The following is a 56231-nucleotide window of genomic DNA, read 5'->3' as shown; positions in this document are numbered from 1 at the left end:
GGTTGCGCGGGAAGCCCAGGTCCACGCCCGCCGGGGCGTCGGCCGGGTCGGGCCAGCGCGTGGTGACGACCTTGCCGCGGGTGTAGAAGTGCGTGCCGTCGTTGCCGTAGATGTGGTGGTCGCCGAAGAGCGAGTCCTTCCAGCCGCCGAAGGAGTGGTAGCCCACCGGGACCGGGATCGGCACGTTCACGCCGACCATGCCCGCCTCGACCTCCAGCTGGAAGCGCCGGGCCGCGCCGCCGTCCCGGGTGAAGATCGCGGTGCCGTTGCCGAACGGCGAGGCGTTGATGAGCGCCACGCCCTCCTCGTAGGTCTCGGCGCGCAGCACGCACAGCACCGGGCCGAAGATCTCGTCCTGGTACGCCTTGGCGGTGGTCGGCACCCGGTCCAGCAGCGAGATGCCGATCCAGTGGCCGTCCTCGAAGCCGTCCACCGTGTGCCCGGTGCCGTCGAGCACGACCTCGCAGCCCTCGGCGGCGGCGCCCTCGACGTAGGAGGCCACCTTGTCCCGGTGCGCCCTGGTGATCAGCGGGCCCATCTCGGACGCCGGGTCGTTGCCGGGGCCGATCTTGATCTTCTCGGCGCGCTCGCGGATCTTCTCCACCAGCGTGTCGCCGATGGCGCCGACCGCCACGACCGCCGAGATGGCCATGCAGCGCTCGCCGGCCGAGCCGTAGGCCGCGCTCACCGCCGCGTCGGCCGCCGCGTCCAGGTCGGCGTCCGGCAGCACCAGCATGTGGTTCTTGGCGCCGCCGAGGGCCTGCACCCGCTTGCCGTTCGCGGAGGCGGTGGCGTGGATGTGCCGGGCGATCGGGGTGGAGCCGACGAAGGAGACGGCCTTGACGTCCGGGTGCTCCAGGAGGCGGTCGACGGCCACCTTGTCGCCGTGGACGACGTTGAAGACACCGTCGGGCAGACCGGCCTCGGACAGCAGCTCGGCGATCCGCACGGCCGCGGACGGGTCCTTCTCGCTGGGCTTGAGCACGAAGGTGTTGCCGCAGGCGATGGCGATCGGGAACATCCACATCGGGACCATCGCCGGGAAGTTGAACGGCGTGATGCCCGCGACGACGCCGAGCGGCTGGCGGATCGCGGCCACGTCGACCCGGCTGGCGACCTGCGTGGACAGCTCGCCCTTGAGCTGGACGTTGATCCCGCAGGCCAGGTCCACGATCTCCAGGCCGCGCGCGACCTCGCCGAGCGCGTCGGAGTGCACCTTGCCGTGCTCGGCGGTGATCAGGTCGGCGATCTCGTCGCGGTGGGCGTCCAGCAGCGCCCGGAACCGGAACAGGATGGAGGTGCGCTGGGCCAGCGAGGACTGGCCCCAGGAGGCGAAGGCGTCCTTGGCCGACGCGACCGCCGCGTCCACCTCCTCGGCCGACGCGAACGCGACCTTCGTCGTCACCGCGCCGGTCGCCGGGTCGGTGACCGGCCCGTAGGCACCCGACGCGCCTTCGACGGTCTTGCCGCCGATCCAGTGGTTGACGATCTTCGTCATGTCCGGGGACTCCTTCTCACAGATGGCGGCGTCGGGTGGAGACGTGCCGTTCGTACAGCTCGCGGGCCTTGACCGCGGACGGGCGGGTCGCGGTCGCGGCCACGGGAACATCCCACCAGGCCTGGGCGGGCGGCGCGCCCGACACAGTGTCGGACGTTTCGGTCTCCACGTAGACACATGTGGGGACGTCGGCGGCGCGTGCCTCGCCGAGCGCCGCCCGCAGCTCCCCCACGGTCCCCGCGCGCAGCACCCGCATGCCCAGGCTGGCCGCGTTGGCCGCGAGGTCCACGGGCAGCGGGGCGCCGGTGTGGGTGCCGTCCCCGGCCGGGTAGCGGTAGGCGGTGCCGAACCGCTCGGCGCCCACCGCCTCGGACAGCCCGCCGATGGAGGCGTAGCCGTGGTTCTGCAGCAGGACGAGCTTGATCGCCACGCCTTCCTGCACGGCCGTCACGATCTCCGTCGGCAGCATCAGGTACGTGCCGTCGCCGACCAGCGCCCACACGTTCCGCTCCGGCGCGGCGAGCTTCACCCCGAGCGCGGCCGGGATCTCGTAGCCCATGCAGGAGTAGCCGTACTCCAGGTGGTACTGGTCCGCCGACCGTGCCCGCCACAGTTTGTGCAGGTCGCCGGGGAGCGAGCCGGCCGCGTTGACGAGGATGTCCGACTCGTCCACCAGCGCGTCCAGCGCCCCGAGGACCTGCGGCTGGGTCGGGCGGGCGGCGGGGTCGGGAGCGGCGAAGCAGGCGTCTACGGTCCGCTCCCAGCGCTCCTTGGCCGCGGTGTACTCGGCGACGTACTCCCCGGGCACCCGGTGGCCGTGCATCCCGAGCGCCTCGGTCAGTTCGCCCAGGGCGCTGCGGGCGTCCGCGACCAGCGGGAGCCCGGCGAGCTTGTGGCCGTCGAAGGGGGCGATGTTGAGGTTGAGGAAGCGGACGGCGGGGTTCTCGAAGAGGGTGCCGGAGGCGGTGGTGAAGTCGGTGTAACGGGTGCCGACGCCGATCACCAGGTCCGCGGCGCGGGCCAGGTCGTCGGCGGTCGCGGTACCGGTGTGCCCGATCCCGCCGACGTCCTGCGGGTGGTCGTACCGCAGCGATCCCTTGCCGGCCTGGGTGGAGGCGACCGGGATGCCGGTGGCCCCGGCGAACTCGGCGAGGGCGGTCTCGGCGCGGCTGTGGTGGACCCCGCCGCCGGCGATGACCAGCGGCCGGCGTGCCGCGCGGACCGCCCGGACCGCCTCGGTCAGCTCGGCCGCGTCCGCGCCGGGCCGCCGTACGGTCCACACCCGCTCGGCGAAGAACCGCTCCGGCCAGTCGTAGCCCTCCGCCTGCACGTCCTGGGGCAGGGCGAGGGTGACCGCGCCGGTGTCCACCGGGTCGGTGAGCACCCGCATGGCCTGGAGGGCGGCCGGGATCAGGGCCTCCGGGCGGGTGATCCGGTCGAAGTACCTCGACACCGGGCGCAGGGTGTCGTTGACGGACACATCGCCCGCGTAGGGCACCTCCAGCTGTTGCAGGACCGGGTCGGCGGGGCGGGCGGCGAAGACGTCGCCGGGCAGCAGCAGCACCGGCAGGTGGTTGACGGTGGCGAGGGCGGCGCCGGTGACGAGGTTGGTCGCGCCGGGGCCGATGGAGGTGGTCACCGCGTGGGCGGACAGCCGGCCCGACTGGCGGGCGTAGCCGACGGCCGCGTGCACCACCGCCTGCTCGTTACGGCCCTGGTGGTACGGCATGAGGTCCGCGTACTCGACCAGCGCCTGGCCGATCCCGGCGACGTTGCCGTGCCCGAAGATGCCCCACATGGCGCCGATCAGCCGCCGCCGGGTCCCGTCCCGTTCGGTGTACTGGGCGGCCAGGAAGCGGACCAGTGCCTGGGCGACGGTGAGCCGGATCGTCGTCATCGGTACCCCCCGGTGGTGTGGTCGGGATGGAAGCGGATGAGCCACTCCCGGCTGTCCCCTGGGCCCGCCATGACGTTCAGGTAGTACATGTCGTGCCCGGGCTGGGCGATGGACGGGCCGTGCCAGCCGTCGGGGACCAGGACGGCGTCGCCGGAGCGGACCTCGGCCAGCACGTCCGCACCGCCCTCGCGGGAGGGGGACACCCGCTGGTAACCGAGCCCGTTCGGGCCGTCGATCTCGAAGTAGTAGATCTCCTCCAGCTCCGACTCCTCGCCCGGCCGGTGCTCGTCGTGCTTGTGCGGCGGGTACGAGGACCAGTTGCCGCCGGGGGTGACCACCTCCACGGCGATCAGCCGGTCGCACGCGAAGGCGTCGGCGGCGGCGAAGTTGCGCACCCGGCGGGCGCAGGAGCCGCTGCCGCGCTCCTCGACGGGGACCTCCGGCGCGGGGCCGTAGCGGGCGGGGAGTCGTCGCTCGCACTTCGCTCCTGCCAGGGCGAAGCGGCCTCCCGCGCCGGAGGCGATCTGGACCCGGGCGTCCCGGGGGGCGTACGCGAAGTCGGTGACGTCCGCGAACACGCTGTCCCGGCCCAGGAGTTGGTACTCGTCCTGCTCCGTTTGTACGGTACATCCGCCTTCCAGCGGAAGCACGATCCATTCGCTGTCGCCGGTGTGAAGGCATGGCTGCCGCCGGGCGCCAGCTCCAGGACCCGCAGGCTGCTGTGCGTCCAGCCGGCCGTCGCGGGGCCGATGTCGACGGCGTACCGGGCGTTCGCGGTCGCGCCCCTGGGCAGATGCAACTCGGTGCCTCTCATGCGCCCCTCACAGCAGTCCTACGGCGGTGTCCACGGCGGCGGCCACGTCGCCGTCCGCCGGGTACAGCAGCGAGCGGCCCGCCACCAGGCCGCGCACGGTGGGCAGGCGCAGGGCGGCACGCCACTTGCCGTAGGCGGCGGCCCGGTCCGCCGGGGAGTCGCCGATGTCGCCGCCGAGCAGGACGGCGGGCAGCGTGGAGGTCCGCATCACCCGGGCCATGTCGTCGGGGTCCTCGGTGACAGGCACCTTCAGCCAGGTGTAGGCGGAGGAGCCGCCGAGGCCGGAGGCGATGGCGATGGCCCGGGTGACCGCTTCGGCGGAGAGGTCGTTCAGCAGCTCGCCGCCGGGGCCGCGGCGGCTGATGAACGGCTCCACGAACACCGGCAGCCGGCGGGCCGCCATGGCGTCGATGACGCGGGCGGCGGACTCCAGGGTGGCCAGGGAGCCCGGGTCGGCGTAGTCGACGCGCAGCAGCAGCTTGCCCGCGTCGAAGCCGAGCCGCTCGATGTCCTCGGGGCGGTAACCGGTGAACCGGTCGTCCAGCTCGAAGCTGGACCCGTGCAGCCCGCCGCGGTTCATGGAGCCCAGGACGACCTTGTGCTCCAGGGCGCCGAGCAGCAGCAGGTCGTCCAGGATGTCGGCGGTGGCCAGCACCCCGTCGACACCGGGCCGGGACAGCGCGAGGCACAGGCGGCTCAGCAGGTCGGCCCGGTCGGCCATGGCGAGCCGCCGGTCACCGACGTCGAGGGAACCGCGGGCCGGGTGGTCGGCGGCGACGATCACCAGCCGCCCGCCGTCGTCCAGCAGGGGGCGGCGGGCCCGGCGCGCGGCGGCCTCGGCGATGGCCTCGGGGCGCCGGGTGCGCACGCGGACCAGCTCGGCGACGTCGACCTGCGGGCGCGGGGGGCCCGCGGCGCCTTCCGGGGGCGCGGTCGAGCCGGGGACGGCCTCACCGGGGGCGGCTTCGGGGCGGGCGGCCGGACCCGGAGCGGTCCCGCCGGGCGTCGTGGCCGGTGGCCCCGCACCGGCGCCGCCCCCGGTGTGGGTGCCGGTGACCCGGCCGGCCCTCACCGCACCGCTCCGGCGTCGAGCGCGGCGGCCACCTCGGCCGGGGTCGGCATCGCGGAGGAGCACTCCAGGCGGGAGGCGACGATGGCACCGGCCGCGTTGGCGTGCCGCATCACTGTCTCCAGGTCGTGCCCGGCCAGCAGGCCGTGGCAGAGCGAGCCGCCGAAGGCGTCGCCGGCGCCGAGCCCGTTCAGGACGGTGACGGGCAGCGGCGGGACCTCGGCACTCTCGCCCGCGCGGCTGACGGCGAGGACGCCCTTGGGCCCCTGTTTGACGACGGCCAGTTCGGCCCCGGCGTCCAGCAGGGCGCGGGCGGCGGCGTACGGCTCGCGCGTCCCGGTGGCGATCTCCACCTCGTCCAGGTTGCCGACGGCGACGGTGGCGTGGCGCAGGGCCTCGGCGTAGAAGGGGCGGGCGGTGCCCGGGTCCGCCCAGAACATGGGGCGCCAGTCCAGGTCGAAGACGGTGATGCCGGCCCTGGCCCGGTGGGCGAGCGCCCCGAGGGTCGCGGTACGGCTCGGCTCCTCGCTCAGTCCGGTGCCGGTGACCCAGAAGATCCGGGCCGCCACGATGGCGTCCAGGTCCAGTTCGCGGGGGTGGATCTCCAGGTCGGGGGCCTTGGGCCGGCGGTAGAAGTACAGCGGGAAGTCGTCCGGCGGGAAGATCTCGCAGAAGGTGACGGGGGTGGGCAGGCCGGGGACGGGGGTGACCCAGCGGTCGTCTACGCCGAAGCCGCGCAGGGCCTCGTGCAGGTAGGTGCCGAACGGGTCGTCGCCGGTGCGGGTGATGACGGCGGTGCGGCGGCCGAGCCGGGCCGCGGCGACCGCGACGTTGGCCGCGGAGCCGCCGAGGAACTTGCCGAAGGACGTGACCTGGGCGAGCGGGACACCGGTCTGGAGCGGGTAGAGGTCCACCCCGATCCGCCCCATGGTGATCAGGTCGTAGGCCATCGGTTTCCCTTCGTCAGGGCTCTCCCGGCTTTCTAACCCGCGCACGGAACCGTGTCAACGTTTTGTCCGGACATACGGACCTCACCGCTCCGGTACGCGGAGTCGCACGCCTTCCCGTGGATGCCCTTTGTGGCGGGTTCGTCACAAACACCTCTCTCCTGTCACAGATGTCACGCCTGTATGGGTTGTCGGTCACAACCCGTCGACAGCCGCTCCCGGTCGTCACTCACCGTCGCCGTCATGCCCAGGCTGGGTGACCGACTCAGCGCCCGGTCCCCCGGGCGGCCGTACCGGTCGCCGCCGTGGCGCGCACAGGGAGGTGCGGCTCATGACCGACCGGAGACTCTGGTCGTACAAGGAGATCGCGGCGCACATCCGGGTGCGGCCGGACACCGTGCGGTCCTACCGCAAGCACGGACACCTGCCCCCGCCCGACCACGTCGAGGGCGGCAGGCCGTACTGGTACGCCGACACCGTGCGCGCCTGGGTCGCCGCGCGTCCCGGCAACCGCCGGCGCGGAGCGGGCTGACCGCCCGGACGCGACGCGTCAGCTCCAGGGCTCGATGACCGTGACGCCCGCCTCCGTCGCCGTACCCATCGCCGCGAGGGCCGCCGGGGCCGCGTCGAGCGGGATGACGCGGGTCACCAGGAGGTCGGGGCGCAGCACTCCGGAGCGGACCAGGCGGAGCATGCCGGGGTAGGCGTGGGCGGCCATGCCGTGGCTGCCGAGCAGCTCGAGCTCCAGGGCGATCGCGCGGGCCAGCGGGACCGGGGTGGTGCCGTCGGCCGAGGGCAGCAGGCCGACCTGGACGTGCCGGCCGCGAGGGCGCAGCCCGTTCACGGAGGCCGCGCAGGTGGCGGGCGACCCGAGGGCGTCGAGCGAGAGGTGGGCGCCGCCGCCGGTCAGCTCCCGGACGGCGGCGGCCGGGTCGGGCACGCCGGTCGCGTCCAGACACTCGGCGGCGCCGAAGCGGCGGGCCAGTTCCAGGGCCCGGGGCGAGATGTCGACCGCCACCACCCGGGCGCCCGAGGCCGCCGCGATCATCACCGCCGACAGGCCGACCCCGCCGCAGCCGTGCACCGCGACCCACTCCCCGGCCGCCACCCGGCCCTGCTGGACCACGGCCCGGAAGGCGGTGGCGAAGCGGCAGCCGAGGGCGGCGGCGGTGGTGTACGCCAGGTCGTCCGGGAGGGCGACGAGGTTGACGTCGGCGTGGTCGAGGGCGACGTACTCGGCGTAGGAGCCCCAGTGGCTGAAGCCGGGCTGGGTCTGCCGTTCGCACACCTGCTGGTCGCCCGCCGCGCACGGCTCGCAGGTGCCGCAGGCGCAGACGAACGGCACAGTGACCCGGTCGCCGGGCCGCCACCGGGTCACCCGGGCGCCCACCGCCTCGACCACTCCGGCGAGTTCGTGCCCCGGCACGTGCGGCAGCGTGATGTCCGGGTCGTGCCCCGCCCAGCCGTGCCAGTCGCTGCGGCACAGGCCGGTCGCCGCCACCCGGACGACCACGCCGTGTGCCGCCGGCTCCGGGTCGGGCACCTCCCGGATCCCGGCCGGCTTTCCGTACTCCTCGAAGACGACGGCTCGCACATCCGCTCCTTTCGGGAACCCGAAGGAAGGCTAGACGCTCCGGGGAGTCGCTTGGCTTCATACCCCCTAGGGGTATACAGTACGGATATCGGGGTTCCTCCGGGGACCCCATGGCCCACACGCGCCTCGACGAGGAGTAACGACATGACCACCGTCACCACCGTCTACAAGGTCACCGGCATGAGCTGTGGCCACTGCGAGGGCTCCGTCTCCGAGGAGATCTCCCGCATCCCGGGCGTCAGCTCGGTGAAGGCCGTCGCGTCGAGCGGCGAGGTGACCGTCGTGTCCGCGGCCCCGCTCGACGAGGAGGCCGTGCGCGCCGCCGTCGACGAGGCCGGCTACGAGCTGGCCGGCCAGGCCTGAGCACCACCCCCCGATCCCCGACCGGGCCGTGCCGACCAGCTGATACTGGATCCGTACGGCCCGGTCCGATGTCTGGAGTCCGGACATGACCAGCACCACCGCCAAGCCGCCGGCCGCGGCGCCCGGCACCGAACAGGTCGAGCTGCTCATCGGCGGCATGACCTGCGCCTCCTGCGCCGCCCGGGTGGAGAAGAAGCTCAACCGGATGGACGGCGTGAGCGCCACCGTCAACTTCGCCACCGAGAAGGCCAAGGTCACCTTCGCCGACGGCGTCGAGGTCGCCGACCTGATCGCCACCGTCGAGAAGACCGGCTACACCGCCGAGGAGCCCCGGCCGCCGGAGCCCGAGACCGGGAGCGCGCCGGAGGGCGCCGGACGGGACGCCGAACTCGGCGAGCTCGGGCACCGCCTGCTCGTCTCCGCGCTGCTCGCCGCGCCCGTGGTGCTGCTCGCGATGATCCCCGCGCTCCAGTTCGCCAACTGGCAGTGGCTCTCGCTCACCCTGGCCGCGCCGGTCGTCGTGTGGGGCGGCGCGCCCTTCCACCGGGCCGCCTGGACCAACCTCCGGCACGGCGCCGCCACCATGGACACCCTCGTCTCGGTCGGCACGCTGGCCGCGTTCGGCTGGTCGCTGTGGGCGCTGTTCTTCGGTGACGCGGGCACGCACGGCATGCACGACGAGTTCCGGCTCACCGTCTCCCGCATGGACGGCGCCTCCACCATCTATCTGGAGGTCGCCTCCGGGGTCGTCGCGCTGATCCTGCTCGGCCGCTATCTGGAGGCCCGCTCCAAGCGCCGCGCCGGTGCCGCCCTGAAGGCCCTGATGGAGCTGGGCGCCAAGGACGTGGCGGTGCTGCGGGACGGGCGCGAGGTGCGGGTGCCGGTGTCCGCCCTGGCCGTGGGCGACCGGTTCGTCGTACGGCCCGGCGAGAAGATCGCCACCGACGGCACGGTGGTCGAGGGCATCTCCGCGGTGGACGCGTCCATGCTGACCGGCGAGTCGGTGCCGGTGGACGTCGGTCCCGGCGACCGGGTCACCGGCGCCACGGTCAACGCGGGCGGCCGGCTGGTCGTCGAGGCCGCCCGGGTCGGCGCGGACACCCAGCTCGCCCGGATGGCCCGGCTGGTGGAGGACGCGCAGAACGGCAAGGCCGAGGTGCAGCGGCTCGCCGACCGGGTCTCCGCCGTCTTCGTCCCGGTGGTCATCCTGATCGCGCTCGGCACCTTCGGCGTCTGGCTGGGGGTCACCGGGGACACGGTCGCCGCGTTCACGGCCGCCGTCGCCGTCCTGATCATCGCCTGCCCCTGCGCGCTGGGCCTGGCCACGCCGACCGCGCTGATGGTGGGCACCGGGCGCGGCGCCCAGCTGGGCATCCTGATCAAGGGCCCCGAGGTGCTGGAGTCCACGCGCCGGGTGGACACGGTCGTCCTGGACAAGACCGGCACGGTCACCACCGGCCGGATGACCCTCCAGGACGTGTACGTCGCCGAGGGCGAGGACGAGAAGGAGCTGCTGCGCCTCGCGGGCGCCCTGGAGCACGCCTCCGAGCACCCGGTGGCCCGGGCCGTCGCCGCCGGAGCCGAAGAACGCGCCGGGGCCCTTCCGAGGGTCGAGCACTTCGAGAACGTGCCCGGGCGGGGCGTGCGCGGGCGCGTGGACGGCCGCGAGGTGGCCGTGGGGCGGCTCTACGACGAGCTGCCCAAGGAGCTGGCGCGCGCGGCCCGGGAAGCCGAGCGGCAGGGCCGTACGGCCGTCGTGGCCGGCTGGGACGGGCGGGCCCGCGGGGTCCTCGCCGTCGCGGACGCGGTCAAGGAGACCAGCGCCGAGGCCATCCGCGAGCTGCGCGGACTGGGCCTGACGCCGGTGCTGCTCACCGGGGACAACCGCACGGTCGCCGAGGCGGTCGCCAAGACCGTCGGCATCGACCCCGGGCACGTGTACGCCGAGGTGCTGCCCGAGGACAAGGTGGACGTCGTACGGCGGCTCCAGGGCGAGGGCCGGGCCGTGGCCATGGTCGGCGACGGCGTGAACGACGCCGCCGCGCTGGCCACCGCCGACCTGGGCCTGGCCATGGGCACCGGTACGGACGCGGCGATCGAGGCCGGCGATCTGACGCTGGTGCGCGGGGACCTGCGGGTGGCCGCGGACGCGATCCGGCTGTCCCGCCGGACGCTGGCCACCATCAAGGGCAACCTGGTGTGGGCCTTCGGCTACAACGTCGCCGCGCTGCCGCTGGCCGCCGCCGGCCTGCTCAACCCGATGATCGCCGGTGCCGCGATGGCCTTCTCCTCGGTCTTCGTCGTGACCAACAGCCTGCGGCTGCGCGCCTTCCGGTGAACGGAAGCCGAATTTCGGAATCGATCTTCCGTTCCCCCTGGAGTCCTGCGCGAGCCTCACATAAGCTCTTCACAAGCCTCGCGCATCTTCCTTACGCCTGGGCCTCGATTGTCATATCGGGGCTCTTGCGTACGTAAAGGACATATGCACGAGACGCACATCACAGTGATGCGAACGTAACCATCGAAGGGGTTCGAAGGTCTAAGTTGGCGATTGTCAGGCCGACGTCTTGGGGGGCGTCGACTGGCGTCTGGGGATGTCTTGGGGGACTTTCCCAGAAGGGGGTACCTCCCGGCTCGCACGACGTTGAGAGCTTGGGGGAGCGTTGCCGGGGCACGTACACCGGGAAGCTTTGAGCGGCCCTCCCAGCGTGCGCTGTCCCGGCAGACCGCACCGCATCACTGGAGTACGGCGAGTCCGCTCGCGCGTGCTCAGACAGCGATTCAGGCGCTGTCCTCTCCGAGCGCCCGGCCGGATCCCGTGGGGGGAATCCGCACCGGGACATGGGAAGGCGCCCTGGTCGTCGGCCCGTGGGGGGACCGGCGTTCCGGGGCGCCTTCCACCTTTTCCCGGCGCTCGCGCGCCTTCGCGGCGCCCGCGCGCCGCCCGACCGCCCGCGGGCGGTCACTCTCCGTGTGCCGAACCGGGGCCCACCCCTTGGGACGGGCCCCGTACCCGGAACGCTCAGCGCTCCTCGACCGGGACGAAGTCCCGCTCGACCACGCCGGTGTAGATCTGGCGCGGGCGGCCGATGCGGGAGCCCGGCTCCTTGATCATCTCGGTCCACTGGGCGATCCAGCCCGGCAGCCGGCCGAGGGCGAACAGGACCGTGAACATCTCGGTCGGGAAGCCCATGGCCCGGTAGATCAGACCGGTGTAGAAGTCCACGTTCGGGTAGAGCTTGCGCTCGGTGAAGTAGTCGTCGGAGAGCGCGTGCTCCTCCAGCTTCAGGGCGATGTCGAGGAGCTCGTCCTCCTTGCCCAGCGCGGAGAGGACATCGTGCGCGGCGGCCTTGATGATCTTGGCGCGCGGGTCGAAGTTCTTGTAGACCCGGTGGCCGAAGCCCATCAGGCGGACGCCGTCCTCCTTGTTCTTCACCTTGCGGATGAAGGTGTCGACGCCGGAGCCGGAGTCGCGGATGCCCTCCAGCATCTCCAGCACCGACTGGTTGGCGCCGCCGTGCAGCGGGCCCCACAGCGCGTTGATGCCGGCCGAGATCGACGCGAACATGTTGGCCTGCGAGGAGCCGACCAGGCGGACCGTGGAGGTCGAACAGTTCTGCTCGTGGTCGGCGTGCAGGATCAGCAGCTTGTCCAGCGCCGAGACCACGACCGGGTCCAGCTCGTACTCCTGCGCCGGGACCGAGAAGGTCATGCGCAGGAAGTTCTCGACGTAGCCGAGGTCGTTGCGCGGGTAGACGAACGGGTGGCCGATCGACTTCTTGTACGCGTACGCGGCGATGGTCGGGAGCTTGGCGAGCAGCCGGATCGTGGAGAGGTCGCGCTGCTTCTCGTCGAACGGGTTGTGGCTGTCCTGGTAGAAGGTGGACAGCGCCGAGACGACCGAGGAGAGCATCGCCATCGGGTGGGCGTCGCGCGGGAAGCCCTTGTAGAAGTTCTTGACGTCCTCGTGCAGCAGCGTGTGCCGCGTGATGTCGTTCTTGAACGCCGTCAGCTGGTCGACGGTGGGGAGCTCGCCGTTGATGAGCAGGTACGCCACCTCGAGGAAGGTGGAGCGCTCGGCAAGCTGCTCGATGGGGTAGCCGCGGTAGCGGAGGATGCCCGCCTCGCCGTCGAGGTAGGTGATGGCGGATTTATAGGCGGCCGTGTTGCCGTACCCGCTGTCCAGGGTCACCAGACCGGTCTGGGCGCGGAGCTTCCCGATGTCGAAGCCCTTGTCGCCGACGGTGCTGTCGACCACCGGGTAGGTGTACTCGCCGTCGCCGTACCGCAGTACTACAGAGTTGTCGCTCACGTCTTCCCTCACCGACGTAGTGCCTCATCTTCGAGGTGCCCTGACTGTCTCTACCATCCCCCATTTGGCTCAGGAGAGTGCACTCGGGGTCGACCATTGGGCCTATTGACGGCACTCAGTGCCGCCAGCCTGCCCATCCTGCCCCCTTCGCGGGGGTTCCGGAAGTGCTCTGTGACCTTCACGACTCGTTTGATCGATCATTTTGTGCCGAGCCTGAAGTCCAGGGCCGTACAGCGCCGTCCGGCCGACACCGTACGCACCGCCTGACCGATCGCCTTGCGTGATCCGACGAGCACGACGAGCCGACGGGCCCGGGTGACCGCCGTGTACAGCAGGTTGCGCTGAAGCATCATCCATGCCCCCGTCGTGACGGGAATCACCACGGCGGGATACTCGCTGCCCTGCGAACGGTGGATGGTCACCGCGTACGCGTGGGCCAGTTCGTCCAGTTCGTCGAATTCATACGGGACCTCCTCGTCCTCGTCCGTCAGCACCGTCAGGCGCTGTTCGACCGGGTCGAGCGAGGTGACGACGCCCACGGTGCCGTTGAAGACGCCGTTCGCCCCCTTCTCGTAATTGTTGCGAATCTGGGTGACCTTGTCGCCGACGCGGAACACCCGGCCGCCGAACCGCTTCTCCGGCAGATCCGGGCGGCCGGGCGTGATGGCCTGCTGGAGCAGTCCGTTGAGCGCGCCGGCGCCGGCCGGGCCGCGGTGCATCGGTGCGAGCACCTGCACGTCCCGGCGCGGGTCCAGCCCGAATTTGGCGGGAATTCGCCGTGCGGCGACGTCCACGGTGAGCCGGCCGGCGGCCTCGGTGTCGTCCTCCACGAACAGGAAGAAGTCCTTCATCCCGTCGGTGAGCGGGTGCTGCCCGGCGTTGATGCGGTGCGCGTTGGTGACCACCCCGGACTGCTGGGCCTGCCGGAAGACCCGGGTGAGCCGGACCGCGGGGACGGGACCGCCGTCGGCGAGCAGATCCCGCAGCACCTCTCCGGCGCCGACGCTGGGCAACTGGTCCACGTCCCCGACGAACAGCAGGTGGGCGCCCGGGGGCACGGCCTTGACCAGCTTGTTGGCGAGCAGCAGGTCCAGCATGGACGCCTCGTCCACCACCACCAGGTCGGCGTCCAGCGGGCGGTCGCGGTCATAGGCCGCGTCGCCGCCGGGCTTCAGCTCCAGCAGGCGGTGCACGGTGGATGCCTCGGCGCCGGTCAGCTCCGCCAGCCGCTTGGCCGCGCGGCCGGTCGGGGCGGCCAGCAGCACCTTGGCGCGCCGGGCCCGGGCCAGCTCCACGATCGAGCGGACGGTGAACGACTTGCCGCAGCCCGGCCCGCCGGTGAGGACGGCGACCTTCTCCGTCAGCGCCAGCCTGACCGCCGCCTCCTGCTCGGGCGCGAGGTCGGCGCCGGTACGGGACTTCAGCCAGCCGAGCGCCTTCGCCCAGTCGACGTCCCGGAAGCCCGGCATCCGGTCCTCGTCGGTGCGCAGCAGCCGCAGCAGCTGGGCGGACAGGGAGAGTTCGGCGCGGTGGAAGGGCACCAGGTAGACGGCGCTGACCGGCTCGTCGTCGCCGTCGGGACCGGGCACCCGCTCCCGTACGACGCCGGGGTCGGCGCCGTCCTCGGGGGGTTCGGCCAGCTCGGCCAGGCACTCGATGACCAGCCCGGTGTCGACCTGGAGCAGCTTGACGGCGTCGGCGATCAGCCGCTCCTCCGGCAGGAAGCAGTGCCCCTGGTCGGCGGACTGCGACAGCGCGTACTGGAGGCCGGCCTTCACGCGCGCGGGGCTGTCGTGCGGGATGCCGACCGACCGGGCGATCTTGTCGGCGGTGAGGAAACCGATGCCCCAGACGTCGGCGGCGAGCCGGTACGGCTGCTCCTTGACGACGGCGATGGAGTCGTCCCCGTACTTCTTGTAGATCCGCACGGCGATGGAGGTGGACACCTCGACGGTCTGGAGGAAGAGCATGACCTCCTTGATCGCCTTCTGCTCCTCCCAGGCTTCGGCGATCCGCTTGGTGCGCTTCGGGCCGAGGCCGTCCACCTCGATCAGGCGCTTCGGCTCCTCCTCGATGATCCGCAGGGTGTCGAGGCCGAAGTGCCGCGTGATGCGGTCGGCGAAGACCGGGCCGATGCCCTTGACCAGCCCGGAGCCCAGATAGCGGCGGATGCCCTGCACGGTGGCCGGCAGGACGGTCGTGTAGTTCTCGACGTGGAACTGCTTGCCGTACTGGGGGTGCGATCCCCAGCGGCCCTCCATGCGCAGGGACTCCCCCACCTGGGCACCGAGCAGCGCGCCGACCACCGTGAGGAGGTCGCCGGCGCCTCTGCCCGTGTCGACCCGGGCGACGGTGTAGCCGTTCTCCTCATTGGCGTACGTGATGCGCTCCAGCACGCCTTCGAGGACGGCAAGATGCCGTTCACCGCTGGAGTTCCCCGCCTGTCGGTCCATGATCCGACGGTACCGGTGGGGTCTGACAGGCGGTCCGGGCGGCTGGGCCCGTGCTTCAGCCCGCCTTCTTCCCGGCCTTGTCGCCGGGTGACAGGAACGTCTTCAGACGCATGAGGAGCGAGCCGCGTGGCTCACGGGACACGTTGAGGCTCGCTCGTACGCTCTCGAAGTCCATGGAGCGCAGCGCCGTGGCTTTCCGCTTCATGTACTCGGCCGGGTCTCTCTCGAACTCGCGGACCGCCGGGTCGGTGTCTAAGACGACCCCGCTCCACACCTCACTGTGCGCAGTGCTCATGCTCGCGCTCCCCCCCGGGTTCGACTCGGAGGACGAGTGGCTCCCGCCGTTCTGGGTCGGCATGCGCCCTCCAAGCATCGACGGTACAGTCTCGGCTGATGGCTTGTCAGCGTCAATCCGACGGTATGGCTTACGGATTGACAATCGGACCGGTTCAAGAGGCTGACATCGTCCCTGAACGAACCGTCCGCCTCCCGGTCACGGCTCGGACACCTTCCGTCACCGTATTGATACCCAGAGACACACCCATCGAAACGACAGAACCACCCACTTGGCCTAACTCTGCGTGTAGGCTCCGTCGCTATGTCCTTGAGTGGATTACGGGTGGGCTGGGGTACGGCGACGCTGGGGTCGCTGGGCGTCGTCACCTACGTGGCGCCGATCGTCCTCGGTCTCGGCCTGGAACTGCCGATGTGGCTCGCCATGACCATCATGGGTGTCGGCGTCATCGCCACGGTGGCCACGGTCATCGTGTCCCGGCGGGAGGCGGTCGCCGCCCGGCGTGACCTCGTCACCGCCGAACAGGCCGCGAAGGTCGCCGCGGAGAGCGCCCGCGGGGTCATGGAAGACGTGCTCACGGTGTTGGTCCACCTCCTCGGGGAGATCGTCAGCGCGAACAGCAGGAGCACGCGCAGTCAGCTCCAGCAGCAGATGAAGCAGGCGATCGTCTCCCTCACCGCCCAGGTCATCGGACCGGACAACGCGCGCGCGTGCGTCCTGGAGATCGACCCGGCGTCCCAGGGGACCGGCGTCCGGGAGATGAAGTGCCTGAACGGCCTGTGGTCGGGGCGGGCGGAGGCGCCGCGGACGGTGTTCCGCGAGGACCAGGCCCGCGGGGCGTCCCTGCTGAAGCTGATGGACGACCGCAAGAGCACGTTCGTGGAGAACGTCGACGCGCTCGATCCCTCGCTGCGTCCCGAGACGGATTCGTACAAGACCTACATCACCGTCACCATCACGGCCGCCGGCAAGGACGCGTTCGGCGTCCTGTGCGTGGACGCCCCTTGCCCCGGAGACCTCCGCAAGGAGGACATCCGGCTGGTGGAGGTCCTGGCCCGGCTTCTGGGCGCGGCGCTGGCGGTACGCCGCTGAGTCCCTGAACGACTCTCCCCCGGACGCGAGTTCAGCACCTCGTACGGGTGCGCGACTCTCGGCGGCCTGGCTCGTTGAGCAGGTCGTATGAAAGGAGAGCTGATGGTCGGCTCGTCGCATGAGGCGCTGCACCGGATCTTCCAGAAGGACCCGGAGCTGCTGACACGGGCGTTGCAGCGGGTGCTGGGAGTGCCGTTTCCCAGACCCAGGGAGATCGCGGCGCTGAACGTGGATCTCACGGAGATCGAGCCGGTCGAGCGCCGGGTGGACACGTTGCTGCGGGCGGAGACGGACGAGGGCACGTACCTGCTGGTCGTGGAGTCGCAGGGGAAGGCGGACGAGCGGAAGCGGGGGAGCTGGCCGTACTACCTGTCGTACCTGTACGAGAAGTACCGCTGCGAGCCGGTGCTGATCGTGATCACCCAGAGCGGTTCCACGGCGAAGTGGGCCTCGCGTCCGATCCGGCTGGGTTTCCCGGGCTGGCACTCGCTGACGGTGCGGCCGTTGGTACTCGGGCCGGACAACGTTCCGGTGATCGCGGACGAGAAGCAGGCGGAGGCGGATCCCACTCTCGCGGTGCTGTCCGCGATGACACACGGGCGCGGGCCGGGGGCGATGGCCATACTGGAGTCCCTGGCATCCGCCCTGCGGACCATCGACTCCGACAGTGCCGCGGTCTTCGCGCAGTTCGTCGACTCATGCCTGGCCGATCCCCAGGCGAAGCAGATGTGGAGGGACCTGATGACGGCTGTCCAGTACTTCTGGCGACACCCGCTGGCTGAACAGGTGCGTGAGGAAGGGCGTATCCAGAAGCAGCAGGAGATGACCCTCCGTGTCCTGGAGTGGCGCGGCATCCCGGTGCCCGACGCCGTCCGTGAGCGGGTTATGGCCTGCGCGGACGAGGATCAGCTGGACGTCTGGGCCCAGCGAGCCGTTCACGCCACAGATGCCGCGGAGCTGTTCGCCGACGAGTGAACACGCGGCCGTTGGCCACTGCCACTGTCTCGGAGGAGAAGACCTGACGATGGCGATCCAGTACTTCTGGCGACACCCGCTGGCCGAACAGGTGCGTGAGGAAGGGCGAAGGGAAGGTCTGGAACAGAGACTCGTTGAGGGCTGGAAGGAGATGATCCCCCGCATCCTGGAGTGGCGCGGCATCCAGGTGCCCGACGCAGTCCAAGAGCGGGTCGAGGCCTGCACAGATCTCGATGACGTGGAACTCTGGGCCCGGCGTGCCCTGCACGCGAAGGATGCGGACGAGTTGTTGCTGTTCGCCGGCGAGTGAACACGTGGCCGTTGGGCCGCTCGCTTCCCGGGCAGTGTCGGGCTTCCGCGAGGTGAGTCAAGGGCGCTGCGCGTCGCCTTCGGCGATGGCCCTGCGGGCCACCCTTGACACACCTCGCTCCAGCCCGGGGTGGAAGCGAGCGAGCGGCCCGGAGAGACGGTGGGCCGGGCCGGTGCCGGGCCCGTGTGTGGGTTGTGTGGTGCTGTCGGCTGGGGGCGCGGTCGCGGCTCGGCGGGACGCCGGGTGCGTCAAGCGGCTTCCGGGCCGATGGCAGGGGGGCGCGGTCGCGTCACGTGGGATGCCTTGTGTGATGGGCGACTTGCGGTGGGCGGGTCCGTGCCACCCCTACTTTTGGAATGGGCGGTCCAGAAGGTGGGCGAGCGGCGCCTGGCGCAACGGTTCTGCACTACCTGCCGTGGCGGGGTTTCTCCTGGCTCTGGGGCAGCGTCAGGGTGATCTGGCGGATCAGTTGCTGGAAGCAGGCCAGGGACGCGAACGCGGGGAGCGCCGCCCCGGCGACGCCGGTGACCGTTCGGTCGGCCTGGGCCACGCACAGGATCATCGCGACCGAGGAGAACAGCACGACGATGCACCACGAGTGCACGGCCCGGCGCTGATGCAGGGCGTTCCGGAGGATGGAGAGGGAGGCCGCCATCCACGGGCCGTACACGAGGAGGGGCCACCAAGTGATCATTCCGCCGTTCACGCCCGAGGTGGCATTCCGCAGCGGGCCGTAGGCCGCCATTCCGCCGAATACGCTGACCATCGCCACCAGGACGGACACGAATGCGGCGATCATGAAGCTGCCGGCCCGCATCCACTTGATGTGATTTCCCTGGACGCGGCTCTTCCGGTGCGTCGCCCCGGCGGGAGAGTGCCGGCCGGGGAGGAATTGCCCGGTGTTCCGCGCCCGTTTCCGCATCGGGTCGGCGTGGTCGTCGCCGGGTGCGGGCTCGGTGCGAGGGGGCGGGACCGTGGCCGGCTGCCCGGCCCGAGCGGTGCCCTCCAGCAGACTGGCGAGTTCTTCCGCCGGGTCCCAGTAGGCGTCCGGCGGTAGCAGCACATCGGCCGCCGGGTACGTGACCGCGTCCGCGTACCATTCGGGATGCGTAAAAGGTGAGCCGGTATATTTTTGGTTCATAAGGATCCTCCCCCGTCAGAGGCTGTCCAATTGGCAGTCGGTGTCGAGACCTCCGGCTCCGCCAGGCGGGTGCAATGTTGGACTGAATGTCAGCAAACTGCCCGCCGATCGGCTATCCTTCCCGGTGTCCGGGTGAAGCAGGCCGCGGAGCCTCGTCCTCGTCATATTCGGGCTAACGCCACCCCCTCTCCTCCAGATGCGCGGCAAATGAGTGAACGCGACATCTGGAAAACGTTACGGAGAGCGTTTTTTCATTTCTGTCATTCCTTCTGCGTGCGCATCCGCGCCCCGCCCACCCGCACCTCCACTGCGCCTGTGTGCGCTGCGGCGGCCACGGCGGGGCCGGCCTCGCGGTGCCGGTCCGCCGGCAGGCCGCCACGGTCACGATTGGGTTTCGGCCTGGCCTGATCTCTTGCTCCCGCCCCGTGTAATCGTTTCCAATCCTCGTACCGCAGGGATGTAATCGATTCCACGAGGAGGTGGAGCCGACGATGGCGAGCATCAAGGATGTCGCCGCTTCGGCGGGGGTCTCCGTGGCCACCGTGTCACGCGTGCTGAACGGCCATCCGTCCGTCAGCGCCGACGCCCGGGAGCGGGTGCTGGCCGCCGTGGCCGCCCTCGGGTACCGGCCGAACGCCGTCGCCCGGTCCTTGCGGACCGATCAGACCCTCACCCTCGGGCTCGTCATCAGCGACGTGCTCAATCCTACTTCACCGAACTGGCGCGGTCCGTCGAGGAAGAGGCCCGGGCGCTCGGGTACAGCGTCATCATCGGCAACGCCGACGAACGGCCCGAGTTGCAGGACCATCACGTGCGGAATCTGCTGGACCGGCGGATCGACGGATTGCTGGTGTCACCCACGGACGGTGGGTCGCCGCTCATGCTCGACGCCGCCCGGGCCGGGACGCCCATGGTGTTCGTGGACCGCTGGATCCCCGGCGTGGACGTCCCCGTCGTACGGGCCGACGGGCGCGCCGCCGTACGGGACCTCGTGGCCCACCTCTACGGGCTCGGGCACCGGCGGCTCGCCATCATCGCCGGGCCCGCCGCCACCACCACCGGCAGTGAGCGCGTCGAGGCCTTCCGGGCCGCCCTCGCCGAGTACGGGCTGCCGTTGCCCGACGCCCGCATAGGCCAGGGCGACTTCCAGGCCGAGAGCGGGCGGCGGGTCACCGAGGGCTTCCTGGATCTGCCGGAGCCGCCCGACGTCGTCTTCGCCGCCGACAACCTGATGGCGCTCGGCGCGCTGGACGCCGTACGCGCCCGCGGGCTGCGGGTGCCCGACGACATCGCGCTGGCCGCGTTCGACGACATCCCGTGGTTCGTGCACACCGATCCGCCGGTCACCGCCATCGCCCAGCCCACCGGCGAGCTGGGGCGGGCCGCCGTACGCGCGCTGGTCGACCGGATCGAGGGGCGTACCCCGCGCTCCGTGACGCTGCCCGCCCGGCTCGTCGTACGCCGCTCGTGCGGTGAGCCCCCCACCCCCTCCCCAGTGCAAAGGAGCACGACGTGAGCGACCCGGACGAGTTGCTGCGCATCGAGGGCATACGGAAGACCTTCCCCGGCGTGGTCGCGCTCGACGGCGTCGACTTCGATCTGCGCCGGGGCGAGGTCCATGTGCTGCTCGGTGAGAACGGGGCCGGCAAGAGCACGCTGATCAAGATGCTCTCCGGTGCCTACACCCCCGACGCGGGCCGGATTCTGGCGGGCGGTGAGGAGGTGCGCGTCCACGGGGCGCAGGACGCCGAACGGCTCGGGATCGCCACCATCTACCAGGAGTTCAACCTGGTGCCCGATCTGACCGTCGCCGAGAACATCTTCCTGGGGCGGCAGCCGCGCCGCTTCGGGATGATCGACCGGAAGCGGATGGAGGACGACGCCGCGACACTGCTGAAGCGGGTCGGGGTCGACGTCTCGCCCCGGGCGCGGGTGCGGGACCTCGGGATCGCCCGGCTCCAGATGGTCGAGATCGCCAAGGCGCTCAGCCTGAACGCGCGCGTCCTCATCATGGACGAGCCGACCGCCGTGCTCACCTCGGAGGAGGTGGAGAAGCTCTTCGCCATCGTGCGGGGGCTGCGCGCCGACGGCGTGGGCATCGTGTTCATCACCCACCACCTGGAGGAGATCGGCGCCCTGGGGGACCGGGTCACCGTCATCCGGGACGGCAAGAGCGTCGGGCAGGTGCCCGCCTCCACTCCCGAGGACGAGCTCGTCCGGCTGATGGTGGGGCGGTCCATCGAGCAGCAGTATCCGCGGGAGCGCGCCGAGAAGGGCGCACCGCTGCTGTCCGTGGAGGGGCTCGGCCGGGACGGCGTCTTCCACGACGTCAGCTTCGAGGTGCACGCCGGTGAGGTCGTCGGCATCGCGGGGCTGGTGGGCGCCGGGCGGACCGAGGTCGTGCGGGCCGTGTTCGGCGCCGACCCCTACGACCGCGGGGTCGTACGGGTCTCGGGCACCGAGCTGCGGCGGCATGACGTGAACGCCGCCATGGACGCCGGGATCGGGCTCGTGCCGGAGGACCGCAAGGGGCAGGGGCTGGTGCTGGACGCCTCCGTCGAGGAGAACCTGGGGCTGGTGACGCTGCGCGCGGCCACCCGGGCGGGGCTCGTGGACCGCAAGGGCCAGCGGGCCGCGGCCGGGCGGATCGCCGGGCAGCTCGGGGTGCGCATGGCGGGCCTCGGGCAGCCGGTGCGGACGCTGTCCGGCGGCAACCAGCAGAAGGTCGTCATCGGCAAGTGGCTGCTGGCCGACACCAAGGTGCTGATCCTCGACGAGCCGACGCGCGGGATCGACGTCGGCGCCAAGGTCGAGATCTACCAGCTGATCAACGAGCTGACGGCCGCCGGTGCCGCCGTGCTGATGATCTCCAGCGATCTGCCCGAGGTGCTCGGCATGAGCGACCGGGTGCTGGTGATGGCCCAGGGCCGGATCGCCGGCGAACTCTCCGCGGACCAGGCCACGCAGGACGCGGTGATGTCCCTCGCCGTCTCCACCCCCGCCACCGAGAACACCGACACCGAGAACACCGAGAACACCGAGACCGACAAGGAGGCCACCCGTGGCCACTGACACGCTCAAGAGCAGGTCGGGCGCGAGTGGCGCCCCGGGCGGCCTGCGCCGGCTGCTGCTCGACAACGGCGCGCTCACCGCGCTGATCGTCCTCGTCATCGCCCTGTCGGCGCTGTCGGGTGACTTCCTGACCACGGACAACCTGCTGAACATCGGCGTGCAGGCCGCCGTGACGGCCATCCTCGCCTTCGGTGTGACGTTCGTGATCGTCTCCGCGGGCATCGACCTGTCCGTGGGGTCCGTGGCCGCGCTGTCGGCGACCATGCTGGGCTGGAGCGCCACCTCGCACGGGGTGCCGGTCGCGCTCGCGGTGGTCCTGGCGGTCGCCACGGGTGTGGTCGCCGGTCTGGTGAACGGTTTCCTCATCGCCTACGGCAAGCTGCCGCCGTTCATCGCGACGCTGGCCATGCTGTCGGTGGGCCGCGGTCTGGCGCTGGTGATCTCGCAGGGCTCCCCCATCGCGTTCCCCGGCTCGGTCTCCCACCTCGGGGACACCCTCGGCGGCTGGCTGCCGGTGCCGGTGCTGGTCATGGTGGTGATGGGACTCGTCGCCGCCGTCGTGCTCGGGCGGACGTACATCGGCCGGTCCATGTACGCGATCGGCGGCAACGAGGAGGCCGCCCGGCTGTCGGGCCTCAGGGTCAAGCGGCAGAAGCTCGCGATCTACGCCCTGTCCGGGCTGTTCGCCGCCGTCGCGGGCGTGGTGCTGGCCGCCCGGCTGTCCTCGGCGCAGCCGCAGGCCGCCGACGGTTACGAGCTGGACGCCATCGCCGCCGTCGTCATCGGCGGCGCCTCGCTGGCGGGCGGCACCGGCAAGGCGTCCGGCACGCTGATCGGCGCGCTGATCCTGGCGGTGCTACGCAACGGGCTGAACCTGCTGTCCGTCTCCGCGTTCTGGCAGCAGGTCGTCATCGGTGTGGTGATCGCGCTGGCGGTGCTGCTGGACACCGTGCGCCGCAAGGCCGGTGCCGCCCCGGTGGCCGCCGGTGCGGGCGGGCCGAAGGGCAGGCAGGCGGTGACGTACGGGCTGGCGGCCGTGGTGACCGTGGCCGTGGTCGGCGCGACCTCGCTGCTGCACGGCGGTTCGTCGTCGTCGGCGAACCCGCGGCTGGGCCTGTCCCTGTCCACCCTGAACAACCCGTTCTTCGTGCAGATCCGGTCCGGCGCGCAGGCCGAGGCGCGGAAGCTGGGCGTGGACCTGACCGTCACCGACGCCCAGAACGACGCCTCCCAGCAGGCCAACCAGCTCCAGAACTTCACCAGTACGAGCCTGGACGGGATCATCGTCAACCCGGTGGACTCGGACGCGGCGGGCAACTCGGTGAAGGCCGCGGGCAAGGCGGACATCCCCGTCGTCGCCGTGGACCGGGGCGTCAACCACGCCTCGGTGGCCACCCTGGTGGCGTCCGACAACGTGGCCGGCGGTGAGCTGGCCGCGAAGACCGTCGCGGAGAAGCTGGGCGGCAGCGGCAAGATCGTCATCCTCCAGGGGCAGGCGGGCACCTCGGCGGCGCGCGAGCGGGCGGCCGGGTTCGCCAAGGGCCTGAAGGCCTACCCGGGCATCCGGGTGCTGGCCCAGCAGCCCGCCGACTTCGACCGGACCAAGGGGCTGGACGTGATGTCGAACCTGCTCCAGGCCCACCCGGACGTGCAGGGCGTCATCGCCGCCAACGACGAGATGGCCCTCGGCGCGATCAAGGCGCTCGGCTCCAAGGCGGGCAGGTCGGTGCAGGTCGTGGGCTTCGACGGCACCCCGGACGGGCTGGCGGCGGTCAAGGGCGGCACGCTGTACGCGTCGGTCGCCCAGCAGCCCTCGCAGCTGGGCCGGATCGCCGTGGACAACGCCCTGAAGGCGGTCCGGGGCGAGAAGGTGGCGCCGACGGTGAAGGTGCCGGTGAAGGTGGTCACGAAGGACAACGTGGCCGGTTTCACCGGCTGACGGACCACAGCGGGCGGGCGGTTCCGGGAGGTGCTTCCGGGGCCGTCCGCCCGAGGTCATCTCTCAGGGGAGTCAACTCATGTACGACTACGACCTGCTGGTCGTGGGTTCGGCCAACGCGGACCTGGTGATCGGCGTGGAGCGGCGGCCGGCCGCGGGCGAGACGGTGCTCGGCGGTGACCTGGCCGTGCACCCGGGCGGCAAGGGCGCCAACCAGGCCGTCGCGGCGGCCCGCCTCGAGGCGCGTACGGCCCTGCTGGCGCGGGTGGGCGACGACGGCCACGGCCGGCTGCTGCTCGACTCCCTGCGCGCGGCCGGGGTGGACACGGTGGGGGTGCTGGTGGGCGGCGCCCCGACGGGCGTGGCGCTGATCACCGTCGACCCCGACGGGGACAACAGCATCGTGGTGTCGCCGGGTGCCAACGGGCGGCTGCGGCCGGAGGACGTACGGGCGGCGGGCGGCCTGTTCCACGCCTCCCGGGTGGTGTCGGCGCAGTTGGAGATCCCGCTGGAGACGGTCGTGGAGGTGGTGCGGAATCTGGCACCGGGCAGCCGCTTCGTGCTGAACCCGTCCCCGCCGCGCGAACTCCCCGCGGAGGTGCTGGCGGCCTGCGACCCGCTGATCGTGAACGAGCACGAGGCCCGGGTGATCCTCGGGGACACCCGGGTGGGCGACGACCCGGCCGACTGGGCCGGGCTGCTGCTGGCCAAGGGACCGCGCTCGGTGGTGGTCACGCTGGGCGCGCGCGGGGCGCTGGTGTGCGACGGCTCGGGGACGTCCCTGGTGCCGTCGGTGAAGGTGGACGCGGTGGACACGACCGGCGCGGGCGACGCGTTCACCGCCGCGCTGGCCTGGCGGCTGGGCTCGGGCGCGGGCCTGGCGGAGGCGGCGGCGTACGCGGCCCGGGTGGGCGCGGCGGCCGTGACGCGGCGGGGCGCGCAGGAGTCGTACCCGACGGCGGCGGAGGTCGAGGCGCTGTGAAGAAGGCGGGGATCCTGAACCGGAACTTGTCCGGCGCGCTGGCCGAACTCGGGCACGGTCACGGTGTGTTGGTGTGCGACGCGGGGATGCCGATACCCGACGGCCCCAGGGTCGTGGACCTGGCGTTCCGGGCCGGGGTGCCGTCCTTCGCCGAGGTCCTGGACGGCCTGCTGGCGGAGCTGGTGGTGGAGGGCGCGACGGCGGCGGAGGAGGTCCGCACGGCCAACCCGGCGGCGACGGCCCTGCTGGAGAGCCGTTTCCCCGACCTGGCCTACGTGCCGCACGAGCGCCTGAAGGAGTGGTCGGCCGGGGCCCGGCTGATCGTGCGCACGGGCGAGGCACGACCGTACGCGAACGTGCTGCTGCGGTGCGGGGTGTTCTTCTGAGGCGACGGCGCCGGCCGGGCGGTCAGCCGGTGTCGCCCTCCGTCCACGGTCCGTCCAGGCAGCAGCGGACGAAGTCCTGGACGACGGGGTCGTTGTCGTCGGCGGCGGCCCAGGCGACCGCGACCCGGCTGGGGCCGACGCCGGTGACGGGGCGGTAGGTGATGCCGGGGCGGGCGTAGAAGCGGGCGGCGGACGCGGGGGCGAGGGCGATGCCGTAGCCGTTGGCGATGGCGCTGAGCCAGTCGTCGGGCCGGTCGGTGACGGCGCCGATGCGGACCGGGTGGCCTTCGCGTTCGTCGGCGGCCAGCCAGTGGTCCCGCCACCGGCCGGTTTCGGGCGGGGCGGCCACGAACGGCTCGTCCCACAGGTCCCGGAAGGAGATCACGTCACGCTCGGCGAGGGGGTGTCCCTCCGGGAGGGCGACCCAGCGGGGCTCGGTGAACAGGACCGCCGTCCGCAGGGCGTCCTGGCCGGGGAAGGGCAGCCGCAGCAGGGCCACGTCGGCCTCCCCGGCCGCGAGGCCGGCGCTCGGGTCCGACCAGGCGGCCTGCCGCATCTCCACCCGCCAGCCCGGCCGGCGCCGGGTGAACTCCGCGATGATGCGCGGGGTCGCCTCGTTGGCGGCACTGGCCAGGAAGCCGACCCGTAGTGAGCGGGCGGCCCGGCCGGCGGCGCTCCTGGTCTCCCGCAGCGCCTGGTCCCAGCCGGCCAGCAGGGCGGGCACCCGCCCGGCCAGGGCCCGGCCCGCCTCTGTGAGGGTCATACCGGTACGGGAGCGCGTGAACAGCCGTACGCCGAGCTGGGTCTCCAGTTGCCTGATCTGCTTGGTGAGCGCCGGCTGGGCCACGAACAGTCGTTCCGCGGCGCGGGTGAGGGTCCCCTCCTCCGCCACGGCGACGAAGGAGCGCAGCAGCCGCATGTCCACATCCATGCCGACAGGTTATGGAGGCGGGTATTGGACGCCGTTCAAGGGCGCGGAGAGGCTTGTCGTGGGAGCCGGGGGCGCACCAGGCTCGCCGGACTCACGACGCGCTCCACTGGAGACGGGGCACATGTACACCGCCTACGCGATCACCACCGCCGTCACCATCCTGGCCAACGCCGGGATCGCGGTCGCGGACTTCCTGCGGGCCGGGTTCGTCCTCGCCAACTCGGCCGAGGTCGGCGTTCCGCGGTCCTGGCTCCCATGGCTCGGCGCGCTCAAGGCCGCCGGAGCCGCCGGGCTCCTCCTCGGGCTCGTGGGCGTCCCGGTCATCGGCGTCGCCGCGGCGACAGGGCTCGTCCTCTTCTTCGTCGGCGCCGTCGCCGCGCACATCCGTGCCCGGGTGTACTACGACATCGCCTTCCCCGGCACCTACCTGGCCCTGGCCGCCGCCTCGCTCGTCCTCGCCGTCGTGCGGTAGGCGTACCGCTCCGCCGACAACTCGAAGACCCGGACCCGCCGGTCACTGACGGGGGTCACGGTCTCACGTTCCAGGCGCATGCCCAGCTTGGCCGTGATCCGTTCGGAGGCGTCATTGCCCACTTGGACGATGCTGAGGATCCGCTCAAGGCCCAGTTCCTCGAAGCCGAACCGCACGGCGGCCGCCCCGGCCTCGGTGGCCAGGCCCTGCCCCCAGTGGGAACGCCCCAGCCGCCAGCCGGCCTCGACCGCGGGCAGTACCTCCGGCAGGAAGTCGGGCACCGAGAGGCCGGCGAACCCGGCCAGCTCGCCGGTGGCCCGGATCTCCACGGCGAACAGACCGAAGCCGTGTGTCTCCCACCCGGCCTCCCAGGCCCGCACCTTGTCGCGCGTCTGCTGTTCATCGAGGACGCTGCCGTCCCGGATCCACCGCATGACCTCGGGGTCGGCGTTGACGGCGGCCATCGGCCCTATGTCCTCCTCGCGCCAACGACGCAGGACCAAACGGGGAGTCTCCAGCGTGACCATCCCGTCATTCTGGATCAAGGACAGGCCCCCCGCCATCCTCAGCCGCCGCTCGACAGCCGCGCTCCCCTGCTCTCCGCGACACGCTTCACCTCCCGCAGGGACTCTGTGAGTTGCCGGGCGAGGTAGTGCAGCTCCAGGTCCGTCAGCCGGTGCCCGGTGAGGAGTTCGCCCGCGTGCTCGATCAACTCGCCCGCCATCCCGAGCTGCACGCGCTCGATCTGGTCCGCGAGCCGGGACACGTAACCCGTGCCGTCGCCCAGCACATAGCAGGGCTTGCCCCCGTCGCCGGTCCAGGGCAGCAGGCGCCCGTCCGCCGACGGGTCGTCGTACGTCCGGTCGTTCATGCGTAGGTCTCCACCAGGTCCAGATACGGCCGGACGAGCGGGCTGTCCTCACCGCGCAGGGGAGCCTCGCCCCTGCGGTACGCCGTGGGGGCGCCGACGTACGGGCACGAGTACGGGGACACGTCCGTGTAGGGCGGGGCTGTGACCGGCCTACGGCGCCGACGCGACGGCCTGACCAGCCGGGCCAGGAGACGAACCATGCCGACCTGCTTTCTCACCTGCGGTGACTGCGTTGTGTGCTGATTTCCTCACAGAGTGGGGTCGGTTGTGGCTACGCTGCCAGGGGCGGGGGGTTGACATTGCGCCTGTCACCAAGGGAGTTGGCCGGATGAGTACCGTCCGCAGGCCGAAGACGCCGCGCGAGAAGTACGGGGAGGAGCTGAAGCTGCGCCGCATCGCGGCCGGGCTCACCCAGGAGCAACTGAGCGAGATCGTGGTCTGCTCACCGACGCTGATCAGTCACTGGGAGGCGGGGAGACGGCTCCCGAAGCCGGATGACGCCCGTCGGATCGACCAGGCGTTGGGGACGGATGGGTTCTTCGAGAGGTGGCTGGAGGATTTGGAGGGCAAGTACGCCCCTCAGTTCGCCGTTGCTCGCGAACTGGAGCAACAAGCAACGCGGATTCAGCTGTTCGCGCTCACACTTGTCCCCGGTCTGCTGCAGACACCGGCATACGCGCGGGCAGTGTTCACGGCCTACCACCCCAACTACACAGACGGGGAGCTTGACAAGGAAGTTGTCACTCGAACAGACCGAGCCAAGATCCTGGAGGGGCCGTCAGCTCCCGTCATCTGGGCACTGCTCGACGAGGCCGTGCTGCGCCGGGCGGTAGGTGGCCGTCGCGTCATGGCGGAACAGCTCCACAAGATTGCCGACATGGCCGAGGCGCGGCGAATCCGGCTGCATGTCCTCCCGTACGGGATCGGTGCGCACCCGCTTATGACGAGTCTGCTCACTCTGATGAGTTTCGAAGACTCGGCCCCGGTGGCCTACGTCGATGCGTTCGAAACCGGGCGACTGATGGATGATCCGTCGGTGGTGAACCACTGTCAGACGTCCTACGCTCTGACGCTGGGCGACGCCTTGTCGCAGCAGGAGTCACTGGCCCTCGTCAGAACCGCAGCGAAGGAACACCTACATGATCAGCAGTGAGCGCACCGTCTCCGACTCGTCCAGCCTCACCGGTTGGTACAAGTCCAGCTACAGCGACGGCAACCAAGCGGAGTGCCTTGAAGTCGCCCGTGGCCACGCTCATGTACCCGTCCGCGACAGCAAGACCGTCCCCGGCCCCGCCCTGCTCTTCTCGACCAACGGCTGGGCCGCGTTCGTAACCGCCGTCAAGGAGGACCGGCTCGCACATGGTCAGCAGTGAGCACACCGTCCCGAACTCCTCCAGCATCAACGGCTGGTACAAGTCCAGCTACAGCGGCGGCGATCAGGGTGAGTGCCTCGAAGTCGCCCGCGGCCACGCTCACGTACCCGTCCGCGACAGCAAAGCCGTCACCGGTCCCGCCGTACTCTTCTCTCCGGACGGCTGGACCGCGTTCGTAACCGCCGTCAAGAACAGTCAGCTCTCGCCCACCCAGTAATGAGGACACCGGCCGGCGTACTAGCGAGGTGACGCGAGTACGTCCCGGAGTACGTCCGCGAGGGTGACTCGGGCCAGTTCCTGTCTCAGGGTCTGCTCGATGCCCTCGTAGATGCCCTGCATCGCCGGCTGGATGCCTCGGCCCACCACGCACTCCTGGTCCGGGGTGGTGCGGTGCATCGCGAAGAGCGGGCCGGGTTCCACCGCCTCGTACACGTCGAGCAGGGTCATCGACTCCAGCCCCCGCGCCAGTGACCACCCCGCGCCCACGCCCCGCCGGGACTCCACGAGCCCGGCCCTGCGCAGCTCGCCGAGCAGTCGCCTGATCACCACCGGGTTGGTGTTCGCGCTGGTCGCGATCTGCTCGGAGGTGGCGACCTCGTGGCCCTGGCGCTGATACAGGCCGATCCAGGCCAGCGCGTGGGCCGCGATGGTCAGCCTGCTGTTGGCGCTCATGGATCCCTCTCTCGGCCGTGACGCTTCATGCTACGACCGCCAGTTGTAACAGTTATGGTTGCGACAGCTAGTCGTAACCATTAGCGTTGCGACTGCGGGAGTAGTCGATCAACGAGGTGAGAAGAATGAGCAAGCCACTCACGGGCAAGGTCGCCCTGGTCACCGGCGGGTCGCGCGGACTGGGCGCCGCGACCGTACGGCTGCTGGCCGAGCAGGGCGCCGACGTCGCCTTCACCTACGTCAGCTCCGAGGAGCGGGCGCGGGCCGTCGTGGACGAGGTGCTCGGCAAGGGAGCCAAGGCCGTCGCCTTCCAGGCCGACCAGGCGGACACGAGCCGGGCGCCGGCACTCATCGATGACGTGGTCGCGCACTTCGGCGGGCTGGACATCCTCGTCAACAACGCGGCGATCTCCGTGGAGCAGGGTCGCACGGTGGACGACCCGGACGCCGACACCGCCGCACTGGACCGGATGCACGCCACCAACTACCTCGGCGTGATCGCCGTCATCCGGGCCGCGTCCCGGGTGCTGCGCACGGGCGGCCGCGTCATCACGGTGAGTTCCGGCCTGGGCTCCCGGGTCGGCGCCCCCGGCCTCGCCGACTACGCGGCGACCAAGGCCGGGATCGAGCGGTACACCATGGGCGTCGCCCGCGACCTCGGGCCCCGGAACATCACGGCCAACGTCGTGGAGGCCGGACTGATGGACGGCGGCATGCAGCCGCCGGACCCCGAGACCCTCGACGCCCTGCTGAACTCGCTGGCCCTGCGCCGCATGGGGCACCCCGACGAGATAGCCGCCGCGATCGCCTTCCTGGCGAGCCCCGCCGCGTCGTACGTCACGGGCGCGGTGCTCGACGCCCACGGCGGCTACAACGCCTGAACTTCAGCGGGCCGGGCAGCAGTCGTCGCCGTTCGGCTCGGTCCGGGCGCTCTCGCCGAGGGTGTCGGCGTCGGCCTTGACGACGTAGACCTCCCAGGGCTCCCGGCCGGGGCCGTGCACCCAGACCTTGTCCTGGAGGGCGTAGCAGCAGGAGGTGTCAGGTGATCGACGCCTCCAGGTCGCTGACGCGCAGGGCGAGCTGAGCGCGGGACATGGCGGCCTCCCATCCACTTGGATTGATATCCGTCGATGCAACATTGCGTGCTGGATCGAGGGCTGTCAATATAGACGCATGTCGAAGCAAGAGCTTGTGGTGCTGGAGGGGACCGGCGGAGCCGACGCGTGCCGCCCGGGGCTGCTGACCGCTCCGCTGGAGGAGGAACAGGCCGCCGACCTGGCGAAGGTCTTCAAGGCGCTCGGTGATCCGGTCCGGCTGCGGCTGCTGTCGATGATCGCCTCCAAGGCGGGCGGGGAGGTCTGCGTGTGTGAGCTGACCCCTGCTTTCGACCTGTCGCAGCCGACCATCTCGCACCACCTCAAGCTGTTGCGGCAGGCCGGTCTGATCGACTGCGAGCGGCGGGGGACGTGGGTGTACTACTGGCTGCTGCCGGAGACGACCGATCGCCTCGCGGGCATCCTGTCGCGCCCCGGCGGCACCCCGGCGTCCGACCGTGGCGAGAGGGCGGGTGCCGGATCGTGAGCGCCGCCGCAACCGAACGGGGCGTGGCCGGACGGCTGTCGTTCCTGGACCGCTATCTGGCCGTGTGGATCCTCGCCGCCATGGCCGTGGGCCTCGGCCTCGGCCGTCTGGTCCCGGGGCTCGGCGACGCGCTGGCCACCGTGACGGTGAGCGGGGTGTCCCTGCCGATCGCGCTGGGCCTGCTCGTGATGATGTACCCGGTGCTGGCCAAGGTCCGCTACGACCGGCTCGACACCGTGACGCGGGACCGGCGCCTGCTGCTGCCTTCGCTGCTGCTGAACTGGATCGTCGGCCCGGCCCTCATGTTCGCGCTGGCCTGGCTGTTCCTCGCGGACCTGCCCGAGTACCGCACCGGGCTGATCATCGTCGGTCTCGCCCGCTGCATCGCCATGGTCGTCATCTGGAACGACCTGGCCTGCGGGCACCGGGAAGCGGCGGCCGTCCTGGTGGCGCTCAACTCCGTGTTCCAGGTGATCGCGTTCTCCGCGCTCGGCTGGTTCTACCTCCAGCTCCTGCCCGGCTGGCTCGGCCTGGAACAGACCGGACTCGACGTGTCCGTATGGGAGATCGCCCGCAGCGTGCTGGTCTTCCTCGGCATCCCGCTCGCGGCCGGCTACCTGACCCGCCGCGTCGGCGAGAAGCTCAAGGGCCGTGCCTGGTACGAGGCGGAACTGATCCCGCGCATCGGCCCGTTCGCCCTGTACGGCCTGCTGTTCACGATCGTCGTCCTCTTCGCCCTCCAGGGCGACGCCATCACCGGCCGGCCGCTCGACGTGGCCCGCATCGCGCTGCCGCTGCTGGTCTACTTCGCGCTCATGTGGGCGGGATCCATGCTGCTGGGCAGGGCCGTCGGCCTCGACCACCCGCGGGCCACCACGCTCGCCTTCACCGCCGCGGGCAACAACTTCGAGCTGGCCATCGCCGTGGCCATCGCCACCTTCGGCGCCTCCTCGGGGCAGGCCCTGGCCGGCGTCGTCGGACCGCTCATCGAAGTACCCGTACTGATCGGACTGGTCTACGTCGCCCTGTACGCGCGCCGCTACTTCACCGGCCCGCCCGCCCCCGCACCACAGGAAGAGCCCACCCGTGCCTGACACCCCGCGACAGCCGTCGGTGCTGTTCGTCTGCGTCCACAACGCCGGACGCTCGCAGATGGCCGCCGCCTTCCTCACCCACCTCGCCGGTGACCGCGTCCAGGTGCGCTCCGCCGGTTCCGCCCCCGCCGGCACGGTCAATCCGGCCGTGGTCGAAGCGCTCGCCGAGGTCGGCATCGACATCTCCGCCGAGGTGCCCAAGGTGCTGACCACGGAAGCCGTACAGGCTTCCGACGTCGTCATCACCATGGGCTGCGGCGACACCTGTCCCGTCTTCCCCGGCAAGCGCTACCTCGACTGGCGGCTCCCCGACCCGGCCGGCCAAGGCGTCGACGCTGTCCGCCCCATCCGCGACGAGATCGAAGAACGCGTCCGCGCCCTGATCACCGAGATCGCACCACCGGCCCGCGCGTGACCGGCACTCCGGCCACCACCCCGGTCGGGCTACCGGCCCGGAAGGGCGTTCCGCAGCCGTTCCGGAATCACTGATCGGTCGGGCACTCGTACTGCCGGTCCGGTCCCCAGCGGGTGTGATCATTGCCCGGTGTGAGGTCGAAGGCCCCGCAGACGAGGACGGGTACGGGATTCCCCTTGTCGAAGTGGCGGAGGATGATCATCGGCTTGTTCTGGGGGTCGGCGACACCCTGGACATAGCGGAGGGCTCCGCTCGCTCCTACCCGGTTGACGGCGTCTCCCCCGTTGTAGAGCGTGTTCTGGACGAGTCCACTGGTCACCGTCTGACCGCCGGTGGATACGGTGGAGGCGGCGTCAGCCATGAGGATGATCGCGTCCCGGCCCTGGGCGGCGTGGCCGTCGTTGCGCCACAGATCGTTCTTCCAGGTGTCCGCGTACGCGTTGCTGAAACGGTTGGCAGGCCCGGTACGACGTGCGTCTCCCACGGGCAGGGTGTGCACGGTGTGGTACAGCCGCAGTCGGTCGTCCCCGGGGAATTCACCGGCGAGGGCGGCATTGGTCAGTTCGTTGCCGCCGAGTACGGTCAGGTGGCGGCTGGTGCATGTGGTGCGCTCGCCGAACGCCCGGAGGAACGAGCTGAAGTCCTCGGCTCGTCCCGCCCAGTACAGCAGGGTCCGCTCCTCTTCGCCCAGTCGGCCGCACACGGTTCGGGCGACCCGGGTGATGTCGTCGGTGGTGACGCCCGCGGGCGGCGGCACGGAAGCACCCGCGTTCTGGTCGTAGGCCACGCTGTAGGCACGGGCGCCGGTGAGTCTTTCGAACTTCTCACGGAACTGTTCGCCCAGCTCGTCGCTGTACAGGTCGTTGGAGTCCCGGACCACTACCGCGGCCCGCGCCGTGTGACAGTCGCCGGAGTCGTCCCCGACGATCGCCGCGTGCTGGACGAAGGCGGCCTCCACGTCGGTCTCCCGGCTGTTGACCGGAGAGATGCGATGGACGAACTCGTCGTTGCGGCTGGGAAGCATGGCATTGGCGGTCGAGCTGGTGATGATCACCGGGATCTTCGCGGCCGTCAGCTCGGAGATCGCCTCCCTGCTTTCGCTCCGGCTCTCGGCGAACCCCACCACGCCGATGACGTCCTGGTTCTCGGCGGCTCGGGTGACGATCCGCCGCGCCACATCGGCGGCGTTCTTGAACCGCACGCCCGCGTCCAGCACCTCGACCCTCAGCCAGATCCCGTGGTTCGGATCGCCCTGGGCGCTCCGGTTCGCCTCCCGCTGGCCCATGAAGACACCGCGAAGCTCCGGAAGTCCCGAACCGAACCGCGTGTTGCCACGATTCGCCCCCACGTAGAAGACCGTACGCACGTGCCCGGGGGGCGCCTCCTTGTCAGCCCGGCGGTTCTCCCCGTTGATCAGGTCGCGGGCCTGCGCGTATTCCTCGGGTGAGGCAGGGGACGCGGGGACCTTCGGTGCGGACGCCTCCGGGGGCTCGTCTCCCCCGAGACACGGCGTGGTGCCGTCTCCCCGAGAAGGGGCACCCGTCATCACCAGCCATGCGGTCACAGCCAGCGCGGCGGCCAACGCCGTCAGTTCGACGGCCAGTTCTCCGCCGGGCCGGGCGACCGGCCGGAAGTACGGCACCGGCAAGGGCGGCACCGGCGTCCCGGACGTGGGGAGCGGCTCCGACAGACGCGCCAACTGCCGCTCGGGCGTGCGCTGCGGCCTCCACCGCGCGGCGACATCGGCCAGGCTCTTCGCGCCATCGCCGACGCCCCTCACGCCCGCCACCAGGACGACCGACGCGTAGGGGATCACCCCGCAGGCGTCCTCGTACGCCTTCAGGAAACGGTCGAAGACCTCCCGCTGACCGTTGCCGGCGGGAGGTGACAGCAGCACGACGCACCGGGTCCTCCGCCGCCGGCGGTAGGGCCGCAGCCGCCCGGGACGGTTGGCGTGCCGCAGGTCCGACAGCAGCGCGGCCCACATCGCCCGCTCCATCAGCTCGGCCCTCTCACGGCCCTCGGCGTCGCGCAGGCGACGACGCCAGGCGATGGCCGTGTCGAAGAACCGCCCGGCCTCCGGGTGCGCCTCCCTGCCCCGCGCGAAGGCCCACCAGGGGAACCTCTTCGCCTGGCGCAGCAGCCGCCGGTCGCGGCGGAGCGTCCACAGCCACCGGGGCAGGAAGTAGAACAGCGGTACGGGGAGCAGGATGAAGAGGAAGTCCCGCAGTCCCCGGCCCGCACTGAGGTCCGGCTGCTGTCCTCCGGCCAGCCAGCGCAACGCCATGAGACCTTTGTGACGGTCGCACAGCCTTTCGTACGCGTAGTCGCGGAGCCTGACGGCGGGTTCCCTGGTCCCGTCCTGGCCGGCGTCGGGGTCCCAGTCGAGCAGGCTCTTCAGCAGCGCGACCTCGGGCAGCCGCAGCCGCCCGACGCCGTTCAGCCCGGCTTCTTCCAGCTGGCGGATCACCTCGTCGCACACAGTCCGGTCCGGTCCGGTGACGAGCCGGCCCGGCTCGATCAGCGCGTGCCGGGCCCCTCTGTGCGCGGCATCGGGGCACACGTACCCCGCCAGTTCCCTGATCGCGACGGCAGCGGCATCCGGATCACCTCCCGCGGCACCGTCGTCGCACAGCACCACCGCGGGTAACGCGCCCTGTCGCTCCGTGCGGTGGATCCGCCGGGGCTCGGGCCTCACCGCGGCCTTGAACGCCTCGACGAATCTCGTTCCCTCTTCAGACATGGTCCACCAAGTCCCCCGACATTCAATGGCGTTGGCGGACCATACTCCGTTGTCACCCCGCGCCCAATCCCCCGGAAGGGTCGTACGGGAGTGACCCTTGTCAGATCACATGCGCGAGGAACCGCTCGGCCGTCTCCGCCAGTACCTCGCGGCCGTCCCGTGTCCACAACTCCTCGTTGAACAGCTCCACTTCGATGGGGCCGGTGTAGCCGGCCGACTCGACGTGGCCCTTCCATTCGCGCATGTCGATCGCGCCGTCACCGATCTGCCCGCGGCCGTTGAGGACCCCCTCGGGGAGGGGGGTCGTCCAGTCGGCGAGCTGGAAGGTGTGGATGCGGCCCGCCGCGCCCGCGCGGGCGATCTGGGCGGGGGCCTGGTCGTCCCACCAGACGTGGTACGTGTCCACGGTGACGCCCACCTGGTCCGCCGGGAAGCGTTCGGCCAGGTCCAGGGCCTGGGCGAGCGTGGAGACCACGCAGCGGTCGGCCGCGTACATCGGGTGCAGGGGTTCGATGGCGAGGCGTACGCCGCGTTCGGCCGCGTAGGGGGCCAGGACGGCGAGGGCGTCGGCGATGCGTTCGCGGGCGCCGTGCAGGTCCTTGCTGAACGGCGGCAGGCCGCCGGAGACCAGGACCAGGGTGTCCGTGCCGAGCGCGGCGGCCTCCTCGATGGCCGCGTGGTTGTCGCCCAGCGCCTCCATCCGCTCGACCGGGTCGGTCGCCGTGAGGAAGCCGCCCCGGCACAGGGTCGTCACCGTCAGGCCCGCGTCGCGGACCAGCTTGGCGGTCGCCTCCACGCCGTACGCCTGGACCGGCTCGCGCCACAGGCCCACGTTCGTGATGCCCGACCGGGCGCAGGCGTCGACCAGTTCGGGGAGGGAGAGCTGCTTGACCGTCATCTGGTTGACGGAGAAGCGGGCGAGGTCGGGGTTCATCGGGTCACTCCGTACAGCGACAGCAGGGTCCTCATGCGTTCCTCGGCCAGTTTGGGGTCGGGGAACAGGCCCAGGGTGTCGGCCAGTTCGTAGGCGCGGGCCAGGTGCGGGAGGGAGCGGGCCGACTGGAGGCCGCCGACCATCGCGAAGTGGTCCTGGTGGCCCGCGAGCCAGGCGAGGAGGACCACGCCCGTCTTGTAGAAGCGGGTCGGGGGCTGGAAGAGGTGCCGGGACAGCTCCACCGTGGGGTCCAGCAGGGCCCGGAAGCCCTGGACGTCACCGGTGTCCAGGACCCGTACCGCCTGCGCGGCCAGCGGGCCCAGCGGGTCGAAGATGCCGAGCAGGGCGTGGCTGAAACTTTGGCCGTCGCCCGCGATCAGCTCGGGGTAGTGGAAGTCGTCGCCGGTGTAGCAGCGCACGCCCTGCGGGAGGCGGCGCCTGAGATCGACCTCGCGCCCGGCGTCGAGGAGCGAGATCTTGACGCCGTCGACCTTGTCCGGGTGGGCGGCGATGACCTCCAGGAAGGTGCCGGTGGCCGCGTCCAGGTCGGACGAGCCCCAGTAGCCCTCCAGGGCCGGGTCGAACATCGGGCCCAGCCAGTGCAGGATCACCGGCTCGGCGGCCTGGCGCAGCAGATGGCCGTAGATCTCCAGGTAGTCCTCGGGACCGCGGGCGGTGGCGGCCAGGGCGCGGGAGGCCATGACGATGGCCTGGGCGCCCGTCTCCTCGACCACGGCGAGCTGCTCCTCGTAGGCCGCGCGAATCTCGGTGAGGGTGCCGGCGGCGAGCTGGTCGGTGCCGACGCCGCAGGCGATCCGGCCGCCCACGGCACGGGCCTCCGCCGCGCTGCGCCGGATCAGTTCGGCCGCGCCCGCCCAGTCCAGGCCCATGCCGCGCTGGGCGGTGTCCATCGCCTCGGCGACGCCGAGGCCGTGGGACCACAGGTGGCGGCGGAAGGCGAGGGTGGCGTCCCAGTCGACGGCGGCGGGCGAGTCGGGCGTGACGTCGGCGAAGGGGTCGGCGACGACATGGGCCGCCGAGAAGACCGTACGGGAGGTGAAGGGGGTGCCGGGGGTGAAGGCGAGCGGCTCGGTGCGGGGCTCGTAGGCGCGCAGGGTGCCGTCGGCGGCGGGGAGGCGGAGGGTCACAGCGAGATCTCCGGGACGTCGATGCGGCGGCCCTCGGCGGAGGACCGCAGGCCCAGTTCGGCGAGCTGGACGCCGCGGGCGCCGGCCAGCAGGTCCCAGTGGTAGGGGGCGTCGGCGTACACGTGCTTGAGGAACAGCTCCCACTGGGCCTTGAAGCCGTTGTCGAACTCGGTGTTGTCGGGCACCTCCTGCCACTGGTCGCGGAAGACCTCGGTGGCGGGGATGTCCGGGTTCCACACCGGCTTCGGGGTGGCGCTGCGGTGCTGGACGCGGCAGTTGCGCAGGCCGGCCACGGCCGACCCTTCCGTGCCGTCGACCTGGAACTCCACCAGTTCGTCGCGGTGGACGCGCACGGCCCAGGAGGAGTTGATCTGGGCGACGGCGCCGCCCTCCAGCTCGAAGACGCCGTAGGCGGCGTCGTCGGCGGTGGCGTCGTAGGGCTTGCCCTGCTCGTCCCAGCGCTGCGGGATGTGGGTGGTGGCCAGCGCCTGGACGGACGTCACCCGGCCGAACAGCTCGTGCAGCACGTACTCCCAGTGCGGGAACATGTCGACGACGATGCCGCCGCCGTCCTGGGCGCGGTAGTTCCAGGACGGGCGCTGGGCGGGCTGCCAGTCGCCCTCGAAGACCCAGTAGCCGAACTCGCCGCGCACGGAGAGGATCCGGCCGAAGAAGCCGCCGTCGATGAGGCGCTTCAGCTTCAGCAGGCCCGGCAGGAAGATCTTGTCCTGGACGACTCCGTGCTTGACGCCCTTGTCGTGGGCGAGGCGGGCCAGCCGGAGCGCGCCGTCCAGGCCGGTGGCGGTGGGCTTCTCGGTGTAGATGTGCTTGCCGGCCGCGATCGCCTTGGCGATGGCCTCCTCGCGGGCGGAGGTGACCTGGGCGTCGAAGTAGAGGTCGACGGACGGGTCCGCGAGGACGGCGTCGAGGTCGGTCGAGACGTGGTCGAGGCCGTGCCGGTCGGCGATCTCCCGAAGGGCGTGCTCCCGGCGCCCGAGCAGGATCGGTTCGGGCCACAGCACGGTGCCGTCGCCGAGGTCGAGTCCGCCCTGCTCGCGCAGGGCGAGGATGGACCGGACGAGGTGCTGGCGGTAGCCCATGCGCCCGGTCACGCCGTTCATGGCGATTCGCACCGTCTTGCGTGTCACGTGAGTCCCTTTCGCGGTCCGGTGTAGCAAGCGCTTTCTACAAGGTGAGAAGCTAGCCTCTCGACGTGGTCTGTACAAGACCGCGGCCGAGTTGTTCGAGGGGGCGAACAAGCGGGGGGCCTTGGCCGTAAGGTCGGCTCGGAACCAGGACACAGACCTGGTTGTCTACGAGGGCGTACGACACGACGCGTGACCGGAGGACGACGAGATGACCGTGACCCTGGCGGACGTGGCGGCCCGCGCCCAGGTCTCCCCCGCGACGGTGTCGCGCGTGCTGAACGGCAACTACCCGGTCGCCGCCGCCACCCGGGAGCGGGTGCTGCGGGCGGTGGACGAGCTGGACTACGTCCTCAACGGCCCCGCCAGCGCGCTCGCCGCGGCCACCTCCGACCTGGTCGGCATCCTCGTCAACGACATCGCCGACCCCTTCTTCGGGATCATGGCGAGCGCGATCCAGGGCGAGATCGGCGGGCCGGGCGGGCGCGCGGGCGGGGAGCGGCTGGCGGTCGTCTGCAACACCGGCGGCTCGCCCGAGCGGGAGCTGACCTACCTGACACTGCTCCAGCGGCAGCGGGCCGCGGCCGTGGTGCTGACCGGCGGGGCCGTGGAGGACGCGCCGCACGCGGCGGCGGTGGCGGCCAAGCTGCGCAAGCTCGCGGACGCCGGGACCCGGGTGGTGCTGTGCGGGCGCCCGCCGGCGCCGGACACCGACGCCGTCGCGCTCACCTTCGACAACCGGGGCGGCGCCCGCGCGCTGACCGCCCATCTGCTCGGCCTCGGCCACCGCCGGCTGGGCTACATCGCCGGGCCCGCGGAACGTACGACCACCCGGCACCGCCTGGAGGGCCACCGGGCCGCGCTCGCGGCGGCGGGCGTCGAGGAGGACCCGCGCTGGACGGTGTACGGCCGCTACGACCGCCGGTCCGGCCACGAGGCCACCCTGGAGCTGCTGCGCCGGGATCCGTCCCTGACGGCGATCGTGGCCGCGAACGACTCCGTCGCGCTCGGCGCGTGCGCCGCGCTGCGCGAGTCCGGGCTGCGCATCCCCGAGGACGTCTCGGTGGCCGGCTTCGACGACCTCCCCTTCAGCATCGACGCGGTCCCCTCCCTGACGACGGTCCGCCTGCCTCTCGCGGAGGCGGGCGCCCGCGCGGGCCGCGTCGCCATGGGCCGCGAGGAGCCCCCGCCGGGCGGGATCGCCTCGGTACGGGGGGAGTTGATGGTGCGGGGGTCCACGGGGGTGCCGCGGGCGTCTTGAGGGCGGGCGCGTCACACCGGGGGCCGACAGGGCTTTTCAGGCTGGCGCACGACACCGGGGGTTGGCGACGCGGGTGGCCGCCTGGGCGCCGCGTACGGCGTGGGGCCGGTGCGTGGTTCCCGTAGGTTGCCGGTACGGGGGCGGCTGGGTACCGCGTACGTTCCGAGGCGGGTGCATGACGCCCGTAGGGTGACGGTACGAGAGGCCGCCCGAGCGCCGCGTACCTCCCCAGGCCGGTGCATGACACCCGTAGGGGGACGGCACGAGGGGCCGTCCGGGCGCTCGGGGCATGACATCCGTGGCCAACGGGTACGCAGCGGTCTCATGAAGCTGGCGTTCTCCACTCTCGGTGTCCCCGGGCTGTCCCTCCCGGACGTCCTCTCGCTCGCGACCGCGCACGGCTACCACGGGGTCGAGTTGCGGGCCCACCCGGAGGAACCGGTGCGCTTGGACCTGACCCCCGCCGAACGCGCCGAGGCCGCCGCCCTGTTCCGGTCCGCCGGGGTGGAGGTGGTGGGGCTGGCCGGGTACGCCCGGGTGGCCGCGGCGGGCGAGGACGGGCCCGTACTGGCGGAGATCCGGGAGCTGCTGCGGCTGGCCCACGACCTGGGCGCGCCCTTCGTACGGGTCTTCCCCGGCGCCGCCGCGGACCTCTCCCGCGAAGAGGCGGACGCGATCGCCGCGCGACGGCTCGGAGCGGCCGCCGAGGACGCCGCCGCGCTCGGCGTCCGGATCCTGCTGGAGACGCACGACTCGCACCGCACCGGCGCCGACGCGATCCGGATCCTCGGCCCGGTCGGGCACCGGCACGTGGGCGCGCTGTGGGACGTACTGCACACCTGGCTGGGCGGCGAGCAGCCGGCCGACAGCTACGCCGCCCTCGCCCCGCACCTCGGCTACGTCCAGGTCAAGGACGTCGCCTCGGCCGAGGACACCACCCCGCTGCCGCTCGGCGCCGGGGTAGTGCCGCTCGCCGAGTGCGTGGACGTGCTCACCCGGCGGGACTGGGACGGCTGGCTGTGCTGGGAGTACGAGAAGCGCTGGTACGAGAAGGCGGCGCCGCTCGCCGGGCTGCTGGGCGACGGGCGGGAGTACCTGGCGCGGCTGCTCGGGGAAGCCGCCTGAGCGGGGATATTCGCTGGCGGGCGCCGGGGGCCGCGGTTACCCTCCCCCGGTGACACCGCCGCCCGCGCTCCGCGCCCGCCCCCGCTCATGAGCCTCGCCGGCTCCTTCCTCGACCTGCGGCCGCTGCGCGCCTCGCCCGTCTTCCGGCGGCTGCTGATCGGGCGGACCGTGTCCGTGCTCGGCGGGTTCATGACCATGGTGACGGTCATGTACCAGGTGTGGGACCGGACCCACAGCACCGCCTGGACCGGCGCCGTCGGACTCGCCCAGGCGCTGCCCCTGGTGGGGTTCGGGCTGTTCGCCGGAGCCTGGGCGGACCGGTCCGACCGGCGGCGGGTGTACCTCGCGGCCACCGTCGGGCAGGCGGTCTGCTCCCTCGCACTCGCGGTGCAGGGCTTCACCGGGCACGTCCCGGTGGCCGGGGTGCTGCTGCTGGTCGCGGCGCAGTCGGCGTTCGGCGCGCTCGGCGCCCCGGCCGCCGGGGTGTTCCTGCCCCGCCTGCTGCCGAAGGACCAGGTGGCCGCCGGGCTCGCGCTGCAACAGGTCGCCGGGCAGTCGATGATGCTGCTCGGGCCCGCCCTGGCCGGGGTGCTGCTCGGCTGGTTCGGCATCGGGGTCTGTTATCTGCTGGACGCCCTGAGCTTCGGCCTCGCCTTCTACGGCGCCTTCGGGCTGCCCCCGCTGCCGCCCGAGGGGACGCCCGCCCGGCCGGGGCTGCGCGGCGCGCTGGACGGGCTGCGGTTCCTGGCCGGGCACCGGGCGGTGCGCGGTGCGCTGATCACCGACCTGGCCGCCACCGTGCTGTCGTTCCCGGTGAGCCTGTTCCCGCTGGTCAACGCCGAGCGGTTCGGCGACGAGCCGCGCACCCTCGGGCTGTTCATGTCGGCGCTGGCGGTGGGCGGGGTCGCGGCGACCGCGCTGTCCGGCCCGCTGACCCGGCTCGCCCGGCCGGGCCCGGTGATGCTGTGCGCGTCCGCCGGCTGGGGCGCGGCCCTGGTCCTGTTCGGGCTGTCCACGAGCCCCTGGCTGGGCCTGGCGCTGCTGGTGCTGGCCGGGGCGGCGGACGCCGTGGCGGTGGTCTCCCGGTCCACGATCGTGCAGACCCGCACCCCGGACGCGCTGCTGGGCCGGGTCACCGCGGCCGAGCAGATCGTCGGCCAGGCGGGCCCGAGCCTGGGCAACGTGCGCGGCGGCCTGCTGGCCGGCTGGACCTCCGGCACCACCGCGCTGATCGCCGGCGGCGCGCTGTGCGTCCTGGCGGTGGCCGGGGTGGCCACGACCACCCCGGAACTGCGCGACCGCAAGACGCCCGCCACGGAACCGGTGGCGCCGTGAGCGGTGCGGTACCGGCGGACGTGTCCGTCCGGGTCCCGCCGCGCCGACGACCGGCGGAACACCGTGCGTACCGGCGGTGCCGCGCGTCGCCACCACCCCGGGAATCCCCGGCCGACGGCCCCTTCCTGGTTACTGTGCAGTCCCTTGACGGAAAGAAACTTCCCGGATATTGGTGACTCCTCGGAAGTTTCCTTCAGCGGTTCTCCTCTGGAAGGAGCGCACGTGCCCGACACCAGCACGGGAAGCGACACCGGTACGGGAAGCACGCGAAGAGACACCGCACGGCCGTCCCGGCGCGCCGTGCTCGCCGCGACCGCGGGCCTCACCGCCGCGCTGACGGTCCCGGCGCACGCCGACGCGGCCGACGACGAGCGCCGGCTGCGTGACCTGATCTCCGGCATGACGCTGGAGGAGAAGGTCGGCCAGCTGTTCGTGACGCGGGTCTACGGCCACTCCGCCACCGACCCCGACCAGGCCGACATCGACCTCAACCTGAAGGAACTCGGCGTCCGCACCGCCGCCGAGCTGATCGCGAAGTACCGGGTCGGCGGCGTCATCTACTTCGCCTGGGCGCACAACACCCGCGACCCGCGCCAGATCGCCGCCCTGTCCGACGGCATCCAGCGGGTTTCGCTGGACCAGCCGCGCGGGCTGCCCGTGCTCATCGCCACCGACCAGGAGCACGGCGCGGTGTGCCGGATCGGCAAGCCCGCCACCCTGCTGCCCGGCGCGATGGCGATCGGCGCGGGCCGCTCCCGCTCCGACGCGCGCGCCCTCGGCCGGATCTCCGGCGCCGAGCTGCGCGCGATGGGTGTCCACCAGGACTACGCCCCCGACGCCGACGTGAACGTCAACCCGGCCAACCCGGTGATCGGGGTGCGCTCCTTCGGCGCCGACCCGGACGCGGTCGCCGCGCTGGTCGCCGCCGAGGTGAGGGGCTATCAGTCGGCCGGGGTGGCGGCGAGCGCCAAGCACTTCCCGGGCCACGGGGACACCTCCGTGGACAGCCACTACGGCTTCCCGGTCATCACGCACAGCCGCGAGTTGTGGGAGCGGCTGGACGCCGTGCCGTTCCGGGCCGCGATCCGGGCGGGCGTCGACTCGGTCATGACCGGGCACATCCAGTTCCCGGCCCTGGACGGCTCCGGCGACCCGGCCACCCTGTCCCGGCCGGTGCTGACCGGCATCCTGCGCGAGGAGCTCGGCTACGACGGGGTCGTGATCACCGACTCGCTCGGCATGCAGGGCGTGCGCACCAAGTACGGCGACGACCGGGTGCCGGTGCTGGCCCTGAAGGCGGGCGTGGACCAGTTGCTCAACCCGCCGTCGCTGGACGTGGCGTGGAACGCGGTGCTGACGGCCGTACGGAACGGCGAGCTGACCGAGGACCGGCTCGATGAATCGATCCTGCGCATCCTGCGGCTGAAGGCCCGGCGCGGGGTGCTCGACCACCCGTGGGCCCGCCCGGACCGGATCGGCCGCACGGTGGGCACGAAGGCCCACCTGGCCGCCGCCGACCGCATCGCCGAGCGCACCACCACCCTGCTGGTCAACGAGGACGGCACGCTGCCCTTCGACCACCACCGGGAACGGCGGGTCCTGGTCGTCGGCGCCGACCCGGCCTCCCCGTCCGGCACCACCGGCCCGCCCACCGGTGTGCTGGCCGCCGCCCTCACCGAACTGGGCTTCACCGCGACCGCCCTGTCCACCGGCACCGCGCCCTCCGCCGCGACCGTCGACAAGGCAGTCGCCGCCGCCGGGAACGCGGACGCGGTGGTCGTGGCCACGTACAACGTGACGGCGGGCAGCTCCCAGCGCACCCTGGTCGACCGCCTGCTGGCCACCGGCAGACCGGTGGCCGTGGTGGCGGTCCGCAACCCGTACGACATCGCGCAGCTGCCCGCCGTCCGGGCGTGCCTCGCCACGTACTGCTGGACGGACGTCGAGCTGCGCGCCGCCGCACGGGTGCTGGCCGGGCACGTGGCACCGCGCGGGCGGCTGCCCGTGCCGGTGCGGCGGGCGGACGACCCGGCACGGGAGCTGTACCCGATCGGGCACGGGCTGACGTACTAGCCGGCGACCCGGGGCCGCAGCGCGGGCTCCCGCTCCACGTCCCGCACGTCCAGCCGCGCGTCGTAGCGGGCCAGCGGCTTGGCCCGGTCCACGGCGGTCTGCGGCAGGCCCGCCCAGGCCAGGATGCGGGCGGTGGCGAGGCTCTTCTCGTCCGGGGCCAGACCGGCCACGTTGGCGCCGTGGTTCATGCCGGGCGCGGTGAACACGTAGGAGTCACGGGCGCCCGCGCCGGGCCGGAAGCGCTCCGAGCCCCAGGGGTCGTTCTGGCCGTAGACGAAGAGCATGTGCGTGGCGTGGTGCCGCACCCAGGTGTCCACGTCCCGCATCGCCCACGGCTGGAACCGCATCGGGATGGAGCGGGGCACGTAATTCCGGGGCGGCTGGTAGCCGTAGCGGATCAGCTCGCGGTCGATGCCGGGGAAGTGGATGGTGGGGGCGCCCAGCTGGGTGCCGGCCTGGTAGTAGTACGGGGTGTACGGGTCCAGTCCCTGGTCGGTGTAGGCGTCGAAGCCGGAGACGGTGTCGAGCGAGGTCCACAGCGCGTCGTCGCCCGCCGTGGCCGCCGGGATCGTGTCGCAGTCCTCGAGCAGGCCGTACTGCCAGAAGCCCCAGGCGTAGTCCAGGACGACCGCCTCGTAGGCCCGGTCCAGGCCGCCGATGGTGTCGAAGGTGAAGCCCTTGGCGGCGGCGTACTCGGCGTACTTCTTCTCCAGGCGCTCGCGGCGCACCAGTGCCTCGCGCTGGACGGCGGTCAGCCGGTCCCGGCACTCCTTGGTGCCGACGCGGGCGAAGAAGCGGTCGTAGGCGGAGTCCTCGTCGTTCACCACGTCGTTGGGGGCGACGTAGGCGATGACGCCGTCCATGTCACCCGGGTAGAACCGCTCGTAGTAGGTGGCCGTCATGCCGCCCTTGGAGGCGCCGGTGGCCAGCCAGTTGGCGGGGTAGACGGCCTTCAGCGCCCGGAACACGCGGTGCTGGTCGCTCGCTGCCTGCCAGATGTCGAGCTTGGACCAGTCGGCCGGGGCGGGGCGCGAGGGGGTGAAGAACCGGTACTCCAGGGAGACCTGGTTGCCGTCCACGATCTGGGTGGGCTCGCGGCGCGAGGGCTTGGTGGAGACGCCGTAGCCGCCGGTGTAGAAGACGGTGGGACGGCTCACGTCCTTGTGCAGTACGGTGATCCGCTGCTGGAAGGTGCCCCGGTCGGGGTGGCGGTGGTCGACCGGCTGGGTGAAGTTCAGGACGAAGTAGCGGTAGCCGGGGTACGGCTTCTCCTCGATCAGGCTCGTGCCGGGTATCGCCAGGAGCCGGTCCTTGATGTCGGTGGGCTCGTCACCGGCGGCGGTGGCCGCCCCGGCCGCCGTGCTCAGCGTGCCGATGAGCACCGTGAGCGCGAGCAGCCATCTGAGCGCCTTGCGCATGCGCACTCTCCCCTGTGAGACAGATGTGCGCCGGAAACTATCCCAGCAAGTGCCGCCCCACCAGAGGACGTTCGCCCGGTCGCCGGGCCGCCCCTGCTCAGCGGGTCAGCACAGGATCCAGCCGGAGCTGACCGAGGAGCGGCCCACCGCGCCCTTGATCCACACGCAGCGGTGCCCGGCGTGCACGGTCACCGGGCCGGCCCGGCGGGTGTAGCGGCCCGCGTCGACGACCGGCCGGTTGCCGCGCGCCTGCACGCTGACCGACATGGTGCGCACGGGGCCGGGGGTGCGCGGGACAGTGATGGCACAGACGTAGCCGTCGCGCTTGTAGACGTGGGTGACACCCGTCTTGAACGGCAGGGTCCGCACCTCGCGCCCGGCGCAGCCGCCGGACGCGGCCTGCGCGGTCCCGGTCGCCGTCAGCGCGAGCGCGCCGGACGCGGCGAGCACGGCCGCGCCGAGGGCCAGCCGTCGGCGTATCGCACCACTGTCCACTTCGTCCTCCCCGTACCCGGTCACACTCCCCCGTCTCCGTACTGATGTACGGACGCACGCGTATGCCGGATGGTTGCACGATCGTCAGCCAAACGAGTCGGCGGGGGCCTCAGCGGGCCGCGCCGACCGGCTCCTCCGGCTCCGGGCGGCCGACGAAGGTCCGCCACAGCTCGGCGTACCGGCCGCCGCGGGCCAGCAGCTCCTCGTGGGTGCCGTCCTCGGCGACCGCGCCGCGGTCCATCACCACGACCCGGTCCGCGCGGGCCGCGGTGGTCAGCCGGTGCGCCACCACCAGCGTGGTACGACGGCCCGCCAGCCGGTCGGTGGCCCGGTTGACCTGGGCCTCGGTGGCCAGGTCCAGGGCGGCCGTGGCCTCGTCCAGCAGCAGGATGTCCGGGTCGACCAGCTCGGCGCGGGCCAGGGCGATCAGCTGGCGCTGGCCCGCCGAGAGGTTCCGGCCGCGCTCGGCCACCTGGTGCAGATAGCCGCCGGGCAGCCGGGCGATCATCTCGTGCGCGCCGACCGCCCGGGCCGCCGCCTCCACCTCGGCGTCGGTGGCGTCGGGCCGGCCGTAGGCGATGGCGTCGCGGACGGTCCCCGGGAAGAGGTACGCCTCCTGCGGCACCACGCCGAGCCGGTGCCGGTACGAGGTGAGGTCCAGGGCGCGCAGGTCCGTGCCGTCCACCGTGACCCGTCCGCCGGTCGGGTCGTAGAACCGCGCGACCAGCTTGACCAGGGTCGACTTGCCGGCGCCGGTCTCGCCGACGAAGGCGACCGTCTGCCCGGCCGGGATCGTCAGGTCGATGCCGGTGAGGGCCTCCTCCTCGTCGCCGTAGGCGAACCGGACGCCCTCGAAGGCGATGTCGCCGCGCAGCGAGAGCACCTCCAGCGGGGCGTCGGCGGTCTGCGTGGACGTCGGCTCGCGCAGCAGCTCCTGGATGCGGCCCAGCGAGACCGTGGCCTGCTGGTAGCCGTCGAAGACCTGGGAGAGCTGCTGGACGGGCGCGAAGAACAGGTCGATGTAGAGCAGGTAGGCCACCAGGGCGCCGGTGGTCAGCGTGGCCGCCTCCACCCGGCCCGCGCCCGCGATCAGCACGGCCGCCGCCGCGACCGACGACAGCAGCTGCACGAACGGGAAGTAGACCGATATCAGCCACTGGCCGTGGACGCGGGCGCGCCGGTAGTCGGCGCTGCGCTCGGCGAACCGCCGGCCGCCGTCCCGCTCCCGCCGGAATGCCTGCACGATCCGCAGTCCGGCCACCGTCTCCTGGAGGTCGGCGTTGACCGCCGAGACGCGCTCGCGGGCCAGCTCGTACGCCTTCACGCTGGCCCGGCGGAAGAAGAAGGTGGCCACGGCCAGCGGGGGCAAGGTGGCGAAGACGACCAGCGCGAGCCGCACGTCGAGGACGAGCAGGGCGACCATGATGCCGAAGAAGGTGACGACCGAGACGAACGCGGTGACCAGGCCCGTCTGGAGGAAGGTCGACAGGGCGTCGACGTCCGTGGTCATCCGCGTCATGATGCGGCCGGTCAGCTCGCGCTCGTAGTAGTCCAGGCCGAGCCGCTGGAGCTGCGCGAAGATCTTCAGCCGCAGGGTGTAGAGCACCCGCTCGCCGGTGCGCCCGGTGGTCCGCGTCTCGGCGATCTGCGCGGCCCACTGCACCAGCACGGTCAGCAGGGCGAGCAGGGACGCCGACCACACCGCGCCGATCGCCATCCGGGTCACGCCGGAGTCGATGCCGTGCCGGATCAGCACCGGCAGCAGCAGGCCCGCGCCCGCGTCCACGGCGACCAGCGCCAGGCTGACCAGCAGCGGCGGCCAGAAGCCGCGCAGCAGGCGGCGCAGCCCGTAGGACTCCTCGGGCAGCGTCGCGCGGCCCTCGTCGATGTCCGGGGTGTCGGTGGCCGGGGGCAGCGCCTCGACCTGGGCGAGCAGCTCCGGGGTGGCCGGGGAGCCGGACAGCGCCTCATCCTTCGGTTCGCGGTCGCCGGTCCACAGCCGGGGGGTGACGCCCCGCTCGGCGTCGAACTCGGCGTCCAGCTCGTCGCGGACGGAGGTGTCCTCGGCGGGCGTGGCCGGGTGGGCGTGGCCCGGGGAGACGCCGCCCAGCTCGTCCGGGTCGGTGAGCAGCCGGCGGTAGAGGGCCGAGCGCTCCTGGAGCTCGTCGTGGGTGCCGAGGTCGGCGAGCCGGCCGCCGTCCAGCACGGCGATGCGGTCGGCGAGGTTCAGGGTGGAGCGGCGGTGGGCGATGAGCAGGGTGGTACGGCCCCGCATCACCTGGCCCAGCGCCTCGTGGATCTCGTGCTCCACGCGGGCGTCGACGGCCGAGGTGGCGTCGTCCAGGACCAGCAGGCGGGGGTCGGTGAGCAGGGCGCGGGCGAGCGCGAGGCGCTGGCGCTGGCCGCCGGAGAGGGTGAGGCCGTGTTCGCCGACCTTGGTGTCGTAGCCGTCGGGCAGCTCGCTGATGAAACGGTCCGCCTGGGCGGCGCGGGCGGCGGCCTCGATCTCCTCGTCGGTGGCGTCGGGGCGGCCGTAGGCGATGTTGGCGCGGACGGTGTCGGAGAAGAGGAACGAATCTTCGGGGACGAGTCCGATCGCGGCCCGCAGCGAGTCCAGGGTCAGCTCGCGCACGTCGTGGCCGCCGATCAGGACGGCGCCCCGGTGGACGTCGTAGAAGCGCGGCAGGAGCAGCGAGAGGGTGGACTTGCCGGAGCCCGAGGAGCCGACGACGGCGAGGGTCTCGCCGGGCCGGATCTCGAAGCTGATCCCCTCCAGGACCGGGCGCTCGTCGTCGTAGCCGAAGCTCACGTCGTCGAACTCGACGGTCGCGGGCGCGTCGGCGGGCAGTTCCTTGGTGCCGTCCTTCAGGGCCGGCTCGGTGTCGATCAGCTCCAGCACGCGTTCGGTGCCGGCGCGGGCCTGCTGGCCGACCGTGAGCACCATGGCGAGCATCCGGACCGGGCCGACCAGCTGGGCCAGGTAGGTGGAGAAGGCCACGAAGGTGCCGAGCGTGATGTGGCCGTGCACGGCGAGCCAGCCGCCGAGGGCCAGCATGGCGACCTGGCCGAGCGCCGGGACGGCCTGGAGGGCCGGGGTGTACCGGCTGTTCAGGCGGATCGTGCGCAGCCGGCCCGCGAACAGCCGGCGGCCGACCTCGCGGAGCTTGTTGGTCTCCTGCTCCTCCTGCCCGAAGCCCTTCACCACGCGCACGCCGCCGACCGCGCCGTCGACCACGCCGGCCACGGCGGCGGCCTGCGCCTGGGCGTACCAGGTGGCCGGGTGCAGCCGGGTGCGGCTGCGCCGGGCGATCCAGCCGAGGGCGGGGGCGACGGCGAGGGCGACCAGGGTGAGCGGCAGCGACAGCCACGCCATGATCACCAGGGACATCAGGAAGAGCAGGACGTTCCCGATGGTCATCGGGAGCATGAACAGCAGACCCTGGATCAGCTGCAGGTCGCTGGTGGCGCGGCCGACGACCTGCCCGGTGGACAGCTCGTCCTGACGGCGGCCGTCCAGCCGGGTGATCGTGCCGTACATCTCGGTCCGCAGGTCGTGCTGGACGTCCAGAGCGAGCCGGCCGCCGTAGTAGCGGCGTATGTAGGTGAGGGCGTAGACGAGGACGGCGGCGCCTATGAGGGCGCCGGCCCAGGGGGCCATGGCGCGGCTGTGGTCGCCTATCACGTCGTCGATGATCACCTTGGTGATCAGGGGGACGACGGCCATCACCGCCATGCCGGCGAGGGAGGAGCCGAGGGCCAGGACGACGTCCTTCGGATACCGCCAGGCGTACCCCGCCAGCCGCCGCGCCCATCCCCGTTCCGCTGCCACGCCGGTACCTTCCGCTCGCCCTGCTTTACCGGAAGGCGTCAACGCGGGGGGATGCGGATTTCATCCCTCCGCAACAAACCGGGGGTCTCGCTCAGATGCGCACCCGCAGGTAGTAGAACCGGGTCGTCTGGGCCGGGTTCTGGTTGTCGTCGCTGGTCAGGAGGAGGTTCAGGCGGCCCTTGGTGTCGCGGCCGGTGATCGTCATGCCCTCGATGTTGTCCAGGAGGGGGTTGGGCTGGGGCTGCCTGGCCGTGGCGCCGAGGGCCGGGCAGGACGCGATGTCGGCGAGCAGGGTCTTCTTCACCGGCCGGACGCCGCTCCGGCCCGTGAGGTTCTCGACGCCGGCCGTGTCGGTGGCGCGGCGGGGGTCGGCGAGGTAGAGGCGGACGGTGTTGCCGACGCCCGCGGTGAAGCCGCGCTCCAGGACGAGGAGGCGGCCGTCGGGGGTGGCCTGGACCTCGGGGACGCCGAGGCCGGGGTCGGTGCGGTAGGCGTACTGGGCGGCGGGTGTGAAGCGGCCCCGGTGGCGCTGCCAGGTCTGGAAGCGGACGATCCCGGCGGAGTCGCCCGCTATCGCGTACTCCATGGAGGCCAGCAGGGTACGGCCGCCGGGCAGCAGGGTCAGGCCCTCGAAGGTCTGGTTGGCGGTGGCCCGGCCGGCCGGGGCGACCTGGAGGGCGGCGGGCACCGGGAGCCGGTCGAGGAGGCGGCCGTCGGGAGCGTAGCGGCGGACGGACGGCTCGGTCTCGGAGGAGACCAGCCGGGTGCCGTCGCGGTCGACGACCAGGCCCTCGGAGTCGAGGTCGGCGCCCTTCTCGTCGGCGAGGCGGACGACCCCCTTCGGCCGGAGGGTACGGGCGTCCAGCCGGAACAGCGACGAGCGGTCCCCCAGGGCCGCGAGCGAGCCGTCCCGGTCCACGGCGAGGGCGGAGAAGTTGCCGGTGTAGGTGCCCTCGTACGTCGTCTTGTCGAGCGCGTCGGAGAAGCGGTCGAGGACGGCGTACGGCGAACAGGCGTGGTGGCCCGGCGAGTGGGCGGCGGCGGGCCCGGCGGCGGTCGGCGAGGTGACCGCCGCCAGGCCGGCGGCGAGGCCGGCGAATACGGTTCTCAGGCGCATGGCCGTCACCGTAGGGCCGGCCGGTGACGTACGGGAAGCCGCCCCGTGAAGGGTCAGCCCTGCGGCGGGACGGCGACGAACGCCTCGCGCGGCTCGCTGGTCGGAGTGAAGCGGGCGACACCGGACTTGACCGGCACCAGGTCCTTGTGGATGGCCTTGGCGACGTTCTGGATGGTGGTCACGCCGTAGTTCATCGTGCTGTTGTCCTGGGTCAGCACGGTGATCATGTAGTCGTGGCCGGCGCCCTTGAAGGTGCCCAGGCTGTGCACGCGCCAGCCGTGCGTGGAGCGCTGCAGCCAGCCGTTCTTGACGTGCACGGAGACGGAGGACGGCGCGCCGGCCGGGGTGCCCCAGCGCTGCGAGGAGACGACCTGCCCCATCAGCTTCAGGATGTACTCGCGGGAGTTGTCGCTCAGCACGTTGTTCTTGGCGGTGATGAGCTGGAGCAGCTTCTGCTCGTCGTTGACGTTCTCCTGGGTCAGGCCCCAGTAGCCGCCCGTGCCCGGCACGGTCTTGGTCATGCCGGCGGCCTTGAGGAAGCCCTTGATCTTCGTCATGCCGAGCTGCTTCCAGAGCTTGCTGGTCGCGTTGTTGTCGGACTTGGTGATCATGGCCTTGGCGAGCGACTGCTCGGTGCTCGTCAGGTACCGGTTGTGCTTCTTGGCGTCCCACAGCAGCGTGGCGAGCACGGTGACCTTGACGGTGCTGGCCGAGTCGTAGGAGCTGGTGGCCCGCAGGGTGCAGGTGGTCTTGGTGCTGCGGTCGTAGAGGCCGACGGCGACGGTGCCCTTGCGGCCCGCGAGGGCGGCCGTGATGTCCTTCTTCAGCTTGGCGGCGAGGCCCGCCTTGGCCGACGTACAGGTCACGGCCGGGGTGGCGGCGGCGGCCGGGGTGGCGGCGGTGACGGCGGGTATGAGCAGCGCGGCGCTGACGACGGCCGCGAGCGCGCCGGCCCGGCCGGTGGTCCGGTGAGTCATGGAAAAAGTCCCCTTGGAGGTCCGGGCGTCCCCCTGAACGCCCTTGGGCGCACGTGTGCGCCGCCTTAGTCGACTCGCCAGAACTGTCGATGGTTGTACGTACGTTCGGCGCGGCGGCCTTGCTCACCGATCCGTCCTACTAGTCCCACTTTTTCCCTCACATCGGGGAAGGGGACGTGACCGCCGGGCGTGTCAGGACAGCCTGCCCTCACCATGACGGTGCCCGGCGCACCGCCCCTGCCGGACGCCCCGACTCCTGTCTCTGGAGAGCCACATGAAGCAGCTCCGCTCCTGGACGCTGGCCGCCGCCCTCGCCCTGACCGCCGTACTCCTGCCCGCCCAGTCCGCGACGGCCAAGGCCGCCCAGCCCTCCTGCCCCGACGGCTCCGTCTGCTTCTGGAGCGGCGAGAACTTCCGCGGCTCCTCCTGGGAGTGGACGTCCCGCAGCGGCTACCGCGACATGCCGTCGTTCCTCCACGACCACGTCGGCTCGTTCGTCTCCTCCACCCGCGCGTGTTTCATCAACTGGGGCCCGGTGGAGAAGCGCAACGTCTTCAACGGCGACTGGCGCTCCCGCTACCTGAGCGACTTCGGCGGCCGGATCGACGGGGTGGGACCGGGGAGCTGTTGACCCACCCGCCCGGCAACCGGCTTTCGAGGCCTGAGGGAACCATTGGGCTCCCTCAGGCCTCGAAGTCGTACTCCAAGACGTAGGCCGAGGAGTCCAGCACCATCTCGTTGACCTCGACGACGAGTCCGTCGGCGTCGAAGGCGGTGCGCGCGATCAGTACGACCGGTACTCCCGCCGGGAGCGCCAGCCGCTCGGCCTCCTCCGCGCCCGGCATCCGGGACCGGACCTCCTCCCGGAACCGGACGGGCCCACGCCCCAGCTCCGCGAGCCGCGCGTACGTGCCACCGGGCCCGGTCTCCGGCCGGGTGATCGCCGTACCCGCGACGAGGCCGGCCGGCAGATAGGACGTGGACAGCAGCACGGGCTTGCCGTCGAGCACGAACCGGCGCCGCCGGACACAGGCGTTCGCGTCCTCACCGAGCCCGAGGACCGCCGCGACAGCATCGGGCGCCGGCTCCTCCGTCACCTCCACCGAGTCCACGACCAGTTCCCGGTCCCCGATGTCGGCGGACCAGACGGAACGCCCCTCACCCCACCGCCCCCGCGCGAGCCGCTCGATGCCCCGGCGGCGGAGCTCCGCCCCCGTCCGCTGGTGTTCGGGCTGTCGCGCCGTCTCCCGGCCACTCATCCAGACCTCTTCTCCGGAAAACTCCAGACGTTTCCAGATGTTTCGGGGTGTTCCAGAAGAAGAGATGCCCGGCGACCGGAACGGGGATGCGTCCCTCGGTCAGTCCAAGTGCGTCGGTGCGAACATCCGCAGTACCGCCGGGAGTACCACCACCGACGGGCCCGGGGTGTTCAGGGCCCTTGTCAGGTCCTCCTGGAGGGATTCCGGGGTCGTGTGCACACCGGTCACGCCGAAGGATTCCGCCAGGGCCACGTAGTCGGGGCGGTGGAGTTCCGTGGCTGTCGGTTTGCCGAAGGCGTCCGTCATGTATTCGCGGAGGATGCCGTAGCCGCCGTCGTCGATGATCAGCCAGGTGACGGGGAGGTCGTACTGCTTGGCCGTGGCCAGTTCGGCGATCGAGTACAGGGCGCCGCCGTCGCCGGAGACCGCCAGGACCGGGCGGGTCGGGTCGGCCGCCGCCGCGCCGAGGGCCGCCGGGAAGCCGTAGCCGAGGCCGCCCGCGCCCTGGGCGGAGTGCATGAGGTTCGGGCCCTGCGCGTCGAACGCCGACCAGGCCCAGTACGCCAGGATCGTCATGTCCCAGAAGGACGGGGAGTCGGCGGGGAGGGCCTGTCGGACAGCCGAAAGCACATTCTGTTCCAGGGTCAGGTGCTGACCGTCGATACGCGACGCCACCTTGGCCAGCAGGGTGCGTACCCGCTCGCGTGCCGTCTCGTCCGGGCGGTCCTCCGCCGTCTCCAGCAGGGCCTGGAGGGCCAGGCGGGCGTCCGCGTGGATGCCCAGGGCCGGGTGGTTGGACTCCAGTTTGCCGAGGTCGGCCTCGATCTGGATCACCCGGCCGCGGGGCCTGAACGTGTGGTAGTTGGAGGAGAGTTCGCCCAGGCCCGAGCCGATCACCAGCAGGACGTCCGCGTCCTCCAGGAAGTCCGTGGTGTGGCGGTCCTCCAGCCAGGACTGGAGGGAGAGCGGGTGGTGCCAGGGGAACGCGCCCTTGCCGCCGAACGTCGTCACCACCGGCGCGTTCAGCTTCTCCGCCAGCAGCCGCAGCTTCCCCGAGGCGTCCGACCGTACGACCCCGCCGCCCGCGATGATCGCCGGGCGGGCCGCCTGGGACAGCAAGTGGGCGGCCAGCGCGGTCAGTTCGGGGCGCGGGGGCAGGTCGTCCGGGAGGGCGTCCGGCGCCGACACCACCGGCAGCGCGGCCGGAGCCAGCAGCACGTCCTGCGGGATCTCCACCCACACCGGGCCGTGCGGGGCGGTCAGCGCCGACTTCCAGGCCGCCGCGACCGCCGACGGGATCTGCGACTGGCTGCGGACCGTGTGAACCGACTTCACCACGCCCCGGAACGAGGCCGACTGGTCGGGGAGTTCGTGGAGGTAGCCCTTGCGGCCCCCGCCCAGCCCCGCGACCGGGACCTGGCTGCTGATCGCCAGCACCGGCGCGCTCGCCGCCGCGGCCTCCTGGAGCGCGGCCAGCGACGTCAGCGCCCCCGGACCCGTCGAGAGGAACAGCGGGGCCGCCTCACCCGTGATCCTGCCGTACGCGTCGGCCGCGAAGCCCGCGTTGTTCTCCACCCGGAGGCCGACGTAGCGCAGCGAGGAGCGGCGCAGGGCGTCGAACATGCCGAGCGCGTGCTGGCCGGGCAGGCCGAAGACGGTCGTCGCGCCGAGCCCGGCCAGCGTCTCCACGACCAGGTCTCCGCCGGTGCGCCCCGGGGGCGGGTTCAGGGCGGCGGTGATCTGCGCCTGCGTCGGGCGGAGTACCAGGTCGTGGTCGTGGGTCACTTCGCTTCAGCGTCCTTCCGGGCCGCGGCGATCTGGCGGCTCATGATGGTGGTCAGTTCGTAGGCGGTGTGCGAGGCCGCGACCGAGGTGATCTCGGCGTGGTCGTACGCCGGGGCGACCTCGACCACGTCCGCCGAGACCAGGTTGCACGACGCCAGGCCGCGCAGGATCTCCAGCAGCTCCCGGGAGGTCATGCCGCCCGCCTCCGGGGTGCCGGTGCCGGGCGCGTGCGCCGGGTCCAGGCAGTCGATGTCGATGGAGATGTACAGCGGGCGGTCGCCGATGCGCTGGCGCAGCTGGTCGGCTATCTCGTCGGCGCCCCGGCGGTAGACGTCCGCCGAGGTGACGATGCCGAAGCCCATCTTCTCGTCGTCGGTGAGGTCCTGCTTGCCGTACAGCGGGCCGCGGGTGCCGACGTGGGAGAGGGCCGAGGTGTCGAGGATGCCCTCCTCCACCGCGCGCCGGAACGGGGTGCCGTGGGTGTACTCGGCGCCGAAGTAGGTGTCCCAGGTGTCCAGGTGGGCGTCGAAGTGCAGCAGGGCCACCGGGCCGTGCTTCTTCGCCACCGAGCGCAGCAGCGGCAGCGCGATGGTGTGGTCGCCGCCGAGGGTCATCAGGCGGGCGCCGGTGCCGAGCAGGTCGTCGGCGGCGGCCTCGATGGTCTCCACGGCCTCGTTGATGTTGAACGGGTTCACCGCGATGTCGCCGCCGTCGGCGACCTGCGCCAGGGCGAACGGGGAGGCGTCCTGCGCCGGGTTGTACGGGCGCAGCAGCCGGGACGCCTCGCGGATGGCGTTGCCGCCGAAGCGGGCGCCGGGCCGGTACGAGACGCCGGAGTCGAACGGCACGCCCACCACGGCGACGTCGGCGGTGCCGACCTCGTCCAGGCGGGGCAGCCGGGCGAAGGTGGCGGGGCCGGCGTACCGCGGGATGCGGGAGGAGTCGACGGGGCCGCGGGGCGTCTCGTTGCTGCTCATCGTGAAATGCCTTCTTCCTTGCGCTTCGTCGCGCATGTACTGCTTTCCTGTGACTCTACTGG

General features: G+C 71.9%; 49 protein-coding genes and 4 pseudogenes (2 of these 53 only partly in view). 24 read left to right on the top strand and 29 right to left on the bottom strand.

The window, feature by feature from the left end; genetic code table 11:
- The 5 genes and pseudogenes from mmsA to iolC all read right to left on the bottom strand — a co-directional run.
- Nucleotides 1-1498, bottom strand: the 5' portion of a protein-coding gene (gene mmsA, locus ACSURM_RS23660) for a CoA-acylating methylmalonate-semialdehyde dehydrogenase (protein ID WP_436957729.1). The gene continues 5 nt to the left of window position 1, outside the view; 1498 of the gene's 1503 nt are visible here — the first part of the coding sequence; its start codon is at nucleotides 1496-1498; its stop codon lies beyond the left edge, outside the window.
- 16 nt (nucleotides 1499-1514) lie between these two features.
- Nucleotides 1515-3395 (bottom strand): 3D-(3,5/4)-trihydroxycyclohexane-1,2-dione acylhydrolase (decyclizing), encoded by a 1881-nt coding sequence (iolD, locus tag ACSURM_RS23655; protein ID WP_436957727.1) that lies wholly within the window; start codon nucleotides 3393-3395, stop codon nucleotides 1515-1517.
- A pseudogene (iolB, locus tag ACSURM_RS23650) lies at nucleotides 3392-4209 on the bottom strand (5-deoxy-glucuronate isomerase). The gene iolD and the pseudogene iolB overlap by 4 nt, the downstream one beginning before the upstream one ends.
- Before the next feature lie 7 nt (nucleotides 4210-4216).
- Complete coding sequence (locus ACSURM_RS23645; RefSeq protein ID WP_436961172.1) at nucleotides 4217-5086, bottom strand: Cgl0159 family (beta/alpha)8-fold protein; 870 nt, start codon at nucleotides 5084-5086, stop codon at nucleotides 4217-4219.
- 191 nt (nucleotides 5087-5277) lie between these two features.
- On the bottom strand, nucleotides 5278-6228 hold the full coding sequence (gene iolC / locus ACSURM_RS23640; RefSeq protein ID WP_436957725.1) for a 5-dehydro-2-deoxygluconokinase: 951 nt from the start codon (nucleotides 6226-6228) through the stop codon (nucleotides 5278-5280).
- 328 nt (nucleotides 6229-6556) lie between these two features.
- Between iolC and ACSURM_RS23635 the strand changes: the two genes are divergently transcribed.
- The gene (locus tag ACSURM_RS23635) at nucleotides 6557-6757 is read left to right on the top strand and encodes a helix-turn-helix transcriptional regulator (RefSeq protein WP_030607873.1); all 201 of its coding nucleotides are present in this window, start codon (nucleotides 6557-6559) and stop codon (nucleotides 6755-6757) included.
- Nucleotides 6758-6775: 18 nt separating this feature from the next.
- Here the strand turns inward: ACSURM_RS23635 and ACSURM_RS23630 are convergent, their stop codons facing one another.
- A complete protein-coding gene (locus ACSURM_RS23630) occupies nucleotides 6776-7819 on the bottom strand; it encodes a zinc-dependent alcohol dehydrogenase family protein (protein ID WP_436957723.1) in 1044 nt (347 codons plus the stop codon).
- Nucleotides 7820-7963: 144 nt separating this feature from the next.
- Here ACSURM_RS23630 and ACSURM_RS23625 point away from each other — a divergent pair, with 144 nt between their 5' ends.
- Together ACSURM_RS23625 and ACSURM_RS23620 are read left to right on the top strand one after the other, a co-directional pair.
- On the top strand, nucleotides 7964-8182 hold the full coding sequence (locus ACSURM_RS23625; RefSeq protein WP_030782225.1) for a heavy-metal-associated domain-containing protein: 219 nt from the start codon (nucleotides 7964-7966) through the stop codon (nucleotides 8180-8182).
- A gap of 85 nt (nucleotides 8183-8267) precedes the next feature.
- The gene (locus ACSURM_RS23620) at nucleotides 8268-10520 is read left to right on the top strand and encodes a heavy metal translocating P-type ATPase (RefSeq protein WP_436957721.1); all 2253 of its coding nucleotides are present in this window, start codon (nucleotides 8268-8270) and stop codon (nucleotides 10518-10520) included.
- A gap of 684 nt (nucleotides 10521-11204) precedes the next feature.
- Here the strand turns inward: ACSURM_RS23620 and ACSURM_RS23615 are convergent.
- The 3 genes from ACSURM_RS23615 to ACSURM_RS23605 all read right to left on the bottom strand — a co-directional run bounded on the left by ACSURM_RS23615 (nucleotide 11205) and on the right by ACSURM_RS23605 (nucleotide 15242).
- Entirely contained in the window at nucleotides 11205-12494 is a 1290-nt protein-coding gene (locus ACSURM_RS23615) for a citrate synthase (protein WP_189995590.1), read from the bottom strand.
- 197 nt (nucleotides 12495-12691) lie between these two features.
- Nucleotides 12692-14947 carry an SF1B family DNA helicase RecD2 gene (recD2, locus tag ACSURM_RS23610; RefSeq protein ID WP_436957720.1) on the bottom strand — a complete coding sequence of 752 codons (2256 nt, stop codon included), beginning with the start codon at nucleotides 14945-14947 and terminating at the stop codon, nucleotides 12692-12694.
- A gap of 55 nt (nucleotides 14948-15002) precedes the next feature.
- Entirely contained in the window at nucleotides 15003-15242 is a 240-nt protein-coding gene (locus ACSURM_RS23605) for a hypothetical protein (protein WP_436957719.1), read from the bottom strand.
- A gap of 303 nt (nucleotides 15243-15545) precedes the next feature.
- Here ACSURM_RS23605 and ACSURM_RS23600 point away from each other — a divergent pair, with 303 nt between their 5' ends.
- The 3 genes from ACSURM_RS23600 to ACSURM_RS23590 all read left to right on the top strand — a co-directional run bounded on the left by ACSURM_RS23600 (nucleotide 15546) and on the right by ACSURM_RS23590 (nucleotide 17619).
- Entirely contained in the window at nucleotides 15546-16334 is a 789-nt protein-coding gene (locus tag ACSURM_RS23600; RefSeq protein WP_436957718.1) for a GAF domain-containing protein, read from the top strand.
- Between the two features lie 102 nt (nucleotides 16335-16436).
- On the top strand, nucleotides 16437-17309 hold the full coding sequence (locus tag ACSURM_RS23595) for a hypothetical protein (protein ID WP_436957717.1): 873 nt from the start codon (nucleotides 16437-16439) through the stop codon (nucleotides 17307-17309).
- 49 nt (nucleotides 17310-17358) lie between these two features.
- Nucleotides 17359-17619 (top strand): hypothetical protein, encoded by a 261-nt coding sequence (locus ACSURM_RS23590; protein WP_436957716.1) that lies wholly within the window; start codon nucleotides 17359-17361, stop codon nucleotides 17617-17619.
- A 406-nt stretch (nucleotides 17620-18025) separates the two neighbouring features.
- Here ACSURM_RS23590 and ACSURM_RS23585 read toward each other — a convergent pair whose 3' ends face one another.
- The gene (locus ACSURM_RS23585) at nucleotides 18026-18760 is read right to left on the bottom strand and encodes a DUF2637 domain-containing protein (RefSeq protein WP_436957715.1); all 735 of its coding nucleotides are present in this window, start codon (nucleotides 18758-18760) and stop codon (nucleotides 18026-18028) included.
- 491 nt (nucleotides 18761-19251) lie between these two features.
- Between ACSURM_RS23585 and ACSURM_RS23580 the strand changes: the two are divergent.
- The 5 genes and pseudogenes from ACSURM_RS23580 (at nucleotide 19252) to rbsD (ending at nucleotide 25139) form a co-directional block, all read left to right on the top strand.
- Nucleotides 19252-20276, top strand: a pseudogene (locus tag ACSURM_RS23580) (LacI family DNA-binding transcriptional regulator).
- Nucleotides 20273-21832 carry a sugar ABC transporter ATP-binding protein gene (locus ACSURM_RS23575; RefSeq protein ID WP_436957714.1) on the top strand — a complete coding sequence of 520 codons (1560 nt, stop codon included), beginning with the start codon at nucleotides 20273-20275 and terminating at the stop codon, nucleotides 21830-21832. Before ACSURM_RS23580 ends, ACSURM_RS23575 begins: the two are co-directional and overlap by 4 nt.
- Nucleotides 21822-23771, top strand: a complete 1950-nt coding sequence (locus tag ACSURM_RS23570) for an ABC transporter permease/substrate-binding protein (RefSeq protein ID WP_436957713.1) — start codon at nucleotides 21822-21824, stop codon at nucleotides 23769-23771. The genes ACSURM_RS23575 and ACSURM_RS23570 overlap by 11 nt, the downstream gene beginning before the upstream one ends.
- A gap of 79 nt (nucleotides 23772-23850) precedes the next feature.
- Nucleotides 23851-24753, top strand: a complete 903-nt coding sequence (locus ACSURM_RS23565; protein WP_436957712.1) for a ribokinase — start codon at nucleotides 23851-23853, stop codon at nucleotides 24751-24753.
- Nucleotides 24750-25139, top strand: a complete 390-nt coding sequence (rbsD, locus tag ACSURM_RS23560; RefSeq protein WP_436957711.1) for a D-ribose pyranase — start codon at nucleotides 24750-24752, stop codon at nucleotides 25137-25139. The genes ACSURM_RS23565 and rbsD overlap by 4 nt, the downstream gene beginning before the upstream one ends.
- A 22-nt stretch (nucleotides 25140-25161) precedes the next feature.
- On the opposite strand, the gene ACSURM_RS23555 is transcribed toward rbsD, so the two are convergent.
- Entirely contained in the window at nucleotides 25162-26070 is a 909-nt protein-coding gene (locus ACSURM_RS23555) for a LysR family transcriptional regulator (RefSeq protein WP_436957710.1), read from the bottom strand.
- Nucleotides 26071-26191: 121 nt separating this feature from the next.
- Here ACSURM_RS23555 and ACSURM_RS23550 point away from each other — a divergent pair, with 121 nt between their 5' ends.
- The gene (locus ACSURM_RS23550) at nucleotides 26192-26542 is read left to right on the top strand and encodes a DoxX family protein (RefSeq protein WP_436957709.1); all 351 of its coding nucleotides are present in this window, start codon (nucleotides 26192-26194) and stop codon (nucleotides 26540-26542) included.
- On the opposite strand, the gene ACSURM_RS23545 is transcribed toward ACSURM_RS23550, so the two are convergent.
- Genes ACSURM_RS23545 through ACSURM_RS23535 form a run of 3 tightly spaced genes read right to left on the bottom strand, consistent with a single transcriptional unit; the run spans nucleotide 26494 to nucleotide 27613 of the window.
- Nucleotides 26494-27069, bottom strand: a complete 576-nt coding sequence (locus ACSURM_RS23545) for a GNAT family N-acetyltransferase (protein WP_436957708.1) — start codon at nucleotides 27067-27069, stop codon at nucleotides 26494-26496. The two genes, ACSURM_RS23550 and ACSURM_RS23545, sit on opposite strands and share 49 nt — an antisense overlap.
- Nucleotides 27070-27107: 38 nt before the next feature.
- Nucleotides 27108-27413: a hypothetical protein gene (locus ACSURM_RS23540; protein WP_436957707.1), complete on the bottom strand. Its 306-nt coding sequence runs from the start codon at nucleotides 27411-27413 to the stop codon at nucleotides 27108-27110.
- On the bottom strand, nucleotides 27410-27613 hold the full coding sequence (locus ACSURM_RS23535) for a hypothetical protein (protein WP_436957706.1): 204 nt from the start codon (nucleotides 27611-27613) through the stop codon (nucleotides 27410-27412). The genes ACSURM_RS23540 and ACSURM_RS23535 overlap by 4 nt, the downstream gene beginning before the upstream one ends.
- 128 nt (nucleotides 27614-27741) lie before the next feature.
- Between ACSURM_RS23535 and ACSURM_RS23530 the strand changes: the two genes are divergently transcribed.
- From ACSURM_RS23530 to ACSURM_RS23520, 3 genes are read left to right on the top strand one after another with little or no spacing between them, the layout of a single operon-like run.
- On the top strand, nucleotides 27742-28566 hold the full coding sequence (locus tag ACSURM_RS23530) for a helix-turn-helix domain-containing protein (RefSeq protein WP_436957705.1): 825 nt from the start codon (nucleotides 27742-27744) through the stop codon (nucleotides 28564-28566).
- Nucleotides 28553-28786: a DUF397 domain-containing protein gene (locus ACSURM_RS23525; protein WP_436957704.1), complete on the top strand. Its 234-nt coding sequence runs from the start codon at nucleotides 28553-28555 to the stop codon at nucleotides 28784-28786. The genes ACSURM_RS23530 and ACSURM_RS23525 overlap by 14 nt, the downstream gene beginning before the upstream one ends.
- Complete coding sequence (locus tag ACSURM_RS23520; RefSeq protein WP_436957702.1) at nucleotides 28773-29003, top strand: DUF397 domain-containing protein; 231 nt, start codon at nucleotides 28773-28775, stop codon at nucleotides 29001-29003. Before ACSURM_RS23525 ends, ACSURM_RS23520 begins: the two co-directional genes overlap by 14 nt.
- Nucleotides 29004-29023: 20 nt before the next feature.
- Here the strand turns inward: ACSURM_RS23520 and ACSURM_RS23515 are convergent, their stop codons facing one another.
- Entirely contained in the window at nucleotides 29024-29458 is a 435-nt protein-coding gene (locus ACSURM_RS23515) for an Rrf2 family transcriptional regulator (RefSeq protein ID WP_436957700.1), read from the bottom strand.
- Nucleotides 29459-29583: 125 nt separating this feature from the next.
- On the opposite strand from ACSURM_RS23515, the gene ACSURM_RS23510 reads away from it, so the two are divergent.
- Nucleotides 29584-30339: an SDR family NAD(P)-dependent oxidoreductase gene (locus ACSURM_RS23510; RefSeq protein WP_436957698.1), complete on the top strand. Its 756-nt coding sequence runs from the start codon at nucleotides 29584-29586 to the stop codon at nucleotides 30337-30339.
- A gap of 3 nt (nucleotides 30340-30342) precedes the next feature.
- Here ACSURM_RS23510 and ACSURM_RS23505 read toward each other — a convergent pair.
- A pseudogene (locus tag ACSURM_RS23505) lies at nucleotides 30343-30498 on the bottom strand (glyoxalase/bleomycin resistance/dioxygenase family protein); the annotation flags it as partial.
- Nucleotides 30499-30631: 133 nt separating this feature from the next.
- Between ACSURM_RS23505 and ACSURM_RS23500 the strand changes: the two are divergent.
- Genes ACSURM_RS23500 through ACSURM_RS23490 form a run of 3 tightly spaced genes read left to right on the top strand, consistent with a single transcriptional unit; the run spans nucleotide 30632 to nucleotide 32548 of the window.
- A complete protein-coding gene (locus ACSURM_RS23500) occupies nucleotides 30632-31039 on the top strand; it encodes an ArsR/SmtB family transcription factor (RefSeq protein ID WP_436957696.1) in 408 nt (135 codons plus the stop codon).
- Nucleotides 31036-32133, top strand: a complete 1098-nt coding sequence (arsB, locus tag ACSURM_RS23495) for an ACR3 family arsenite efflux transporter (protein WP_436957694.1) — start codon at nucleotides 31036-31038, stop codon at nucleotides 32131-32133. The genes ACSURM_RS23500 and arsB overlap by 4 nt, the downstream gene beginning before the upstream one ends.
- The gene (locus ACSURM_RS23490; RefSeq protein WP_436957692.1) at nucleotides 32126-32548 is read left to right on the top strand and encodes an arsenate reductase ArsC; all 423 of its coding nucleotides are present in this window, start codon (nucleotides 32126-32128) and stop codon (nucleotides 32546-32548) included. The genes arsB and ACSURM_RS23490 overlap by 8 nt, the downstream gene beginning before the upstream one ends.
- Before the next feature lie 67 nt (nucleotides 32549-32615).
- Here the strand turns inward: ACSURM_RS23490 and ACSURM_RS23485 are convergent, their stop codons facing one another.
- The 4 genes from ACSURM_RS23485 to ACSURM_RS23470 form a co-directional block, all read right to left on the bottom strand.
- Entirely contained in the window at nucleotides 32616-35291 is a 2676-nt protein-coding gene (locus ACSURM_RS23485; protein WP_436957690.1) for a hypothetical protein, read from the bottom strand.
- A gap of 100 nt (nucleotides 35292-35391) precedes the next feature.
- Entirely contained in the window at nucleotides 35392-36225 is an 834-nt protein-coding gene (locus tag ACSURM_RS23480) for a sugar phosphate isomerase/epimerase family protein (RefSeq protein ID WP_436957688.1), read from the bottom strand.
- Nucleotides 36222-37373, bottom strand: a complete 1152-nt coding sequence (locus tag ACSURM_RS23475) for a dihydrodipicolinate synthase family protein (protein WP_436957686.1) — start codon at nucleotides 37371-37373, stop codon at nucleotides 36222-36224. The genes ACSURM_RS23480 and ACSURM_RS23475 overlap by 4 nt, the downstream gene beginning before the upstream one ends.
- On the bottom strand, nucleotides 37370-38521 hold the full coding sequence (locus ACSURM_RS23470) for a Gfo/Idh/MocA family protein (RefSeq protein ID WP_436957684.1): 1152 nt from the start codon (nucleotides 38519-38521) through the stop codon (nucleotides 37370-37372). The genes ACSURM_RS23475 and ACSURM_RS23470 overlap by 4 nt, the downstream gene beginning before the upstream one ends.
- A gap of 208 nt (nucleotides 38522-38729) precedes the next feature.
- Between ACSURM_RS23470 and ACSURM_RS23465 the strand changes: the two genes are divergently transcribed.
- From ACSURM_RS23465 to ACSURM_RS23450, 4 genes are all read left to right on the top strand, one after another.
- The gene (locus tag ACSURM_RS23465; RefSeq protein ID WP_436957682.1) at nucleotides 38730-39779 is read left to right on the top strand and encodes a LacI family DNA-binding transcriptional regulator; all 1050 of its coding nucleotides are present in this window, start codon (nucleotides 38730-38732) and stop codon (nucleotides 39777-39779) included.
- Between the two features lie 324 nt (nucleotides 39780-40103).
- Complete coding sequence (locus tag ACSURM_RS23460; RefSeq protein WP_436957681.1) at nucleotides 40104-40904, top strand: sugar phosphate isomerase/epimerase family protein; 801 nt, start codon at nucleotides 40104-40106, stop codon at nucleotides 40902-40904.
- 87 nt (nucleotides 40905-40991) lie between these two features.
- A complete protein-coding gene (locus ACSURM_RS23455; protein WP_436957679.1) occupies nucleotides 40992-42239 on the top strand; it encodes an MFS transporter in 1248 nt (415 codons plus the stop codon).
- Nucleotides 42240-42461: 222 nt separating this feature from the next.
- Nucleotides 42462-44312, top strand: coding sequence for a glycoside hydrolase family 3 protein (locus ACSURM_RS23450; RefSeq protein ID WP_436957677.1), 1851 nt, complete (start codon nucleotides 42462-42464; stop codon nucleotides 44310-44312).
- Here ACSURM_RS23450 and ACSURM_RS23445 read toward each other — a convergent pair.
- The 5 genes from ACSURM_RS23445 to ACSURM_RS23425 form a co-directional block, all read right to left on the bottom strand.
- Nucleotides 44309-45730 carry a S28 family serine protease gene (locus ACSURM_RS23445; protein WP_436957675.1) on the bottom strand — a complete coding sequence of 474 codons (1422 nt, stop codon included), beginning with the start codon at nucleotides 45728-45730 and terminating at the stop codon, nucleotides 44309-44311. The genes ACSURM_RS23450 and ACSURM_RS23445 overlap by 4 nt on opposite strands.
- Nucleotides 45731-45835: 105 nt before the next feature.
- Complete coding sequence (locus ACSURM_RS23440; protein WP_436957674.1) at nucleotides 45836-46225, bottom strand: hypothetical protein; 390 nt, start codon at nucleotides 46223-46225, stop codon at nucleotides 45836-45838.
- Nucleotides 46226-46334: 109 nt separating this feature from the next.
- Nucleotides 46335-50054 carry an ABC transporter ATP-binding protein gene (locus tag ACSURM_RS23435; RefSeq protein ID WP_436957672.1) on the bottom strand — a complete coding sequence of 1240 codons (3720 nt, stop codon included), beginning with the start codon at nucleotides 50052-50054 and terminating at the stop codon, nucleotides 46335-46337.
- 91 nt (nucleotides 50055-50145) lie between these two features.
- Complete coding sequence (locus tag ACSURM_RS23430; protein ID WP_436957670.1) at nucleotides 50146-51171, bottom strand: esterase-like activity of phytase family protein; 1026 nt, start codon at nucleotides 51169-51171, stop codon at nucleotides 50146-50148.
- A gap of 53 nt (nucleotides 51172-51224) precedes the next feature.
- Nucleotides 51225-52148 (bottom strand): serine hydrolase, encoded by a 924-nt coding sequence (locus ACSURM_RS23425; protein WP_436957668.1) that lies wholly within the window; start codon nucleotides 52146-52148, stop codon nucleotides 51225-51227.
- A gap of 274 nt (nucleotides 52149-52422) precedes the next feature.
- On the opposite strand from ACSURM_RS23425, the gene ACSURM_RS23420 reads away from it, so the two are divergent.
- A complete protein-coding gene (locus ACSURM_RS23420; protein ID WP_436957666.1) occupies nucleotides 52423-52779 on the top strand; it encodes a peptidase inhibitor family I36 protein in 357 nt (118 codons plus the stop codon).
- 52 nt (nucleotides 52780-52831) lie between these two features.
- On the opposite strand, the pseudogene ACSURM_RS23415 reads toward ACSURM_RS23420, so the two are convergent.
- The 4 genes and pseudogenes from ACSURM_RS23415 to ACSURM_RS23400 all read right to left on the bottom strand — a co-directional run.
- Nucleotides 52832-53353, bottom strand: a pseudogene (locus ACSURM_RS23415) (GntR family transcriptional regulator); the annotation flags it as partial.
- A gap of 153 nt (nucleotides 53354-53506) precedes the next feature.
- Nucleotides 53507-55192: a thiamine pyrophosphate-binding protein gene (locus ACSURM_RS23410; protein WP_436957664.1), complete on the bottom strand. Its 1686-nt coding sequence runs from the start codon at nucleotides 55190-55192 to the stop codon at nucleotides 53507-53509.
- A complete protein-coding gene (gene speB / locus ACSURM_RS23405) occupies nucleotides 55189-56169 on the bottom strand; it encodes an agmatinase (RefSeq protein WP_030782388.1) in 981 nt (326 codons plus the stop codon). The genes ACSURM_RS23410 and speB overlap by 4 nt, the downstream gene beginning before the upstream one ends.
- Nucleotides 56170-56224: 55 nt before the next feature.
- Nucleotides 56225-56231: the final stretch of a sodium:solute symporter gene (locus ACSURM_RS23400; protein ID WP_436957661.1), read on the bottom strand. It continues 1460 nt past the right edge of the window; the window shows 7 of its 1467 coding nt (coding positions 1461-1467); its start codon lies beyond the right edge, outside the window; its stop codon occupies nucleotides 56225-56227.

The sequence above is a fragment of the Streptomyces sp. SudanB182_2057 genome (genome assembly GCF_964272715.1).
In the GTDB taxonomy this organism is placed as follows: domain Bacteria; phylum Actinomycetota; class Actinomycetes; order Streptomycetales; family Streptomycetaceae; genus Streptomyces; species Streptomyces rubradiris.
This window is presented reverse-complemented; position numbering and strand designations above follow the sequence as displayed.

Coding starts and splice junctions, on each gene's coding strand:
- ACSURM_RS23590 (WP_436957716.1), top strand. CDS start 17,359: ATGGCGATCCAGTACTTCTGGCGACACCCGCTGGCCGAACAGGTGCGT.
- ACSURM_RS23430 (WP_436957670.1), bottom strand. CDS start 51,171: ATGCGCCTGAGAACCGTATTCGCCGGCCTCGCCGCCGGCCTGGCGGCG.
- ACSURM_RS23600 (WP_436957718.1), top strand. CDS start 15,546: ATGTCCTTGAGTGGATTACGGGTGGGCTGGGGTACGGCGACGCTGGGG.
- ACSURM_RS23635 (WP_030607873.1), top strand. CDS start 6,557: ATGACCGACCGGAGACTCTGGTCGTACAAGGAGATCGCGGCGCACATC.
- ACSURM_RS23620 (WP_436957721.1), top strand. CDS start 8,268: ATGACCAGCACCACCGCCAAGCCGCCGGCCGCGGCGCCCGGCACCGAA.
- ACSURM_RS23525 (WP_436957704.1), top strand. CDS start 28,553: ATGATCAGCAGTGAGCGCACCGTCTCCGACTCGTCCAGCCTCACCGGT.
- ACSURM_RS23540 (WP_436957707.1), bottom strand. CDS start 27,413: ATGAACGACCGGACGTACGACGACCCGTCGGCGGACGGGCGCCTGCTG.
- ACSURM_RS23545 (WP_436957708.1), bottom strand. CDS start 27,069: ATGGTCACGCTGGAGACTCCCCGTTTGGTCCTGCGTCGTTGGCGCGAG.
- ACSURM_RS23520 (WP_436957702.1), top strand. CDS start 28,773: ATGGTCAGCAGTGAGCACACCGTCCCGAACTCCTCCAGCATCAACGGC.
- ACSURM_RS23445 (WP_436957675.1), bottom strand. CDS start 45,730: ATGCGCAAGGCGCTCAGATGGCTGCTCGCGCTCACGGTGCTCATCGGC.
- ACSURM_RS23565 (WP_436957712.1), top strand. CDS start 23,851: ATGTACGACTACGACCTGCTGGTCGTGGGTTCGGCCAACGCGGACCTG.
- ACSURM_RS23460 (WP_436957681.1), top strand. CDS start 40,104: ATGAAGCTGGCGTTCTCCACTCTCGGTGTCCCCGGGCTGTCCCTCCCG.
- ACSURM_RS23515 (WP_436957700.1), bottom strand. CDS start 29,458: ATGAGCGCCAACAGCAGGCTGACCATCGCGGCCCACGCGCTGGCCTGG.
- ACSURM_RS23550 (WP_436957709.1), top strand. CDS start 26,192: ATGTACACCGCCTACGCGATCACCACCGCCGTCACCATCCTGGCCAAC.
- ACSURM_RS23605 (WP_436957719.1), bottom strand. CDS start 15,242: ATGAGCACTGCGCACAGTGAGGTGTGGAGCGGGGTCGTCTTAGACACC.
- speB (WP_030782388.1), bottom strand. CDS start 56,169: ATGAGCAGCAACGAGACGCCCCGCGGCCCCGTCGACTCCTCCCGCATC.
- ACSURM_RS23530 (WP_436957705.1), top strand. CDS start 27,742: ATGAGTACCGTCCGCAGGCCGAAGACGCCGCGCGAGAAGTACGGGGAG.
- ACSURM_RS23420 (WP_436957666.1), top strand. CDS start 52,423: ATGAAGCAGCTCCGCTCCTGGACGCTGGCCGCCGCCCTCGCCCTGACC.
- ACSURM_RS23485 (WP_436957690.1), bottom strand. CDS start 35,291: ATGTCTGAAGAGGGAACGAGATTCGTCGAGGCGTTCAAGGCCGCGGTG.
- ACSURM_RS23535 (WP_436957706.1), bottom strand. CDS start 27,613: ATGGTTCGTCTCCTGGCCCGGCTGGTCAGGCCGTCGCGTCGGCGCCGT.
- ACSURM_RS23625 (WP_030782225.1), top strand. CDS start 7,964: ATGACCACCGTCACCACCGTCTACAAGGTCACCGGCATGAGCTGTGGC.
- ACSURM_RS23555 (WP_436957710.1), bottom strand. CDS start 26,070: ATGGATGTGGACATGCGGCTGCTGCGCTCCTTCGTCGCCGTGGCGGAG.
- ACSURM_RS23595 (WP_436957717.1), top strand. CDS start 16,437: ATGGTCGGCTCGTCGCATGAGGCGCTGCACCGGATCTTCCAGAAGGAC.
- iolC (WP_436957725.1), bottom strand. CDS start 6,228: ATGGCCTACGACCTGATCACCATGGGGCGGATCGGGGTGGACCTCTAC.
- iolD (WP_436957727.1), bottom strand. CDS start 3,395: ATGACGACGATCCGGCTCACCGTCGCCCAGGCACTGGTCCGCTTCCTG.
- ACSURM_RS23465 (WP_436957682.1), top strand. CDS start 38,730: ATGACCGTGACCCTGGCGGACGTGGCGGCCCGCGCCCAGGTCTCCCCC.
- ACSURM_RS23480 (WP_436957688.1), bottom strand. CDS start 36,225: ATGAACCCCGACCTCGCCCGCTTCTCCGTCAACCAGATGACGGTCAAG.
- ACSURM_RS23455 (WP_436957679.1), top strand. CDS start 40,992: ATGAGCCTCGCCGGCTCCTTCCTCGACCTGCGGCCGCTGCGCGCCTCG.
- ACSURM_RS23510 (WP_436957698.1), top strand. CDS start 29,584: ATGAGCAAGCCACTCACGGGCAAGGTCGCCCTGGTCACCGGCGGGTCG.
- ACSURM_RS23500 (WP_436957696.1), top strand. CDS start 30,632: ATGTCGAAGCAAGAGCTTGTGGTGCTGGAGGGGACCGGCGGAGCCGAC.
- recD2 (WP_436957720.1), bottom strand. CDS start 14,947: ATGGACCGACAGGCGGGGAACTCCAGCGGTGAACGGCATCTTGCCGTC.
- ACSURM_RS23425 (WP_436957668.1), bottom strand. CDS start 52,148: ATGACTCACCGGACCACCGGCCGGGCCGGCGCGCTCGCGGCCGTCGTC.
- ACSURM_RS23585 (WP_436957715.1), bottom strand. CDS start 18,760: ATGAACCAAAAATATACCGGCTCACCTTTTACGCATCCCGAATGGTAC.